General features: G+C 61.8%; 50 protein-coding genes and 1 pseudogene (1 of these 51 cut by a window edge). 24 read left to right on the plus strand and 27 right to left on the minus strand.

The window, feature by feature from the left end:
* A pseudogene (locus tag C0Z16_RS15695) lies at positions 1-1,048 on the minus strand (phage integrase family protein); the annotation flags it as partial.
* 439 nt (positions 1,049-1,487) lie between these two features.
* Here C0Z16_RS15695 and C0Z16_RS39555 point away from each other — a divergent pair.
* Complete coding sequence (locus C0Z16_RS39555) at positions 1,488-1,754, plus strand: phage integrase family protein (RefSeq protein ID WP_407070675.1); 267 nt, start codon at positions 1,488-1,490, stop codon at positions 1,752-1,754.
* A gap of 660 nt (positions 1,755-2,414) precedes the next feature.
* Here the strand turns inward: C0Z16_RS39555 and C0Z16_RS15710 are convergent.
* From C0Z16_RS15710 to C0Z16_RS15740, 7 genes are all read right to left on the minus strand, one after another.
* Positions 2,415-3,236, minus strand: a complete 822-nt coding sequence (locus tag C0Z16_RS15710; protein ID WP_146014315.1) for a hypothetical protein — start codon at positions 3,234-3,236, stop codon at positions 2,415-2,417.
* 172 nt (positions 3,237-3,408) lie between these two features.
* Positions 3,409-4,800, minus strand: coding sequence for a glycosyltransferase (locus tag C0Z16_RS15715; RefSeq protein ID WP_244201252.1), 1,392 nt, complete (start codon positions 4,798-4,800; stop codon positions 3,409-3,411).
* Between the two features lie 297 nt (positions 4,801-5,097).
* Positions 5,098-6,441, minus strand: a complete 1,344-nt coding sequence (locus C0Z16_RS15720; protein ID WP_102633047.1) for an HlyD family efflux transporter periplasmic adaptor subunit — start codon at positions 6,439-6,441, stop codon at positions 5,098-5,100.
* Positions 6,442-6,473: 32 nt separating this feature from the next.
* Positions 6,474-7,982, minus strand: coding sequence for an efflux transporter outer membrane subunit (locus C0Z16_RS15725; protein WP_102633230.1), 1,509 nt, complete (start codon positions 7,980-7,982; stop codon positions 6,474-6,476).
* A gap of 107 nt (positions 7,983-8,089) precedes the next feature.
* Complete coding sequence (locus tag C0Z16_RS15730) at positions 8,090-9,652, minus strand: DHA2 family efflux MFS transporter permease subunit (RefSeq protein ID WP_102633048.1); 1,563 nt, start codon at positions 9,650-9,652, stop codon at positions 8,090-8,092.
* Positions 9,653-9,741: 89 nt separating this feature from the next.
* On the minus strand, positions 9,742-10,266 hold the full coding sequence (locus tag C0Z16_RS15735; protein WP_102633049.1) for a lecithin retinol acyltransferase family protein: 525 nt from the start codon (positions 10,264-10,266) through the stop codon (positions 9,742-9,744).
* Between the two features lie 444 nt (positions 10,267-10,710).
* Positions 10,711-11,739, minus strand: coding sequence for a LysR family transcriptional regulator (locus C0Z16_RS15740; RefSeq protein WP_102633050.1), 1,029 nt, complete (start codon positions 11,737-11,739; stop codon positions 10,711-10,713).
* 272 nt (positions 11,740-12,011) lie between these two features.
* On the opposite strand from C0Z16_RS15740, the gene C0Z16_RS15745 reads away from it, so the two are divergent.
* The 4 genes from C0Z16_RS15745 to C0Z16_RS15760 all read left to right on the plus strand — a co-directional run bounded on the left by C0Z16_RS15745 (position 12,012) and on the right by C0Z16_RS15760 (position 15,817).
* Positions 12,012-12,512: an Ohr family peroxiredoxin gene (locus tag C0Z16_RS15745; RefSeq protein WP_102633051.1), complete on the plus strand. Its 501-nt coding sequence runs from the start codon at positions 12,012-12,014 to the stop codon at positions 12,510-12,512.
* Between the two features lie 443 nt (positions 12,513-12,955).
* On the plus strand, positions 12,956-13,735 hold the full coding sequence (locus C0Z16_RS15750; RefSeq protein ID WP_102633052.1) for an acetoacetate decarboxylase: 780 nt from the start codon (positions 12,956-12,958) through the stop codon (positions 13,733-13,735).
* 17 nt (positions 13,736-13,752) lie between these two features.
* Positions 13,753-14,535, plus strand: a complete 783-nt coding sequence (locus tag C0Z16_RS15755; RefSeq protein WP_102633053.1) for a 3-hydroxybutyrate dehydrogenase — start codon at positions 13,753-13,755, stop codon at positions 14,533-14,535.
* A gap of 10 nt (positions 14,536-14,545) precedes the next feature.
* On the plus strand, positions 14,546-15,817 hold the full coding sequence (locus C0Z16_RS15760; RefSeq protein WP_102633054.1) for a DUF3734 domain-containing protein: 1,272 nt from the start codon (positions 14,546-14,548) through the stop codon (positions 15,815-15,817).
* A gap of 366 nt (positions 15,818-16,183) precedes the next feature.
* Here the strand turns inward: C0Z16_RS15760 and C0Z16_RS15770 are convergent, their stop codons facing one another.
* Positions 16,184-17,164 (minus strand): Tim44 domain-containing protein, encoded by a 981-nt coding sequence (locus C0Z16_RS15770; protein ID WP_102633056.1) that lies wholly within the window; start codon positions 17,162-17,164, stop codon positions 16,184-16,186.
* 91 nt (positions 17,165-17,255) lie between these two features.
* Positions 17,256-17,738: a CBS domain-containing protein gene (locus C0Z16_RS15775; protein WP_102633057.1), complete on the minus strand. Its 483-nt coding sequence runs from the start codon at positions 17,736-17,738 to the stop codon at positions 17,256-17,258.
* Between the two features lie 147 nt (positions 17,739-17,885).
* On the opposite strand from C0Z16_RS15775, the gene nhaR reads away from it, so the two are divergent.
* Entirely contained in the window at positions 17,886-18,782 is an 897-nt protein-coding gene (gene nhaR, locus C0Z16_RS15780; protein WP_102633058.1) for a transcriptional activator NhaR, read from the plus strand.
* 851 nt (positions 18,783-19,633) lie between these two features.
* Positions 19,634-20,638: a GlxA family transcriptional regulator gene (locus C0Z16_RS15785; protein WP_102633059.1), complete on the plus strand. Its 1,005-nt coding sequence runs from the start codon at positions 19,634-19,636 to the stop codon at positions 20,636-20,638.
* 72 nt (positions 20,639-20,710) lie between these two features.
* Here the strand turns inward: C0Z16_RS15785 and C0Z16_RS15790 are convergent, their stop codons facing one another.
* Complete coding sequence (locus tag C0Z16_RS15790) at positions 20,711-21,250, minus strand: DJ-1/PfpI family protein (RefSeq protein WP_158244491.1); 540 nt, start codon at positions 21,248-21,250, stop codon at positions 20,711-20,713.
* Between the two features lie 1,163 nt (positions 21,251-22,413).
* Here C0Z16_RS15790 and C0Z16_RS15800 point away from each other — a divergent pair.
* From C0Z16_RS15800 to C0Z16_RS15820, 5 genes are all read left to right on the plus strand, one after another.
* A complete protein-coding gene (locus tag C0Z16_RS15800; RefSeq protein ID WP_102633062.1) occupies positions 22,414-23,409 on the plus strand; it encodes a GlxA family transcriptional regulator in 996 nt (331 codons plus the stop codon).
* A 135-nt stretch (positions 23,410-23,544) separates the two neighbouring features.
* Positions 23,545-24,021: a hypothetical protein gene (locus C0Z16_RS15805; RefSeq protein ID WP_102633063.1), complete on the plus strand. Its 477-nt coding sequence runs from the start codon at positions 23,545-23,547 to the stop codon at positions 24,019-24,021.
* A 287-nt stretch (positions 24,022-24,308) separates the two neighbouring features.
* Positions 24,309-25,298 carry a sulfonate ABC transporter substrate-binding protein gene (locus C0Z16_RS15810; protein ID WP_102633231.1) on the plus strand — a complete coding sequence of 330 codons (990 nt, stop codon included), beginning with the start codon at positions 24,309-24,311 and terminating at the stop codon, positions 25,296-25,298.
* Positions 25,299-25,492: 194 nt separating this feature from the next.
* Positions 25,493-26,899 (plus strand): selenium-binding protein SBP56-related protein, encoded by a 1,407-nt coding sequence (locus tag C0Z16_RS15815; RefSeq protein WP_102633064.1) that lies wholly within the window; start codon positions 25,493-25,495, stop codon positions 26,897-26,899.
* Entirely contained in the window at positions 26,896-27,579 is a 684-nt protein-coding gene (locus C0Z16_RS15820) for a hypothetical protein (protein WP_102633065.1), read from the plus strand. Before C0Z16_RS15815 ends, C0Z16_RS15820 begins: the two co-directional genes overlap by 4 nt.
* A 55-nt stretch (positions 27,580-27,634) precedes the next feature.
* Here C0Z16_RS15820 and C0Z16_RS15825 read toward each other — a convergent pair whose 3' ends face one another.
* Positions 27,635-29,848 carry a LamG-like jellyroll fold domain-containing protein gene (locus C0Z16_RS15825; RefSeq protein WP_102633066.1) on the minus strand — a complete coding sequence of 738 codons (2,214 nt, stop codon included), beginning with the start codon at positions 29,846-29,848 and terminating at the stop codon, positions 27,635-27,637.
* Positions 29,849-30,188: 340 nt separating this feature from the next.
* Complete coding sequence (locus C0Z16_RS15830; protein ID WP_102633067.1) at positions 30,189-30,422, minus strand: DUF2795 domain-containing protein; 234 nt, start codon at positions 30,420-30,422, stop codon at positions 30,189-30,191.
* Positions 30,423-30,708: 286 nt separating this feature from the next.
* On the opposite strand from C0Z16_RS15830, the gene C0Z16_RS15835 reads away from it, so the two are divergent.
* The 3 genes from C0Z16_RS15835 (at position 30,709) to C0Z16_RS15845 (ending at position 34,125) form a co-directional block, all read left to right on the plus strand.
* Positions 30,709-32,913, plus strand: coding sequence for a VTT domain-containing protein (locus tag C0Z16_RS15835; protein WP_102633068.1), 2,205 nt, complete (start codon positions 30,709-30,711; stop codon positions 32,911-32,913).
* Positions 32,910-33,686 (plus strand): endonuclease/exonuclease/phosphatase family protein, encoded by a 777-nt coding sequence (locus C0Z16_RS15840; protein ID WP_102633069.1) that lies wholly within the window; start codon positions 32,910-32,912, stop codon positions 33,684-33,686. Before C0Z16_RS15835 ends, C0Z16_RS15840 begins: the two co-directional genes overlap by 4 nt.
* A 133-nt stretch (positions 33,687-33,819) precedes the next feature.
* Positions 33,820-34,125, plus strand: coding sequence for a hypothetical protein (locus C0Z16_RS15845; RefSeq protein ID WP_102633070.1), 306 nt, complete (start codon positions 33,820-33,822; stop codon positions 34,123-34,125).
* Between the two features lie 22 nt (positions 34,126-34,147).
* Here the strand turns inward: C0Z16_RS15845 and C0Z16_RS15850 are convergent, their stop codons facing one another.
* The 3 genes from C0Z16_RS15850 to C0Z16_RS15860 all read right to left on the minus strand — a co-directional run bounded on the left by C0Z16_RS15850 (position 34,148) and on the right by C0Z16_RS15860 (position 39,080).
* Positions 34,148-35,905: a DNA-binding protein gene (locus C0Z16_RS15850; RefSeq protein WP_102633071.1), complete on the minus strand. Its 1,758-nt coding sequence runs from the start codon at positions 35,903-35,905 to the stop codon at positions 34,148-34,150.
* Between the two features lie 139 nt (positions 35,906-36,044).
* Positions 36,045-37,325: a PQQ-dependent sugar dehydrogenase gene (locus C0Z16_RS15855; protein ID WP_407070676.1), complete on the minus strand. Its 1,281-nt coding sequence runs from the start codon at positions 37,323-37,325 to the stop codon at positions 36,045-36,047.
* Positions 37,326-37,415: 90 nt separating this feature from the next.
* The gene (locus tag C0Z16_RS15860; RefSeq protein ID WP_102633073.1) at positions 37,416-39,080 is read right to left on the minus strand and encodes an alpha-amylase family protein; all 1,665 of its coding nucleotides are present in this window, start codon (positions 39,078-39,080) and stop codon (positions 37,416-37,418) included.
* A gap of 48 nt (positions 39,081-39,128) precedes the next feature.
* On the opposite strand from C0Z16_RS15860, the gene C0Z16_RS15865 reads away from it, so the two are divergent.
* Entirely contained in the window at positions 39,129-40,709 is a 1,581-nt protein-coding gene (locus C0Z16_RS15865; protein WP_102633074.1) for an alpha-amylase family glycosyl hydrolase, read from the plus strand.
* On the opposite strand, the gene C0Z16_RS15870 is transcribed toward C0Z16_RS15865, so the two are convergent.
* The 5 genes from C0Z16_RS15870 to C0Z16_RS15890 form a co-directional block, all read right to left on the minus strand.
* Entirely contained in the window at positions 40,696-41,724 is a 1,029-nt protein-coding gene (locus tag C0Z16_RS15870) for an NADP-dependent oxidoreductase (protein ID WP_102633075.1), read from the minus strand. The two genes, C0Z16_RS15865 and C0Z16_RS15870, sit on opposite strands and share 14 nt — an antisense overlap.
* A 51-nt stretch (positions 41,725-41,775) precedes the next feature.
* On the minus strand, positions 41,776-42,618 hold the full coding sequence (locus tag C0Z16_RS15875) for an oxidoreductase (RefSeq protein ID WP_102633076.1): 843 nt from the start codon (positions 42,616-42,618) through the stop codon (positions 41,776-41,778).
* 162 nt (positions 42,619-42,780) lie between these two features.
* Positions 42,781-43,362, minus strand: coding sequence for a TetR/AcrR family transcriptional regulator (locus tag C0Z16_RS15880; protein WP_102633077.1), 582 nt, complete (start codon positions 43,360-43,362; stop codon positions 42,781-42,783).
* A 119-nt stretch (positions 43,363-43,481) separates the two neighbouring features.
* Positions 43,482-45,242 carry an ATP-binding protein gene (locus tag C0Z16_RS15885; RefSeq protein WP_102633078.1) on the minus strand — a complete coding sequence of 587 codons (1,761 nt, stop codon included), beginning with the start codon at positions 45,240-45,242 and terminating at the stop codon, positions 43,482-43,484.
* 31 nt (positions 45,243-45,273) lie between these two features.
* The gene (locus C0Z16_RS15890; RefSeq protein WP_102633079.1) at positions 45,274-46,425 is read right to left on the minus strand and encodes a type 1 periplasmic-binding domain-containing protein; all 1,152 of its coding nucleotides are present in this window, start codon (positions 46,423-46,425) and stop codon (positions 45,274-45,276) included.
* Positions 46,426-46,784: 359 nt separating this feature from the next.
* Between C0Z16_RS15890 and C0Z16_RS15895 the strand changes: the two genes are divergently transcribed.
* Genes C0Z16_RS15895 through C0Z16_RS15910 form a run of 4 tightly spaced genes read left to right on the plus strand, consistent with a single transcriptional unit; the run spans position 46,785 to position 50,654 of the window.
* The gene (locus C0Z16_RS15895) at positions 46,785-48,203 is read left to right on the plus strand and encodes an ATP-binding protein (RefSeq protein WP_102633080.1); all 1,419 of its coding nucleotides are present in this window, start codon (positions 46,785-46,787) and stop codon (positions 48,201-48,203) included.
* A gap of 9 nt (positions 48,204-48,212) precedes the next feature.
* Positions 48,213-48,581: a response regulator gene (locus tag C0Z16_RS15900; RefSeq protein WP_102633081.1), complete on the plus strand. Its 369-nt coding sequence runs from the start codon at positions 48,213-48,215 to the stop codon at positions 48,579-48,581.
* Positions 48,574-49,176, plus strand: a complete 603-nt coding sequence (locus C0Z16_RS15905) for a chemotaxis protein CheC (protein ID WP_102633082.1) — start codon at positions 48,574-48,576, stop codon at positions 49,174-49,176. Before C0Z16_RS15900 ends, C0Z16_RS15905 begins: the two co-directional genes overlap by 8 nt.
* Positions 49,177-49,232: 56 nt before the next feature.
* On the plus strand, positions 49,233-50,654 hold the full coding sequence (locus C0Z16_RS15910; RefSeq protein WP_102633083.1) for an HD domain-containing phosphohydrolase: 1,422 nt from the start codon (positions 49,233-49,235) through the stop codon (positions 50,652-50,654).
* Between the two features lie 23 nt (positions 50,655-50,677).
* Here the strand turns inward: C0Z16_RS15910 and C0Z16_RS15915 are convergent, their stop codons facing one another.
* Together C0Z16_RS15915 and C0Z16_RS15920 are read right to left on the minus strand one after the other, a co-directional pair.
* On the minus strand, positions 50,678-51,163 hold the full coding sequence (locus C0Z16_RS15915; RefSeq protein ID WP_102633084.1) for a hypothetical protein: 486 nt from the start codon (positions 51,161-51,163) through the stop codon (positions 50,678-50,680).
* An 11-nt stretch (positions 51,164-51,174) separates the two neighbouring features.
* Positions 51,175-51,483 (minus strand): DUF6566 family protein, encoded by a 309-nt coding sequence (locus tag C0Z16_RS15920; protein WP_102633085.1) that lies wholly within the window; start codon positions 51,481-51,483, stop codon positions 51,175-51,177.
* Positions 51,484-51,644: 161 nt separating this feature from the next.
* On the opposite strand from C0Z16_RS15920, the gene C0Z16_RS15925 reads away from it, so the two are divergent.
* On the plus strand, positions 51,645-52,553 hold the full coding sequence (locus C0Z16_RS15925) for a DUF72 domain-containing protein (RefSeq protein ID WP_102633086.1): 909 nt from the start codon (positions 51,645-51,647) through the stop codon (positions 52,551-52,553).
* Between the two features lie 43 nt (positions 52,554-52,596).
* On the opposite strand, the gene C0Z16_RS15930 is transcribed toward C0Z16_RS15925, so the two are convergent.
* Positions 52,597-53,259 (minus strand): UdgX family uracil-DNA binding protein, encoded by a 663-nt coding sequence (locus C0Z16_RS15930; RefSeq protein WP_102633087.1) that lies wholly within the window; start codon positions 53,257-53,259, stop codon positions 52,597-52,599.
* Complete coding sequence (locus C0Z16_RS15935) at positions 53,246-53,494, minus strand: hypothetical protein (protein ID WP_146014316.1); 249 nt, start codon at positions 53,492-53,494, stop codon at positions 53,246-53,248. The genes C0Z16_RS15930 and C0Z16_RS15935 overlap by 14 nt, the downstream gene beginning before the upstream one ends.
* Before the next feature lie 27 nt (positions 53,495-53,521).
* Here C0Z16_RS15935 and C0Z16_RS38160 point away from each other — a divergent pair, with 27 nt between their 5' ends.
* Positions 53,522-53,692, plus strand: coding sequence for a hypothetical protein (locus C0Z16_RS38160; protein ID WP_167403525.1), 171 nt, complete (start codon positions 53,522-53,524; stop codon positions 53,690-53,692).
* A 33-nt stretch (positions 53,693-53,725) separates the two neighbouring features.
* Here the strand turns inward: C0Z16_RS38160 and C0Z16_RS38730 are convergent, their stop codons facing one another.
* On the minus strand, positions 53,726-54,106 hold the full coding sequence (locus tag C0Z16_RS38730) for a hypothetical protein (RefSeq protein WP_244201254.1): 381 nt from the start codon (positions 54,104-54,106) through the stop codon (positions 53,726-53,728).
* Between the two features lie 194 nt (positions 54,107-54,300).
* Here C0Z16_RS38730 and C0Z16_RS15945 point away from each other — a divergent pair, with 194 nt between their 5' ends.
* On the plus strand, positions 54,301-55,566 hold the full coding sequence (locus tag C0Z16_RS15945) for an acyl-CoA dehydrogenase family protein (RefSeq protein ID WP_102633089.1): 1,266 nt from the start codon (positions 54,301-54,303) through the stop codon (positions 55,564-55,566).
* Between the two features lie 90 nt (positions 55,567-55,656).
* Positions 55,657-56,175: an SLATT domain-containing protein gene (locus C0Z16_RS15950; protein WP_102633090.1), complete on the plus strand. Its 519-nt coding sequence runs from the start codon at positions 55,657-55,659 to the stop codon at positions 56,173-56,175.
* A gap of 17 nt (positions 56,176-56,192) precedes the next feature.
* Here C0Z16_RS15950 and C0Z16_RS15955 read toward each other — a convergent pair whose 3' ends face one another.
* Positions 56,193-56,533, minus strand: the 3' end of a protein-coding gene (locus C0Z16_RS15955; RefSeq protein ID WP_102633091.1) for a YceH family protein. 361 nt of this gene lie beyond the right edge of the window; 341 of the gene's 702 nt are visible here — the last part of the coding sequence; its start codon lies off the right edge, out of view; it ends in the stop codon at positions 56,193-56,195.

The raw sequence follows: 56,533 nt of genomic DNA on the forward strand, positions 1-56,533 counted from the left end.
GAAGAAGCGTCGCATCACGTTCCATAACCGGGTTCCGGTAATGCCCGTGGTGCTGTCCTGTTCGAGGTTCGCGACGAGCGGCGTTTTCGGATCCCAGCGCGCCGGTGTGACCGGAAGTTGACGCTGCGCGAGATACTGATCGAGCGCCGTGCGCGCCAGCGGCGGCAGTGCGACCTTGCCGGGCCGGCTGCCCGTTCCGATCAGGTGCAGCCAGTGATCGTCTTCCGTGGTCAGCGACGGCAGTGCCCGTCCGCGTTCGACGATCGCCCACAGGATCAGGCCTGCCGCCTCCTTGCGATAGGCGCGCTGGGTGGTGGCGGTTTCGTGCAGCGCGAGCCAGGCCTGCACCGCCTCGTAGTCGTTGGACGCGTCCAGCGTGCAGGTCTGGGGGGTGCCCGGAAGGTGCCGTGAGAGCCATCGACCTGATGCGGTAGCCGCAATCTCTCCCACGGCACAATCGCGTCCGGCACTGTTATGGCGATCAGGGCGCGCGCCCGTTCCGTCAACTGGGGATGCGCTTCGAACAATGCCTCGATCTGGCGGGCAGTGGTCTGGCCAAGGCCGGCGATCGCGCTCCACCAGCGGCGCCGACGCGGTACGCGCACGGTCAGGTCCGCGAGCGTTGCGATGCCGTGGGCACGCAGCACCCGCACGGCACGGGGCGCGAGCCACTGCTCAACATCGTCCGCAATCTGCGGCTGCGGCACGGGCAGCGAACGCAGGATTTCGATACAGCCGCACTGGCCCGCGTCATCCGCTCGCTAACCGGGTGCTCGAATAGCCCGGCCAGATCGGGGCGCTGACGCTGACGGGCAAACGCGATCAGTTGCCGGCGGATGCCGCTGATGATGCCGCGTGCCGATTCACCTTGTGCCCTGTCGTCTGGCAGGTAGCGGTCCACCGCTGCGCGGGACGACAGCCCCGCATACCAGCCGCGCAACGCAGCGAGCTGGTCCGCAGCGGGAACATTGCCGATCGCGGTGCTGGATCGTGGGCAGGAGCCGGGGACTGACGCGTTTTCATGACTTGGAGTTTGGTGAAAAAAAATACCTCTGTTACGGTAAGTTCTCCTATCTAAAGGCGTCTGCTCTTGCGCTAAACTCCGGGCTATGAAAACGCGCCCTGCCCCTGCCCCTGCCCCTGCGCCTGCTGCTCACGCTGCATCCAGTTTGCCGATGCCGACGGGCTTGCCGTGCTGCGCGCATGGTACGCCGGCGTATCCGTGCGACAGGCCGTCGCGCGTAACGTGCCTCCGCACTCGGTGACGGGAAATCGGCGCGCGGCCTGCCCCGGCTCAGCCGCAGCAAGCTGCTGGACGTTGCAGGCGCGGTCCATCGCTGATGATCCTGTAGCGTTCCTTACTATCCGGCAGCAGGACGCGAGCAGCACGCAAAACGCGTGGCGCAGGCGATCGATGCGCTGCGCACAGCGCGCCCGCCGAACCGCAGATTGCCGACCACGTCGCGCAGTGGCTTTCCCCGCGCGCGGTGCGCGTGCTGCACGCGTACGGCATGACGACGCTCGCCGATCTGACCGTGCGCATTGCGCGCCGGGGCCACTGGTGGAAGGCCGTGCCCGGGTTGGGCATGGCGAGCGCCCGTGCGATCGAGGCGCTCTTTGCCGTCTGGCCGGCCCTCACGAACAGGGTGCGTGCGCTGGTGATCGCGAGCCACCGCGGCGACATCGAATCTGGCGCAACGAAGGCGGCCAAATCATCCGGAAAACCTGGCCGTCCGTCTGCTTGTGCTGTCTGAACGGACGTAAGCGCCCTGCTTGTTCAGGCACTGTCCTTCAACACGGGTGACCGGTAACTCTTTCACAGTCAAAACTTTAAATCCTAAAAACACGGCATTTCTCAATAGCTGCCGCAGCGACATCTTGAAATGGCCTGGACACGCTGTGTAGTAGCTTTATAGAAATGTCCTGTCCCGGCTTCGGACCGGCTGCTGTGCGCGCATGCTGCGGCATGAGCACACCCGGGAGTCATAGCGGGCGCTACCCGGGATTTGGGCCGACGCTGGCCTGCAAGAAGCTGCGGGAGTGTCACGGTATCAATCTGGCGGATCAGTTTGCGTGCTGTGCGCGGAAGTTGCGCTTGCCCGACTGTGAAGCCGGTTTCAACATCACCGCCTACCTCAATCTCGACGTCGATAACGCGTACGGGATGGGCGATCCGGAATCTGTCTTGCTCGACGGCGCTTGGCGCTCGCAACTTCGTTCACGACGGTCCCGGGAAGCTCCGCGGCGACGCTCGTACGAACGCTTCCCGTCGCCCAGGAGCTTCGACTTCGCTCATCGACAAACCGGCTTTTGCAGGATTGAATCAATCTCGTCGCCGAACGACACGGCCGCATAACCGTGAACCACGGGAGGCTATAAACAGCAGGACACCCGCGATTGGCTACGCGGATATCTTAGTTGAAGGGAAACAGCAATCGGCCCGTCATGCTCGCATAGCGATAGCCACCACCGCCTCCCGCGAAGCCAGACGCATGGTCGTTGGTCGTTTCCACGGCGACCTGCCACTGCATGGTCCGGCTGCGGTGGTTTTGCAGGCCGATGCGCGCTCCCCATATGTTGGTACCCCCGCTCTCCGTATTCTGACGCCCGAGGTCAGCGCTTACGAAAAATACCGCCTTGTCGCTGAGGGCAGTTCGCCAGGAAAGCCCGCCCGAATACTCGGCCAGCCAGCGTGGCGAGTAATAGTCGCCCTGATTCGGACGGCTGTCATAGTAATTCCGGGTCTTGAGGTAGGCATTCAGCCCGCTGTTTGCCACCAGTTCGTAGTTCCATCGCGTGCGCAGCATTGGGCGCGCGTTGTGATCCGAAAACCACATCGCACCGGCCACTGCCCCGACGGAAAAACGCGGGGTGAACTGATGATCCAGTACCAGCATCAGGCTGTTGTACGTCAGACCCTGTTCGATGCCGCGAATCGAGTCGACCACATCCCGCTCGGCGCTTACGCCCAGTCCCGTATCACCGCTGATGCGCCGCATGTAGTCGACCGTGCCGGTCAGTGCGGTATAGCCACCAGTGTCCATGACACCCAGGCGAGCGTCCACGGTCTGCTGCGCGTCATGCTGCCGGTACTGCCCGTACAAGCCGCGCCCATAGGCCGACCAGTCGGGCGCACTGTAATGCGTGACACTCGCACCGACGCCCCATCCATTCGGTAAAAGATAGCCGAGGTTCGCCCGCTCTTCGTTGAAGTGGTCACTGTCGTTGCTGAACAACGTATCTCCGGTCAGTGCGCCGTACTTGCCCGGTCCGTCGTGAGACTGGGCGTGCGCGGGCGTACATATCGCCAATGCGCTGGCGACGCTGAGCGCGCGCCAGAGCGCATGCACGTCAAGGGTGCGGCTTACATGCATGAGTGAATAATCCTTTCTTTTCCGCGTCATCTCGTTACTTGGTGCCCCAGCGTTTGCCGCGCGTGACGAATTCCTGCACATATCCCACGACGCAGGCAGGCTGCAGGACGAGCCCGTAAAACAGGCTGTACAAAAGGAAACCGAGCACGTTGCGGCGTACCTTCAGATCCTGCTCCGTAAACATGCCGGACTGGATCCGGTACATGAGCCCATTAACTGCCATCGCCATTGGCAGCACAAGCAGCGTCATAGGTCCTGCAACCCAGTAGATGCCGAACAGCGCTAGCACCAGTCCCGGCAGGAAGGCGAGCGTATAGACCAGATCCATATACGGAAACAGCAGGTTCCACCAGATGAAGAGCGTGATCATGCGTGGCCTGAACAGCAAGTGCCAGTGCACCTTGAACGCTTCCATCAAGCCGCGCGACCAGCGCTGACGCTGCCTGATGAACTGCCGCCAGGTCGCGGGCGCGTTGGTGAAAAGACAGGCATTCTCGGCGTAGCCGACGCGATATCCGGCCTTCAGGATGGCCCAGGTCAGCACAATGTCCTCGCCGACTGCGACCGGCCAGCCGCCAAGCTTGCTCAGCACACCCGTGTCATATGCGGAAAAGGCGCCCTGCGCGACGAGGGTGCCCTGGTAAAGACTCTGCAGACGCTTCACGGCGGCAATGCCATGGAAGTAGTCCCACTCCTGGATGCGCGTAACCAGATTGGTGCGCGAATTGCGCACCAGCACGGCGCCGGCCACCGCGGCGGTGTTTGGCGGATCGCTCAGATAGCGTCGTATCAGGTTTTCGAGTGCGTCGCGATACAGGTACGAGTCGCCGTCCACCGTCACGGTGATCGTGTGGCGCACCTGTTTGAGTCCCTCGTTGAGCGCCCGCGCCTTGCCCACGTTTTGCGGTAGGTGGATGACTTCAAGCCACGGGTGATCGAGGCGGTCAAGTTCGGCGGCTGTGCCATCGGAGGAGCCATCGTTGACCACGATGACCTGTAAGGGACCGCCATACGCCTGCTTCGCAATACTTTCGATAGTCTGTGCGATGCTGGCTTCCTCGTTATAGGCAGCCACCAGAATACTGATTGCCGGTAGCGGATTGATAGCCGGATGGGCTCGTGGCCGCCGGTCCATCAGCAAACTGGACATCAGGAAGGCGTTCATGCCTCCGGGCAGGATCGCAATACCGAACAGGATCAGATATGCCCACACTGCGCCGAACACGACGGTCATCTCACCGAGCCATCTTTGGGCCAGATGAAACGAGAGCGCGCTCCATAGCGCGGCGAACGTCGTCGCTATCGTGAATTTGAGCTTGACGGGTAGATACCACCGCGACATCACGCGCTCGGGCGATGAAACCGCCGCGGCGTCGAACTCTGGCTGCGTGGCCGATGGACTGCCGGGATGCTCGCGGGTTTTCACAGTGGAATGGCCGGTATTTAGAGATCGCGATTATCCGCGCTTCCACAGTTTGTATCAAGATGTATCTTTATGTAACCTTTGGTATCGCTTCCGCCTTCAGTCGCGTCGACTTCGCCTTTCAGTTTTGGGGGCTGGAGCACGATCTTCCGCTGCAACCGCTTCGAGAACATCCTAAAGATCGTTCAGCGTGGCGGTAAGTGCAGCAGCGGTGCACACCCTGTGTCTAGGCATCATTAATCAATCTGTCACGCGTCGCCGCGATGCGTCTCGTGAAAGCGTGCCTGGCTCGATTGCGCCTCATCCCGCGTCGCCCGTGCGGTCGCGCGAAGCAACGCTCTTCGCCGACGCCTTTGGCATTGCGTTTGCCGCCGCCTTTGGCGCAATCCGGCGAGACACCATCTCGTTCTGCTCGATGAGCCTCGCGATCTGGGCATCGGCCTCGGCGCCGTACTGTGCGAAGACATCCGTGCGATAGCTCGTGTTGTTCGCCGCGCCGAGCTGCGTGCCCGAAACGTCACGCGTGTCGGCGTCGACCTGCATCGACAGGCCGATACGCAGCGGATGCGCTTCGAGTTCGCGCTGATCCAGCTTGATGCGAACCGGCAGACGCTGGACGATCTTGATCCAGTTGCCCGTAGCGTTCTGCGCCGGCAACGTCGCAAACGCGCCGCCAGTGCCGGCCGAGAATCCCTCGATGCGGCCGTGATAGATGACGCCCGAGCCGTACACGTCGGCTGTCAGCGTGACGCGCTGGCCGATGCGCATGTGCTTCAGTTGCACTTCCTTGAAGTTCGCATCAACCCACACGCCGTCGAGCGGCACGATTGCCATCAGCGGTGTGCCGGGCGACACCCGCTGGCCGACCTGAACCGAGCGTTTGGCGATATAGCCCGTCACTGGCGCCGGCAACGTGTTGCGCGCATAGGCCAGATACGCGTCCCTCACTTTCGACGCGGCGGCCTGCACGTCAGGATGACGGTCGACCGTCGTGCGGTCGGTCAGTGCGTGGTTCGCTTCGTCCTGCTGGCGGGCTGCGTCGAGCGCGGCCTGCGCCGCGTTCACCGCATCGCGGGCGTGGGCAATGTCTTCGGCGGAAACGGCGCCGGTATTGGCGACAGCCTGCCGCCGGCGCAAATCGTCCGCAACGCGCGCGAGATCCGATTTACGTTGTGCGACGTTCGCTGCATAGAAGTCGTTGTTCACATAGAGACTGCTCACGCGGCGTACGGTCTGGCCGAGCGCCGCCTCGGCGTTGGTCAGCGCGATCTTCGCATCGGCCGGGTCGAGTGTGACGACCGCCTGGCCCGCCTTCACGATTTGCGTGTCGTCGGCGTTGACGGCGACCACCGTGCCGGTGACCTGTGGCGTCAACTGCACCAGATTGCCGCTCACATAGGCGTCGTCGGTCGACTCGTGATAGCGGCCATACGTGAAGTAGTAGGCGCCATAAGCCGCAGCCGCGACCACGACGGCGACTGCAAGGAGCGCGAGCAAGGGCTTGCGCCGGCTGGGGGGCGTTGCGCCCGTACCGTTGATGGCGGTTGCGGCCGGCGCACCGCCGGTGTTTTCGCTGCTGTTTTCGCCGGTAGTTTCGCTGCGCTGATCGGCCCGTTCGCGGCCCGAAGTGATGGTATCGCTCATTTCAAATCTCCTGTGGGTTGGCGAACTGCCGTTCAACGGCCGGTGACGGCGGGATTGGTTTGCGCAACAGCATCCGTGCCATGGATTGCCTCCGCCGAGGTGTCGACATAACCGCCGCCAAGCGCCGATGCGAGCGAGATCTGCTGATCGCGGCGGTTCATCTTCAGGTTGGCAACGGCTTCATCGGCGCTCAATGCCGTGACATCCGCGTTGAGCACGGTCAACTGGTTGGCAAGACCGGCCTTGTACTGCGTGATCGCGAGCTGGTCGGCACTCTGTGCGGCCTGCTGCGCCGCTTCTGCGTCGGCGAGTTGGGCATCGCTCGAACGGATCTGGCCAAGTTGCGTGGCAACGTTGGCAAGCACCGCCACGAGCGTCTGGTTGTAGGCGGCCACCGCATAGTCGAATTCCGCGTAGCGGTCCTTCAACTGCGCGCGCAATGCACCTGCGTCGAAGATCGGCAGGTGGATCGCGGGACCCACCGAAGCCGTGCGGCTCCCGGCGCTCAGGAAGCGGCCGAAACCGAACGCGTCGAGGCCGATCGCGGCGCTCAGGTTGATGTCGGGATAGAACTCCGCCTTCGCTTTTTTTACTTCGTGCGTCATCGCATCGACACGCCAGCGGGCAGCGACGATGTCCGGGCGGCGGCTCAGCAGATCCGCCGGCAGGTTGTCCGGCAGCCGCACTTCATCGCCGATACCGAGTGCCGGCCGCTCGATCGAGAGACCGCGATCCGGGCCGGCGCCGATCAATGCGGCTAACTGATAGCGCGTGGTCAGAATGCGGCCGTCGAGCGCGGCAACACTGGCGCGGCTCATTGCCAGATTCGCCTGCGCGGTCTTGCGCTCCACTTGCGTATCGAGGCCCGTTGCGATGCGGCCGGCCGTGATGCGGTCGATCTCTTCACGGTGTGCCACTTCCTGCAGTGCAACGTCGCGCAGTACATAGAGTCGGGCCAGCTCGTTGTACGTGCGTGCGATCGCCGTGTTCAGCGCGAGCTTGACGGCTTCCTCGTCGGCCCTGCTCGCTTGCATCTGCGACACTGCCGCTTTCAGCGCCTCGCGATTCTTGCCCCACAGGTCGAGGTCGTACGAAGCCCTTAACAGGCCTTTGTTCTCGGTCTGCCAGGAACCTGCATACGGGGGCGGAATCATTGCGGTGCTGCTGTACTGCTGGCGCATCAGCGAGTAGTTCGCATCGACGCGCGGCAGCGTGGCCGCCTTCGCGGTTTCGCTAAAGGCCTGCGCCGCGCTCACCCGCCCACGTGCCTGCTCGAGCGTCGGGCTGCCTTTCAGCGCTTCGGCAATCAGCGCCCTTAGCTGCGTATCGCCGAACTGTTCGACCCAATCAGCATCGGGCCAGTGGCCATGCTCGGCGGGCAGGCTCTTCGAGATCTCGAACTGTTGCGGCTCCGCGATCTGTTTGTCGCTATGGATGCCTGCGTAGTTGGCACATGCCGAAAGCACCGCGGCACAGATTGCCGACGCACTCAGTTTCAGTGCGCGGGTTCCAATGCCAGAACCACAAGTCTGTGATTTCATTTCCGACGAGCCCATCAATAGGTAAAAGAAGCTGCATGCGCACTTAGCCAGAACTCCAACGGTTGTATGCCTGAACAGCATGAATCCGGTGCTGCGGCGAGTTCCACTCAGTGGCCGCCCGCACCCGCGGCGCCCGCGCCCGCTCCCTTGCCCGGCTTCGTCAGCCAGATCAGCGGGATGATCGCGACAAAGATCACAGCCGATATCCAGAAGATGTCGTTCAGCCCGAGCATCGACGCCTGGGCGCTGAGCGACGCTTCGAAGAAGGCCGTGGCTTTCGCCGCGCCCGCATCGAGCGTCGACTGCAAGCCGGCGATCGCGCCGGCGAAGTTCGGGTTCGTCACGCTCGTCACTTCGACGAGCCGCGCGCGATGCAGGACTGTCCGGTCGTTCCAGCCGGTGCTGACCAGTGACGTGCCCACTGCGCCCGCGAAAATGCGAGCGAAGTTGGACAGGCCCGCGGCCGCCGGAATCTTCTCCGGCGGCAGCCCCGACAGAATGATGGCTGTGAGCGGCGTGAAAAAGAGCGCGGTGGGAATGCCTTGCAGCAGGGTCGGCAGCACCAGCGTGTAGACGTCGACGTTCGTCGTGTAGTGCGAGCGCATCAGGAACACGCCGGCGAATCCGAGGAATGCAAACGTGGCGAGCACCCGCGTATCGGAGCGCGGCATGATTTTGCCCAGCACCGGCGCCAGCATCACCGAGAAGATGCCGAGCGGGGCGGTCACGAGTCCGGCATCCACCGCGCGATAACCGAGATAGCCCTGGATCCACTGCGGCAGGACTACCAGGTTCGCAAAGAAGATCGCGTACGCGACGGAAATCGCCGCCGTGCCGCCGAGGAAATTGCGCCCCGCAAAGAGACGCAAATCGACAACCGGCTTTTCCTCGGTGAGTTCCCAGATGAGGAAGAATAGAAAGCTGACCGCCGCAACGATGGTCAACACCCAGATTACCGAAGAGTTAAACCAGTCGAGATCCTTGCCCTTGTCGAGCATGATCTGCAGCGACGACACCCATACGACTAGCGAGAGCAACCCTACCTTGTCGATCGGCAGCTTGCGCGCCGGCGTTTCGCGGTCCCGGTAAATCGCCCAGATCGCACCCGCGGCGAAGAGGCCGACCGGCACGTTGATATAGAAGATCCACGACCAGCTATAGCTGTCGGTGATCCAGCCGCCCAGCGCAGGACCTGCAATCGGCCCGACCGTCGCGGTCATCGCCCATAGCGACAGCGCGCCCGAGCTTTTCTCCTTTGGAAACGACGCCAGCAGCAGCGCCTGCGACAGCGGCACGAGCGGCCCCGCCACCGCGCCCTGCACGATCCGGGCGGCGAGCAACACCGGCAGATTCGGAGCGAGTCCGCAGGCCGCGGACGACAGCACGAACAGCAGGATCGCCCAGACGAACAGCCTGACCTGGCCGACCCGCTGCGTGAGCCAGCCGGTCAGCGGAATCGACACCGCGTTCGCCGCGGCGAACAGCGTGATGACCCAGGTGCCTTCGTCGACCGACACGCCGAGGTTGCCGGAGAGCGTTGGAATCGCGACGTTGGCAATCGACGAATCAAGCACGTTCATGAATGTGGCAAGCGCGACGGCGAACGTGCCGAGTACGAACTTGCCGCCGGTCAATGGCTTCGGGGCGCTGAGGTTGTTCTGTGGGTCCATGTCAATTCCATACGGATGACTAAATAATCTCGTTTGCTACTGAGCGAACCGTATCGGGGTCGATCGGCAACATCAGGAAGCGCAGCTCCTCAAGAACGCGCCACGACCAGCCGCGGTAGCCTCCTGGCATCCCGGTGAGGCCGCTTTGCGCGTTCATGCAAACCGCGCATCTCCCTCGCGAGTGCAAACAGCGTCCTGAGGCCTGTCCATGGATTCGTCAAGCATCGGCGTACCTGCTCACTGCGCCCGACGCCCAGCAGGCACCATGTGCAGAAGTGTTCGCAGTTATTGGTCAGGAGCCGATACTGGTCTTCGCCCAGCCGGGACTTGGCCCTCTCTACTGCGGCTGCTCCGGTATAAATGGCATGTCGCTCAGCCTGGAGTTTGATCGCTCTGCCTGCCGCAAAGCCATGCAACGAAACGTATTCAATGGGCCGCCGCACGTCCGAATGATGAAAGCCCCCATAGTGAATAACCTGTCTATTTCCCGCGTAAATTCCGTGGTGTGTATAGCCTTCCCGCTCGCTGACAAGATGGGCACCAACTTCGATAGTGATTTCTGCGCCGACCCATTCCGGTGAAGCTGCGAGCCCATCAATATCCTGAGTTTCCATGGCGAGCCACCAATGTCATACCCGCGATAAGCCGAGTACTGCTTGCGGAAGGCAAAGCAGGTCCTTCCGGGGAAAATCTCCTCGGGAAAGGGACTACTGCTTTCCGTCGACATGCCGCGCGGGAAGATCGCGATCCGGGAGGCGGATATCAGACTTCAGAGAATGCCGCTGAACGACACGGCAATTGCAAGCCCGACATTAACTGCGGATAGCATGATCCAGCCTACGAACAGCAACAGAGGTCCGAGACGAAACATGATGCCCTCCTCCAACGGACTCAACGACTTGTCAACCCGGTGGAGTCGACGGCGTTGTGATGTCGGAATGGTAGGTGCCGGGGGTCTGCCGCAGTAGATACGCATCGGAACACTCACCGTTTCCACGCCCGCACCAATAGGTGCGGCCGCGGTAGTGTTCACGAGGTCAAACGCGAGGTGAATAGCTTCACGCGTGAATATCGCTTTGCGGATGGTCCGTATAAAAATCCGGCAGGCAAAGCAGATTGAGCGCGCGGATCTCGTCCGTCATGAAATCGACGAACACCCGAATGCGCGATGGCAAATGTTGCCGGCTCAGGTAGCAGATATAGTGGCCGCGATCGTCCGGCGCATACCGCCTTAAACCCATGACGAGTTCATTGCGAGCAATGTGCTCGCATACCTGATAGCCGGCCATCTGCGCAATGCCCCGGCCTTGCAGCACCGCATTCAGGACCAGGTCGGCGTCGTTGAATGTGCGACGGGCCGTCGGCAGGTACTTGCGCACCCGGCCATCGACCTTGAACTCCCATTCGCACACGCGGCCATTGAAGGAGCGGAAGTTGATGCATTCATGCTGGCACAACTCTTCGAGCGAATTCGGCAGGCTGTGCGCTTGCACGTAGGACGGTGCAGCGCAAAGCGCCATCTGCATCGGAATCAGCTGCTTGGCGATGATGCTGGAGTCCTCGATGCGCCCATCGCGAAACGCCACGTCGATCTGATCGGAGACAAAGTCCGTCGGGCAATCATTGAGCAGCAGCTCGACCGAGATCTCGGGGTAGGCCTCGATGAACCTTTCCAGCAGCGGCTCCACTACCTTCCTGCCGAAGCCCACCGTCGAACTGATGCGGACGAGGCCGCTTGGCGGGCCCTCGCGAAGCTCGAGCATGTCGTTCATCGCCTCGACGATGCGGGTCACGCCCTGATTGCAGTTCTCGAAGAACCTCTCGCCTTCCAGCGTCAGATGGGTTGTTCTTGTAGTTCTGAGAAACAGGCGGGTGCTCAACTGCGTTTCGAGCTTCTGAACATTTCGACAGACAGCCGAACGCCCGATCCCCAATCGTTCACCGGCTTTGGCGAAGCTTCCCTCCGTGGCCACCGCCATGAACGCGATAATTCCCGTGTAGCTCGTCGCGAAACAGTTAGACAAATCGTCAGTACGATTTGGCAGGCCAACACGAAAACCATGCTGCGATGTATCCGATTGATCCATTGCTGGCTCCATCTGGATTGGTGCCGAACTGGAAACACCATGAGTCCGTGGGCGACTCTACCGTCACAATCTGCGCTCATCTAGCATTAAGGCGGCGGTGCCCGTAGTCTACCCAGAAATCCGGGCGCAAGATGACGATCGTCGTTACAGGCGGCTGCTTTCGGGCAAAAATCGCGCGGAAAAGACCCCGCGGCAAAAGTTAGGGACGCCGGCATTCCCTAACGATCGTTCGTTTTACGCCGAACGCGCGTCACTGAAATCGAGAATGCGTCATGGACAACGAAAAGCTGCAGCCTCCCCCGCTTTCCCTCCTCGACAGATATCGGGGCCGCGATTTTCACCCGCTGTATACGACGACGGTCACCGTTTGCGGAGGCGAGACAGGACATGGCCGCGCGTCCGGCGTGGCCCGTTCAGATGACGGCAATCTTGATGTGGAGCTGCGGCTGCCCACGGAATTCGGAGGACCCGGTAACGGGACCAATCCCGAGCAGTTGTTCGCCGCGGGCTTTGCCGCGTGCTTTCACGGGGCGCTGAACCTGCTCGGCAAACGCGCCGCGCTGGAAGTAAACAATACCGTTGTGGAAGTGCAGGTTGCCTTTGGCCGCGACCCCATGGACGGAGGCTATGCGCTTGTCATCGATCTGCGGGTCCGAATGCCGGGTGTGGAGCGACGCGTGGCCGAAGAACTGGTTCGAAATGCCGAGCGCCTGTGCCCGTATGCAAAGATGGCCCGACAAGGGACCGTCAATATCGTGACCGTCGTCGACTGATGCCACGTGTGTCTTTTCAGGTGTACACGTCGGGTACTCGACTTCCGATTGGCGCCATAGAGACAACACCGTGACCGTGACTCTTGTGCCGCATCGGTTTCAACAAATGCTTCGCTGCTCACAGGCAGCCTGATCCCGCATCCTCCAACCGGGGAAGAGCGGCTCCTCCGTTTTGTCAACACGCCGGCAACTTTGATTGTCGTTGCCGGGACAACACTGTGCGGTCCTTCGCGAGGCTACTGCCGCTCGAGGATCGCGTCTACGATCTTTCCTGACGGTGGCCACAAGCTGCCCGTGGCGAGCCAGCAAATACCACACCGTTAGCATCATCCGAAAGCGCGCAGCAGTCTTCATTGCTCCATGCGAACGCATGTCATTGGTCGTGACAGAAAAGCTGTTGCGATGCGTGCTACGCAGCACTTCAACCAAGCGAGGAACGATCCGTGACAGAAGAAGATATCCACAAGAACGCCTTTGCGATGCCCGTACACAATCCTGCGTATCCGCGTCCGCCTTTTCGTTTCATCAATCGGGAGTACTTCATCATCTCGTACGAGACGGACATGGACGCGCTCAAGGCCGTCGTTCCGGAACCGCTAAAGGTCAATAAGGCTGTGGTTCATTACGAGTTTATCCGCATGCCCGATTCGTCGGGGTTCGGCGATTACACGGAAAGCGGTCAGGTGATCTCCGTCCTCGATGAAGATGGCAACCGAGCCAACTTCACGCATGCGATGTATCTGGACGACGAAGGCCCGATCGCCGGCGGTCGGGAAATCTGGGGATTTCCGAAGAAGCTCGCCTCGCCGCGACTCTGCGTCGATGGCAAGGATACGCTGCTCGGCACGCTCGACTACGGGACGCAGCGCATCGCCACTGGAACGATGGGCTACAAATATCGCGCAGTCGATACGTCGGTCGAGCGCCGCAAGCTCGCCGACACACCGAACTATCTGCTCAAGGTCATTCCTCACGTCGATGGTTCGGTGCGCATTTGCGAGCTGGTGCGCTTCTTCTTGCGCGAAGTCGAGGTAATCGGCGCGTGGGAAGGCCCCGCAGCGCTCGAGCTGCATCCGCACGCACTCGCATCGGTCGCCGATCTGCCCGTTCGCAAGGTAATCGGCGCACGCCACCTCATTGCAAATCTCACACTCGATGTCGGCGAAGTGGCTTATGACTATCTCGCGCCCGCCGAGTCGATGAAACTCGCAGTCAACCAGTAAGCTTCCGCGGAGGATTTATGGCTATGAATGACAAGGTCGCGCTCGTTACAGGCGCAGCAAGCGGTATCGGTGAGCAGTGCGCGTGCAAGCTCGCGGCAGACGGCGCAACGGTCGTGATCGCAGACTTGAATCTCTCGAACGCTCAAAAGGTCGCTGAAGATATCGTTGCGAACGGCGGAAAAGCCATCGCCGTCGCCATGGACGTAACCAGCGAAGAAGCGGTCAATGCGGGCGTTGCCGAAACGGTGAGCCGGCTGGGCGGACTCGACGTCCTCGTGTCGAACGCCGGCATCCAGATCGTCAACCGGATTGAAGACTACGCATTTGCCGACTGGAAAAAAATGCTGGCCATTCATCTCGATGGTGCATTCCTCACGACCAAAGCCGCCGTCAGACACATGTACGCGTCCAACAAAGGTGGCGCGGTGATTTACATGGGCTCGGTACACTCGCACGAGGCATCGCAGCTCAAGTCGGCCTATGTCACCGCTAAACATGGGCTGCTCGGTCTCGCACGTGTCGTTGCGAAAGAGGGAGGCCCGCGTGGGGTGCGCGCGAATGTCGTGTGCCCGGGGTTCGTCAGAACGCCGCTCGTCGACAAGCAGATCCCCGAGCAGGCGAAAGCGCTGGGCATCTCCGAGCAGCAAGTTGTGAAGGAAGTGATGCTGAGGGAGACCGTCGACGGCGAATTTACAACGCTGGCTGATGTCGCCAACACCGTTGCATTCCTCGCCGCCTTTGAGTCGAACGCGCTCACCGGACAATCTATCGTGGTCAGCCACGGCTGGTTCATGCAGTAAGGAGACGAAAATGTATGCGAACCAGCGTAACAGGCTGCAGCAACCGCACCACCTGAAGCTACCTCCTTATAACGAAATCGGACTCGTGCTCCAGGGAGGCGGGGCACTAGGCTCATACCAGGCTGGCGTCTATGAAGGCCTCGCCGAAGTCGGTATCGAACCGACCCGGATATCCGGGGTATCCATCGGTGCACTGAACACTGCGGTCATTGCCGGCAATGCACCATCGGATCGAGTGGAGGCCTTGCGCGGCTTCTGGAGCACCATCAGCCAACCCGCGGATGTCTTCTCGCACGTTGGCGCGAACATCCCCGCATGGCTGGGGTGTGAAGACGTGGGGCGCAAGTGGTTAGGCGTCTGGGCTGCAACGCGGACTCTGCTGGAAGGTCAGCAGGGGTTCTTTTCTCCACGCATGCATGCGTCTTTCGCAGGGCTCGGCAGAAAGCGTCCAGATCAGGTCAGTCATTACGACACCTCGGCATTGCGTGAAACGCTTTTGAAGTACGCAAACTTCGATCGCATCAATGACGGGAACATTCGCGTGTCCGTTGGGGCGGTCAACGTGCGAACGGGCAATCTCGTCTATTTCGACAATTCGACAATGCGTCTGGCGCCGGAGCATTTCATTGCGTCCGGCGCGCTACCGCCGGGTTTTCCGGCCGTCGAGATCGATGGAGAGTTCTACTGGGACGGGGGGCTTGTTTCCAACACCCCACTCACGGAGATCATCCGAGAAAGTCAGCATAAGGACACGCTCGTTTTTCAGGTGGATTTGTGGAGCTCGCGAGGCAAGCTGCCAGGCGACTTTCTGGACGTCAGCGAGCGCACCAAAGATATTCAGTATTCGAGCCGCACGCGAGCGATCACTGCGTTCATGTCCCAGAACCAGAAGTATGCGCAGATGATCAAGGCGCTGCTTGAGCACATTCCGGAGAACGTACGGCTCGCCCATCCGTTGATCCGGGAAGCGCAGAAAACGGCGGATGGCAGTGCCGTGAATGTCGTACATCTGATCTACAAGAACAAGTCGTTCGAAGGGCACTACAAGGACTATGAATTCAGCAACAATACGATGCGCGAGCATTGGGCGAGCGGTCTTGAGGATATTCGCCGTTCGTTAGGACACCCCGAGTGGTTCGACATTCCCAGTCGCGAAATCGGCTTTGTCACGCGGGACGTACATCGCTATCGGCCGGAGGTCAACGAAACCGTTGACACGATCAAGGAAGCTTTGCCGCAAACCAAACGCTCGCCCGAGGAAAAACTGTCAAGCGTGAAATAGCGGACATCGAGTTCCACCGCGGGCCATTCCATTTTGGCTCGTCAAAGAACGATGAATCAAACATCGTGCCTCGACTGCAACATGACGCGGCGTCACTGCCAAGCGGGGGTATGCGCCGCAAAAGCAGGATCAAAGCGCTTCTTGAACGCCGGGGAGTGTGACGCATCGGGAACCCGCGCTATTGGTAGCCACTCCTGAAGTATGCATTTCCCCATGCTGTTGACCCGGTGAATCTCCTCGGGATCGGTGACGAGCCACAAGCTCGCCACCGTGCCCCTCGGGAAATACGAACATGTCCGTAGAGCTGGCGTCGCAAACCAGGTCAAGAACGCGAGCAACAGCCCGCTCATTCGCGCCCTGCCCCCGTTAGCGCTCCAACTGCTGAATGCCGGCGAGTCGCCACGCCTCGTCGCCCTGCGTGCCCCGGACGATGTTCCATACCTCCACGAACGGCTGCGCGGTCGCGGCGCCGTCTTCCCGCATTTGACCGTAAAAGCGCACGCTAACCAGCGTCTCACTTGCATTGCTTTGCACGCCCAGCACTTCGGCATTGAGTTGCGGTACCTCTGTACTGTTCGGCTCGCTGCCCCGGTTTTCCAGATCGCGCTTGATTTGCGCGAACATCTCCGGCGTGGTCAACTCGAACAGGTCACCCTGATCGTTGCGATCCCATGCGCTTTGAAGACGCATGAACATGGTTTTCGCCGATGCCATCAACTCAGGCTGATCGAGTCCGAACGATTGCCCGGCCGCTGCAGTTACCGCCGTTCCCGCGCCCGCTGCTCCGGCGGAATTGGTCGCGGTGCGCTGCGTTCCGAAAAAATTCGTGTCGGGCCGCGCGTGGCCGGACTGATGCTGGAGCGGCGAGCCGTTGGTATGCGCTCTATTCGTCGCGCCGTGTCCATAAGCCAGATCCGGACGACGCCGATTGGCGATGAAGCGGAACAGCATCACGCCGGCAAACACGACCAGGCCGATCAGCAACGCATTCGACAGCATTTGCGCGAGCCCCGCGCCCAGGCCGAGTGACGACAGCAACGCGGCAATGCCGAAGCCGGCGGCAAGGCCAGCCAGCGGACCTAGCCAACGGTTGCGCGCCGGTGCGGCGGCAGGCGCGTGCGCGGCCTGCTGCGCTGGTTGAGCTTGCTGGCTGCGTTGCGCCGGAGCGGACGGCGACGCCATCTGCGACTGACGCCCCATGCTTTGACCTCCGCCCACGCGCTTCGCTTCGGCGTCGTTGCTTGCGAGCGCGCCTAGGGCGAGTACGCCCGCGAGACCGAGCGCCACGGTCCCGCGCGTCAGCTTACTGGTGACGCGGCGTAATTGATCGATGGTTTGCCTATACATAAAAAGCCTCTCTTGATAAGTCGGGGACCGTCCGCGTTGCGCGTCATGCTTGTCGCGAGGCAACTTACGGACAGTAATAATTTTCGGGTCGTTAAATTTGCCGCCGGCCAGCCTGAAACCGGCCATGCGTGGCCTGCAAACTGTCGCCGTGGATGTAGTGTTCCAGTCGCCGGATCGTGTTTTCCTGCTCCGACATCTGGTTCTTGATCAGGTCGCCGATCGACACCATTGCGATCACCTCCCCCACGGTAATCACGGGCAGATAACGTATGCGGTGCCCGGTCATGAGCGCCATGCATTCCTCCGTCGTCTGTTCCGGGCTGACGTAGCGCACCGCCGTCGACATGATGTCGCGCACGGGCGTATTGCGCGATGAACGGTCCATCAGAACGACCTTGCGTGCGTAATCGCGCTCCGTGACGATGCCGGCAATGCGCCCCTCGTGTGCCACGATGAGCGCTCCGACCTGACGGTGAGCCATTATCGCGATCGCGTCGTATACCGACGCCGACGCCTGGGTCGACCACACTGTCTGTGACGCTTTCGAACGCAGGAATTGTGCAACCGATGCCATGTGTTACCTCTGTCAGCTGTCATTAGCCGCCCGCTGAGGGCTCGGGGCGAGCCTTAAATCTAACCGAACTCAAGACAACGGAAAACTCGTATTTTTATTGCTGATGATTCGAGAAAACCGTAACGTTGCGCAATCGACGGAGGACATGTGAACTTCAAGCATCTGTATTACTTCTGGGTCGCGGCGCACGCGGGCGGGATCGTCCGCGCGGGCGAGCAACTGCATATCACGCCGCAAACGCTGAGCGGCCAGATCAAGCTGCTCGAGGAAGCGCTGGATAGAAAGCTCTTCAAGAAGAGCGGACGCACGATCGAACTCACGGATGCAGGCCGGCTGGCGCTCGACTACGCCGACGAAATATTTTCGCTAGGCTCGGAACTCGAAAGCGCGGTGCGCCGCGAACAGGAGGTCGGCACGCAATCGCGGTTTCGCGTGGGTATCGCGGACTCGGTGCCGAAGGCGATCGCCTACCGGCTGCTGGAACCGGCGCTGAGCGCGCCGGTCTCGCTGCGCGTGATCTGTCATGAAGGCAAACTGCACGCGCTGCTTGCTCAACTGGCCGTGCACCGTCTCGACCTGATCATTGCGGACGCCCCTATTCCTGCAGACGTCAACATCAAGGCGTTCAATCACCGGCTTGGCCGTTCGACGCTAAGCTGCTTCGGCGCTGAGGCGCTGCTGCAAGGCGGCCGCAAACGCTTTCCGATGTCGCTCGGCCAGTTGCCGCTGCTGCTGCCCGGCACGGAATCGGCGGTGCGCCGCAAGCTGGATCATTGGCTGGCATCGCGCGCGATTTCACCGCGCATCGTCGGTGAATTCGACGATGGTGCGATGGCCATGGCGTTCGGCCGTGAAGGCCGCGGCCTGCTGTTCGCGCCGACCGTGCTGGAGAACCAGTTGCAGGCGGAGCATAAGCTGACGATGGTCGGGCAGATCAACACCATCGTCGAGGAATTCTTTGCGATCTCGATCGAGCGCCGCATCAGCCACCCGGCTGTCGCGATGATCATCGACGCGGCGCGTAGTGAATTGTTTAATGCCTAGCGGGCGGCTGTTTGTCACATAGGGCCACTTGTTGTAGGACTCTGTTGTCTCACGGGCGCGGCTTGTCGAACATCGGGCTGACCGGACGAGAACTCGCGGCTCATCTGCTTCGTAGGCATCTACCCGCGCTCAGCTCGCGGGCGGATGCCGGCGCGCGGGATTCAGACAGTCCCGCCGGTCCATCTTCACGCGTTCGCCCGTGTGCTTGGAAATCAGCGGGGGCCACCTCGCGGCCGTGCTGTTTAAGCTCGCGCAACTGCTGGCAGTAGTACACCTCAAGGGGCAGCTTCGTGACAGAAGGACGGACGCACCGCGAGGCGCTTGCTTCCAACCCGCAGTGGCATTGGCCGTCTCATTTACCTGACTTTAACTCCGCCTTTCGGGTTAAGTAAAAGGTACGTCGTTTGGGTATCGGCGTCGACAGATCACCTGGCATTTCTCAGGTACGCATGCGTCGTCGTCGCTGGATGACTGAATAGCAGAATAGGTTGGCGGTCAGGACGGACGACCGCACGCTATTCGAATGTCGGCATCATTCCAGCGTAGCGCTCGTTATTATCGTATGGATTACGAACTAATATTAAAGGCGGGATCGGCACGAAAGCCCGTCTTCTCCAACGACTCTTCTCTCTGTTAGCAGGAGTCCCGAAAGGAGCTTTTTGCTACTCCAATCCGAAACGCGTACCCTACCAGCCTTCTCTCACCCCCACGACTTACCGCGACATGCCAACATATTGGCAGAATCCGCCACCCCTCAATTGAGCCCCAGAAGCTTATGTAGCATGCGTTCGAGTAATTGAAGACACTCTGAAACAACCAGGCAAATCAAACATCTCCGGGGACGTACAACGATGGGGCCTCGTGGCAATGAACAGCATGAGAACGCACTTCAAACACCAGGTTTGACACAGGAAGGCAGCGCCAGGCACATCGGCGTCGCTCTATTCAACGGGTTTGCGCTTCCAGACATAGCGTCCATTCTCGAAGTGTTCCAGTCGGCGAATGCCTTGGGCGATTCGCGCCACCTGGGGCGCATGCGCTATGAAGTCTCTCTGTTATCCGCGTCCGGTGGGCGGATCGCCAGTTCATCCTCGGTGTTTATCTGGACCGAAAGCGTCGGGGCGCAGCGGCGTGTCGATAACTTTCACGCGCTCTTCATTGCCGGCGGCATAGGCGCAACGACAGCGTTCCGCGACGACCGTCTGATCGTGTGGCTGAAACGCACCTTCCCTCGAAGCGACATCGTGCACGCAATCGCCGAGGGCAGATTGCTACTGGATGCCGCCGGCTTCGCGGGTGCGCGAGCGGCACAGACACACGGACAAGACAGCCCACGAGCCCACGCTACCGCTCGGCCCATCGATGCCGTCGATCATTCGTTGAGTCCGCTGCAAATCGCCCTACGAATCGTTGAAGACGACCTCGGGTCCAATATCGCTCAGCAAGTCGCCGATTGGGTTGCGCCGCGAGACAACATTGAGTCGAGTGTGAGTATTCGTGCGAGCGCGGCGCCGCATGTCAGCGAGAAGATCCAGGCATCCGCGAGATGGCTGGAAGCCAACGGCAGGCGTCCCGTTTCCATCGAAGCCGTCGCTCAGGTCGCCGCAATGAGCGAACGCAATTTCCTGCGGCGCTTCAAGAGTGAAATGGGCATCACGCCTTCTGATTATCTTCTTCATGTGCGACTCGAAATGAGTTGCAAGTTGCTCGCTAGCACGAGCCTGCCGGTCGACCAGATCGCGCGCCGCTGTGGAATCGGGAGTGGTGGCCGCCTCGCCAAACTTTTCCGCAAGCATCTTTCCACAACGCCGACTGAATACCGAATGAGCAAACAGGCTTCAAGAAAGTCTTCCTGATGCACCGATCCACTGAGGCGCTCAGGCATTCATATGGCATGCTCGAACACGTCCGGCATGACGATGGTCGCTTCAATCGCGATAACAGCGAAAACGATTCACGAGCGCCAGCACCGAGTCGAGCGTATCGTCGCTAGACACTTCCTCGCTCGATCCTTGAGCGCTCTTGTGAGTCAACCCTGCGGATTCAAGCGCAAATTGTCCGCTGCCAACACTTTGCACGATTTCGGCATGCCCATAAACGCGGCGCAGCCATGCCAGTATGCGCTCGTCGTATTTATAGGCCTTGCACGGGCCGCCAACCACAAAGACAGCGTGGACATCGTCGACGTGACGGCTTTCGACCGCATCGGTCCACACCAGAACGCCGAGCGACGAACGCACCGCGCCGCCCTTTTGCGAAACAAGCAGGAGACGGTAGCAGTTCCCGTCAAGATCTGTATTTTCCTTGCGGTTCGCAACATCGAAGACCTCGACGAGGCACCCCATTTCGATCAGCGAGAAGCCCTCCGTTAAGACAAGGACGACGGTCCTGGGGCGACGAGCTGCCGGAACGGATCCGCGCATCATGTCATGGATTGTGCTTCTTGCCAGATCCGCGGCATTTTCCATAGCGCTCACTCCGTGCATAAAGAGAAATCGGACGTCTCTGCGGCGCATCATATCGGCTGGCTTAAGCCGGGCTTTTTTTCACGTCCGAATTGACTACGTTATTGGCGGGATTTATCGCAATGGCGCTGACGTGCGGCGGGAAATATGGAAGTGGTTATAGAGAAAACAGTTATCGTACTCCTACAAAAGATGCTGACCAACGGCATCTATTGATAAATGTTTTATGTGCCGTTCAGGCAAAGTCTTGATGAATTTCGCCGTTTTGACGCTGCTGGTAGCTCAAACGCCTCAACTCATTGCTGCCGCATACTCGCGCGGCAGGTTTTTGTACAGCTTCCAGAACATTCCACGAGCCGGCCAGCCGCTTTTCCGAAAAACCGCGGCTAATCTATGCCCGACAGATCGTTGCAAGTACTAAACCACGACCGCCAACAGTTCCGCAATACTCACATCGGGCAAATGTCTCGCGATCATATCCCAGAAAATTATTTCGTGCATCGCGCACGCATCTTCGGCCGAATTCCACGCACGTGCGCCTACAATGGCGTCGGCGGTCTCGCAAGCGGCTGCAACGATTGTCTGAATGTGTTGTTTGTGCATGTACCCGTTAACGACCGTGCTTTCGACTTATTTAGCCCCGCACGCAATCGTTTGCCAAGAGTGCCACGAACTCCTCGTCACCTTGGCGGAACCGGCCTACGGCCCGCCAGCAAAGGCGCTCAGGTCGCTCCGTGCTGCCGCAGCATAGCGATGCCTGACTCTGCAAGCGACTGTAGAAAGCCTTCGTTGAACTTTGCCGTCCACCTTGAAGCACGCAGACATTGCGGGTTAATACATTAAAGCCGGTCGTCAACCTTTTTATTTTTATACCGGTTTCCATGTAAATGTGCAAAAACAGTGCTATACAGATTGAATCCCGTTTTCGACATGAAAAAAGGAAAAACTATCCAGAATATTTTTGATTAGTCATGCAAGCATGTCGATTGGATAAATTGCACCGCCTCCGTGCAATTTATAATTGGGTTGATGTCGCGAACAGCCAATTTGTTGGCCGATTCGGCCATGTAATAATGGCGGCGGAATCAATCGTATAGCATTCGCTAACAACAAGAAAAGACAGAGCTAGAAGGCTTTGCAGGCCAATACATTCCGGGGAAAGACAGATGGAGCTGGTACAGACTCTACCGAGGTACTTGCGGCACAACATCGAGTCGACGCAAACGAGCGAGGTAACTCATGTCGACATCGCATTGTTCAATGGTTTCGCGCTGCCTAAAATCGCAGCGATCATCGAGGTCTTTCAGAAGGCAAATGCTGTCACTGCAGCACAGCGCCCGGGCGGAATATATTATGACGTCTCGTTGCTTTCTGCCGGAGGCGGCCGGATTGCGAGTTCTTCGTCTGTATTTGTCTGGACGGAAAGCGTCGAAACGCATAGAGGTACGAATGACCGGCATTTACTCTTTATCGCGGGCGGCGCGGGCGTTCAGCAGGCATGCCGTGATGAGCGTCTGAGCAACTGGCTTCGCCGGCGGCATCCGTTCAGCGAGATCGTTCATCCGATTGCGGAAGGACGGCAGCTTCTGGACGCAACGGGACTTCCGAGCCGCTACTGTGCGCTTCTCTACGGAGAGAGCGACGCACACGACCTCTATTCAGCACGGCCGCTGGCCGAAGCACCAACGGCCGTAAGCACCGCGCTACGTCTTGTCGAGGAGCATCTCGGGACCGACCTCACGAGGCAGATCGCGGAATCTATCGCGCCGGAGCACAGAACGCCGTTCGGTACGTCCACTATGCGTGGCGCATCGCCTCAGGTCAGCGAAAAGATCATGGCATCGGTACGCTGGCTCGAAGCCAATGTCGACCGCCCTGTTTCAATCGACGCCGCCGCGCAGGTTGCAGCAATGAGCGAACGCAACTTTCTGCGGCGCTTCAAGAGCGAGATCGGCATGACGCCGTCCGACTACCTGCTGCGGGCGCGTTTGAATATGAGCTGCAAGATGCTGGTCGAATCGCGGTTACCGGTCGACAAGATCGCCCGGCGCTGCGGGATTGGCAGCGGCGGCCAGCTAGCCAAACTATTCAGGAAGTATCTCGCGACCACACCGTCCGACTATCGAATGAGCAAGGGCGCGCCGCTGACGGATCCGTCCTGAGCGCCGCATCGCCTGTCGAGGCAGTCAGCTCGCATATCGAAACCGCCGCACGCGTCCTTTCGCATCTTGTTACCTCTCACGGCTGCGCCGCTTTTGCGATTTGTCGCGGGGCGCGCCGACTAACCGACTCGCGCCATGATTCACGAAACTGCGTCCAGCTCTCTCTCGCACGTCGTCAGCACAGGTGCTCTTTATCGCCGTGATGCAATGCGCACGGACGCGCTGCCGCTTCGGATCGGTCTTCGTTTATGGGGTTTCGACGAATATGAAGTACGAGGCTGGGGCGAGAATCTGCCGACGTTGGGCGGGCGCATCTCGTGGGAAATCATGCATGATTGCGATGCTGACGGAGTCGGCGCCGTGATCCATCTTGTGAGGTCGTCCGCGCAAACGCTCGCTTCGTTTTGCTGGAACTGTGTTGGCGCGAACCGGGCCATTCGTCTGGCGCAAGGCGCAGCCGTGCTGCACGTTGCAGTCTTTTCGGGCGATGCGCGCCGCTTGCCCACGCCGCGCTATGGGTTATGGGCGATCGCGGGAAGACGCTCCGAAGAACAGACAGTTCACGAAATCGCCCGGACGTTGGTGTTTCCACGCGTGATACACGCAAGGTGACGCGTTCGCGGACGGTGCTATAACGCCTGCCGGACATCATCACAGCAACATGCCTGCCGTCCGCTGCGCACTCCTGCCGCAGATATTCGATAAAACCCAACTTCCGTGATGCAATCGCTTTGCACGAGCATCGCCATCATCATCGTGAGTCAACTCGTCCCGGCGCCCTATATCGCGCGCGCCTATTCCACGCGTTGTGATTTGCTTACGGCGAAAGATCGGTTCGTCAAGCTCGCGTCGGCAGGTAGGATGGCTCGCCATATGCCTCCCTGATGTTCTCGCCTGCCATGTCCACGATAAAAACACCGAACAACCGTCGCACGTTTCTCAAGCTCTCTCTTGGCGCCGCCGCAGCGGCCGCATGCGCTGCGGCCGTGCCGGTTGCCTTTGCGCAAGCGCCGGCGCCAGGCGCGCCGCGCGCGTTGCGCATCGGCAATCAGAAGGGTTATCTGAATTTGCTGAAGGGCCGCGGCACGCTCGAAAAGCGGCTCGCGCCGCTGAACGTATCTGTGAGCTGGACTGAGTTCGCCGCCGGCCCCGTGCAGCTCGAAGCGCTGAATGTCGGCTCGATCGATTTCGGCGACGTCGGCGAAGCGCCGCCAATCTTCGCGCAGGCGGCCGGTGCGCCACTCGCCTATGTGGCGGCGACCGTGCCGCGGCCGCAATCGGAAGCCGTGCTGGTGCCGCCCGGCTCGCCGATCCGCTCGGTGGCGGACCTGAAGGGCAAGAAGATCGCGCTCAACCGGGGCAGCAACGTCCACTACTTTCTGGTCAAGCTGCTGCGTCAGCACGGCCTCGAATACCGTGACGTCAACGTGGCGTTCCTCGCTCCTGCCGATGCACGGGCCGCGTTCGAGCGCGCGTCGATCGACGCATGGGTCATCTGGGACCCGTTCTTTGCCGCGGCGCAGAAGTCGTTGGGCGCGCGCGTGATCGCGGACGCGAGCGGCGTGGTGGGCAATCGCGGCTACTACTTTTCGTCGCAGAGTTATGCGGCGAAGAATCCCGACGTGATCCGGATCGTGATCGAGGAAATCGAAAAGGTCGATCAATGGGGCGGCCGGAATAAGGACCAACTGGCGAGCGAACTGGCGCAGCTATGGGGTTTGCCGAAGCCGGTCGTCGACCTCGTGGTGACGCGGCAGCAGTTCGGCACAGTGCCGATCACGCGCGCAATTCTGGGCGAACAGCAGCAGATCGCGGATGCATTCCTCGAGCTTGGATTGATTCCGAAACACGTCGACGTGCTGAAGGCCGGACCGCCGGGTGTGGCATAGCGCTCGTCGCGCGCGTATCGGATCTTCGCCGACGGAGTGCTTACAGGCACCGCTTTCCGGGCTGCGTCGACGTTAGCACTGGAAAGCTCGGCGAAAGTTCCGGTTGCTCTCGGGCTCGCGGTGAACTACATCTAAAGCCGGAGCGCATTCGAGCGGCAACCTTGCGCCCCCAATCAGAGAGAGGAGAAGCCGTCATGGGTATGCGCCCCGATCCCACCTTCCACGCATCGCCGAAACTCGCGATGGATGCGCCCGCCGAAGACTACGCGTACACGCTCCTGCTCAGCCCCGATTTTTCGCAGCCCGACGCGCTCGCCGTTATCGACGTCAAACCCGGCTCCTCGACCTACAGTCAGGTGGTTCACACCGTGCCTGTGCCGAACAAAGGTGACGAGTTCCACCATTTCGGCTGGAATGCGTGTTCATCGGCGCTATCGCCATTGACCGGCCATGCGTTTCTCGAACGGCGCTATCTGATCATTCCCGGCATGCGTTCGTCGCGCATTTACATCGTCGACACCAAGCCGCATCCGACCCAGGCGCGGATTCATAAGATCATCGAGCCCGAGGAAATCTTCCGCAAGACCGGCTATTCGCGTCCGCATACGGTTCATTGCGGGCCGGACGGCATTTACGTGAGCACGCTCGGCGGCGGAGGGCCGGACGGCACCGACGGGCCACCCGGCATCTTCATCATGGACTGCGAGACCTTCGACGTGCTCGGCCGCTGGGAAATCGATCGCGGTTTGCAGGAGAAGCACTACGACTTCTGGTGGAACCTGCCGCGCGATTACATGGTGTCGAGCGAATGGGCATTGCCGCCGCAATTCGAAAACGGCATCGTCGCCGAGGATTTGCTGTCGAACAAGTATGGCCACACCGTCCACTTCTGGGACTTGCGCGCCAGACGCAATGTGCAGACCATCGACCTCGGCGCGAATCATCAGATGGCGCTCGAAGTGCGGCCCGCGCACGATCCGAGCCGCGAATACGGTTTTATCGGCGTCGTGGTCGATACGACGAATCTCGAAGGCTCGATCTGGACCTGGTGGCGCGAAGGCGGACAGTTTCACATCGAGAAGACAGTGACCATTCCGCCCGAGCCGGCGGCTGCGGAATCGTTGCCGCCGTTGCTCCAAGGATTCGGCGCGGTGCCGCCGCTCGTCACCGACATCGATCTCTCCATTGACGATAAATTTCTCTACGTCGCCTGTTGGGGCACCGGCGAGATGCGTCAGTACGACGTGACGGAGCCGCGCAAGCCGAAGTTGGCCGGCTCGGTTCATCTTGGCGGAATCGTGCGGCGCAGGCCGCATCCGAATGGCGAGGATTTCACGGGCGGCCCGCAGATGGTCGAGATTAGCCGCGACGGCAAGCGTGTCTACTGGACCAACTCGCTTTATTCGACGTGGGACAACCAGTTCTATCCGAACGGCGTACCCGCTGCGCAGGTCATGGCGCACGCCGATCCCGCTGGCGGCCTCACGCTCGCCGACGACTTCTGGGTGAAGTTTCCCGACGGCTACCGCGCTCACCAGATCCGGCTTGAAGGCGGCGACTGCTCGACGGATTCGTTCTGCTATCCGTCGGTGGGCGTTTGAACGGCGGCTGGTCGCAGACCGGCCTGTGGCTCGCGGTCGTCGCAAGCGGTTTGTATCACGGCGTCAACCCGGCGATGGGATGGCCGCTTGCCGTGTCGAGCGCACTGATGCAAAGGCGGGCCCGCGCACTCTTTGCCGCCCTCTTCTACCTCGCCGCCGGCCATGTGCTCGCGATCTTCGTGATGGTGATGCCGTTTGCGATGCTCGCGATCGTGCTTGCGTGGCAGCGCGAAATCCAGGCCGGCGCGAGTGCGCTCGTGATCGGCTTCGGCGTGTTCCTGCTGATCTGGCGGCGCCATCCGCGTGTGCTTGCGCGGATTCCGCCGTCGCGGCTTGCGCTGTGGTCGTTTGCCGTTGCTATCGCGCACGGCGCGGGACTAATGCTCGTGCCGATCTATCTCGGTCTGTGCCGCGCTGGCGGCGTCGATCGAACGCACCAGGCCGCGCAGACGCTGATGGAAGCGAGGCTCGGCATGGCGCTGCTCGTCTCCGGTGTGCATGCCGCCGCGATGGTGCTTGTCGGCGGACTCATCGCGTGGCTGGTGTATCGCTATCTGGGGCTAAAATTCGTGTCGCGAAGCTGGTTCAATCTGGACGCCGTCTGGGCCTTCAGTTTCATCCTCGTTGGCGCACTTGCGTTGGTGCTCAATGCCGGCCTTATAAGCGGCACTAGAGGATGACGGCGGGGCTGGGCTTCGAAGTCCGAGCGAAGCCCAACCCGCTCACGCTAACCGGCTACGAGCCCTGCACGAGCGCGGTAATCTGATCGGTGGACATCGCACCGCGATAGATGCGGAAGTCGTCGATCGATCCATGGAAATACGGGTCGCCTGAATACTGCGAGCGTCCGATCCAGTTCTGTGCCGCCGGACCGACGCGCCACGGTGCGAACACCATGTCGGTCGAGCCGCCGATCACGTTGCCGTTCAGATACAGCGTGGCCGTCGTGCCGGACAAGGTCACGGCGACATGCGCCCATTGTCCCGTCGGCAGCGCGACATTGCCGTTGATGGCGCGCTCGCCGTGCCCGCCGTTGGTCGTGATCGCAAAGCGCATCAGGCCGCTCGAACTTTTCGGCGTGAGGAACAGATAGCGCCCCGTGCCCGCGCCGAAATCGAAGATGCGCGCCCACGCGTTGCCGCCGTTCCAGAATACCCAGGCGGCAATCGTGAAGTCCGATATGTCGGCGACGACGTTACCCGGCAGGCTCACGTAACCGCTGGAACCGTCGAGCGATACCGCGTTGCGGCTGTGGCCCGCCGCGCGAGTCGCGCCGCCGATGAGCGTGCCGGTATGGCCGTTGCCCGTCGCATCGGCGGCGCTTGTGCCGCTTGCTTCGTCGAAGGTCAGATAGGTGTGCAGTTGCAGCGCTGTGACCGCAACGACCTCCGCCGAGTTAGAGCTTTCGCCCGTCGCCGTCTGCGCGCTGACGACGTAGTACCACGTACCCGCCGATGGATTGTCCGTATAGGTCAACGGATCCGCGATACCGCTAGCGACAGTCGTGTAGCTTCCGCCCGAACTCGACGCACGCTTCACGTTATAGCTCGTGCCGCCCGCGACGCCCCACCATGACAGCACGACCTGTCCCGCGCTCGGGAACGCGGTGAGACCGCTCGGCGCCGTGGCGGGCGTCACGGCGTCCCGCGTACAGGTCAGCGTGCCGTAGCCGAGCTGGTCGAAGCCGCCGCTCGCCGTGCCGTAGTTGCCGCCTCCGCCCTCGGGCTGAATGGCCAGCGCGAATTTCGTCGACCACGGTGCGGCCAGTCCCTTGCGATTCACGTAATGGTTGTAGACGAGCGCCCAGCACGGCCGGATCGTGCCTTGCGAGGCCGTGGAGAAACCCGGCTGCGTGACGTCGACGTTCGTATAGCTCACATAGGGCACCGTGAGATAGGTGCCGTCCGCTTGCACGAGATTCGACTTGGCTACGTATTCCGCGCCAGCGAGAAAGCGGTTGTTGTCGTAGCCGTACAGGTCGATGCCCTGATTCCACGCCATCTCGCAGATGGCGCCCCCGAGCGCGATGCCGAGCGTGTTGTGCCCCTGGTCGCGGCCCGTCTCCTGCCATTGCCCAAGATAACCGGGGTGCATGTAATAGACCGCTTGCGCGATCGCACCGTTGCCAGCGCCGTCGATATAGTAGTTGACGGCCTGATCGAACAGCGTGTGGTCGTCGCACAGCACGCCGATTGCCATGATCGACGCCATGTTGCACAGGTCCCAGTTGGCCCAGTAATGCGTGATGTCGGTGTTGTTGTGCCGGTTCAGGAAGTCGACGTTGATCGGATAGAAGATGTCGCGCATCATCGTCTGGAACGCCGCGAAGTCGGCCGCCGCCCAGCCCGAATATCCGCGCATGATTTCGCCGGCGTTCGCGAACTCGTAGCCGTAGATGCCGGCCGCGAGATCGACGTTGCTGTCGCCGCCGAGTATCTGCAATGTCGAAGACCACGCGTTCATGATCTGCACGGCCTTGTCGGCGTAGGCCGTATCGCCGGTTATTTTCCAGCGCAGCGCGGATGCATAGGCTGCTGCGATGTCGCCGTACAGCACCGGATAGTTTTGCGCGCCGCTGCCGCCGCGATCCACCTCGACCTGAGGACGCGGCGACCAGGACAGCCTTGCGTGGCTGTTGGCGATCAGCACATTCCAGCAGTCGTACCACGGCGACGCCTGAGCGGCGACTTTCTGCGCCATGCGGTCGAAGTCGGCTTGCGTATGCAGCAGCCCGGGATGAGCGAATGCGCCGCTCGTGGCGACGTCCGCTGCCCCGTTCGCGACATGCGCCAGCGTAATGCCCGATGTCGATACCCGGCTCGTCGCGCGGCTCCCGGGCGTGACCGGAGCGCTGATTCCACCGTCACAGCCCGACAGCGCAAGCGCGCCCAGGCTGTATAAAAAGGTTCGCCTCGAGATGCCTGGGTTTTTCTCGTTGTTGCTCTTCATGTCGTCCCTGCGTGCAATGTGGTGAATAAACCGCGAGCGGAAGGAGATGCAGGCCGATCAACGCATTGCGGCGACGCCGGGTACTTCCCCCAAATGCTCTGTCGCAAACGTTTGCTTTCGGCGCCGGCATTGCGACGCAAGCGTGATCTGGCCTGCCTTGTTAACGGACGAGAATGCCTTCGGGCATAGCGCGAATGGCGTCCGGGAAGGCTGAATTATGGGTAGGGAAAAACTGATACAGCTCGCGTGGTCTGGGTGCGGGGCGCGACGCGCGAGCCGGGTGTTAGTCGCTCAGACAAGAGGACTGAAAGATATCGATGCGTGATGGATCGTAACGGCGCTATTCGACATTCGACGCCTCGCGCACCACGGCCGCGACGCTGTCGAAATTGCGGTCGCTCATCCGCTTGAGCACCGCCAGCACCTCACCGTCTGCACCGTTGCGCGTGGCGAGTTCGACCAGTTTGTCCCGCGTTGTCGGAAAAGCGGCGCCTTCGAGCGCCCGCGTGATTTCTTCGGGACGCGGTTCGTCGGGATGGCGGTGGTTCTGCGAGCGAGCAGGATGCTGAGCCATGTTCATCTCCTTTGCCGGGTGGAAAAGCTGGACTTCAACAGGGGCGCATAAGCTGTGCCTCATTCCTCGTGTACCGCAACGGGAGTGCCTCGCGCCTGGAACCTTCTCCATCTGACAAAACAGTTGTTACGTCTGCCAAAATTTCAAACACTACACAGCGCAACTACAAACCGCCGCTTGGTTCAAAAGCGATAAAAGGTCGTCACAGCGAGGTCGTCACAGCCCCGAGCTCAGCCGTGGAATGCCCCTTGCATCCTTATTACCATTGACTGTCGCATGGACCGCCATGAGTGAACCCGACTCCACGCAACCCGAACTACTCGACGCGCCGTCGCGCGACACCGCCGACGCGCCGCCTGTCGCCCGCAACGGCGAGCTGATGGACACCCGTTCGACGTGCGAATGGATTCTGAAGGCGCATCGCGCTAGCGTGCTAATCGACGCGGCCTCTTACTACGCGGTATTGCGCGAGATGATTCCGCGCGCGCGCCATTCGATCTTCATCCTCGGGTGGGATATAGACAGCCGCATCGAGCTCGTTCCGGGCGGCGTGGACGACGGCTTTCCCGCGAAACTGTCGGAGTTCCTTTGCGCCGTGCTCGACGCGAATCCGCAGTTGCGCATCTACCTGCTCGGCTGGGACTTCGCGATGCTGTACGCATTCGAGCGTGAGTGGCTGCCCTCTTACAAGCCCGCGTGGCATGCCCACCGGCGGCTCTGGTTCCGGCTCGACGGGCGTCATCCGCTGGGCGCGTCGCATCACCAGAAAATCGTCGTGATCGACGACAGCCTCGCGTTCACCGGCGGCATCGACCTCACCGGTTCCCGCTGGGACACGCCCGAGCATCGGCCTGACGATCCCCTGCGCAAGAACCTGGGCAAGACGAGTTATGAGCCGATGCACGACGCGCAGCTCATGTTCGACGGCCCCGCGGCCGCCGCCCTCGCGCACCTCGCGCGCGAGCGCTGGCGGCGTTCGCGCCGAAGCGCCAAGGCGGGCCGGCCGTTCAACGGCAAGTCGCCGTCGCGTACGGATTTGTGGCCGTCGGGCATCGAGCCGGATTTCGTCGATGTCGATCTGGGCATTTCGCTCACCGAACCCGCCTACGACGGCAGACCGGCGATCCAGCAGGTGAAGGCGCTGCATCTTGCCGCCGTGGCTGCCGCGCGCCGCAACATCTATATCGAGAACCAGTACTTCACGGCGAACTCGGTGGGCTCGGCGCTGCAAAAACGCATTGCGGAAGAAGACGGCCCGGACCTCGCCGTGGTGTGCCCTTACCGGCAGAGCGGCTGGCTCCAGGAAGCGACGATGGGCGTGTTGCGCGCCCGTCTGCACAAACTCCTGAAAGCGGCGGACAGCAACGGCCGCTATGCGATGTACGCGCCCGCCGTCGACGCCCCCAACGGCCGCTTCGTGAACGTGCACAGCAAGATCATGATCGTCGACGAACGTCTGCTCGTGATCGGCAGCGCGAACCTGAACAATCGCTCGATGGTGCTGGACTCCGAGTGCTGCATCGTGATGGACGCGCGCGACAATCCCGCGAGGCAAAAGGCGATCGCGCGCATTCGCAACCGCCTGCTCGCCGAACACCTCGATTCCAGCGAAGCGGACGTCGAGCAGGCGCTCGCACGGCATGGCCGCCTCAACGCGGCGATTGCGAGCCTCACACGAGGCTCCGTGCGCACGCTCGAACCGTTGACGCCCGAGGTGCCCCCCGAACTGCGCGATATCGCCGATCGCGTTCATGTTCTCGATCCTGAAGCGCCGATTGCCGCCAATGAACTGCTTGCGCAGTTCTTGCCCGAGCCGACTCATCGTCCAGTGATTGCGAAACTGCTCGTGCTCGGCGCGCTCGCGCTCGCTGTGGTCGTGCTGACGCTTGTCTGGCGCTTCACGCCGTTCGGTCATGAGCTGAGCTTCGCGAAACTTGCCGCCGAGACCCAGCGGCTCGCCGACATGCATTTCGGCCCGATTGCGGTCGTCGGGATGTATGTGGTGGCGGCGCTACTCTCGGTTCCGGTGACATTGCTGATCGCCGTCACAGGTCTCGTGTTCGGCGCGGTGGCCGGCGCCGCCTACGCGCTGACCGGAACGCTGATCGCCGCGGCGGCGGGCTGGGCCGCGGGCGCGTGGCTCGGTCGCGACGCCGTGCGCGAACTGGCAGGCGCGCGCCTGAATCAGCTCAGCGAGAGGCTGCGCAGCAAAGGATTGATGGCGGTGATCTTGCTGCGGCTGGTGCCGGTCGCGCCGTTCTCGATTGTCAATCTCGCGGCGGGCGCGTCGCATATCCGCTTCTGGGACTTCATGGCGGGCACGGCAATCGGCATGGCGCCTGGTGTGGTGCTGGCAACGTCGTTCGCTCGTCAACTGGTGGCCGCCGTCATGCATCCGACGCCGCTTTCGTTGATGCTGGTCGCCGCGATCGGCGTGGCGCTCGTCTCGATGTCCCTTGGCCTGCGGCGCATGCTGACGAGGCGGCAATGAGCGGGCGCGCGAACGAAACCGAGGCGCTCGAGGAAGCACAGTCCGCGCCGCGCGTGCAAGCGCGGCCGGCCCACACGAGCCATGCGAGCGAGCCGCTGCGCATCGTCACGTATAACATTCACGGCGCGGTGGGCACCGACGGCAAACGGTCCGCAGCGCGGATCGCGCAAGTGATTGCGGCGCTGAACGCCGATGTCGTCGCGTTGCAGGAAGTGCCGCTGGGTGGCGCGGCCAGCATCAACGTGCTGCTCGAATTGCAGGAGCTGACCGGCATGCACGCGGTGCCGGGGCCGACGCTAGACAGCCCCGACCGGCGCTATGGCAATGCCGTGCTGACCAATCTGCCGGTGTGCGCGGTGCGTACGCTGGATCTGTCGTTCGGCAGCCGCGAGGCACGCGGCGCGCTGGATGTCGACATTGAGACCGGCAACGGCGTAATGCGTATCGTCGCAACGCATCTGGGCCTGTCGGCGCGCGAACGCCGCGCACAGGTGCGGCTGCTGCTCGAAGCGTTCGATACGCCCGATCTTCCCGTGATCCTGGTCGGCGATCTGAACGAATGGTTTGTCTGGGGATGGCCGTTGCGCGCGCTGCTCACGCGCTTTGGACGGGTCGCCGCGCCGCGCACGTTTCCGTCGCGTTTTCCGGCCTTCGCGCTGGACCGCGTGTGGGTGCATCCGGCGGCACGGCTCGTCGATATTCAGGTGGATAGAAGCGAAGCGGCGCGCGTGGCGTCGGATCATCTGCCGTTGGTGGCGCGCGTGCTGCGTTGAGCGTGCTGCGTTGAGCGTTGGTGTTGACGTTTGTGTTGTTGCGGGCCGGGCCTGGTGGAACGGCGCGTGCTGGGTTGGCTGTATTCATGGCACGCCCATGTCGTTTGTGACGACTTCAGCCAGGAGATGATTCATGACCGAGCAACCCGACTCTTCCAGCAACGAGCCCGCTACGCCGGCCTCGCCGCCCAGCCCGTCGACGCCTTCGCGCGAGGGCATGTCGGGACCGGGGCCGGCTCAGGCCGAACCAGTCCCGTCACCACCGCCGGGTGCGTCGCGCACGCCGGGTGGCAATCAGCTCAACGCAATCGACGAAGCCGATGCCGACAAGGTCGTGCCGAAGGACCCGAAAGGGACACAACTGCGCGACACGACTTCGCCGCCGGGTGCAGGCAGCCACACCGTCGACGACGAAGGTTCGCCGCCGAAGCCGTTATGAGCAAACCGGCCCGACAGACACATCAAGCTTCTATCTTCGACATGACCGCGGTTGCCGGGTCGTAGCGATAGCCCTTCTGTTCGAGGCGTTCGGCGAGCGCCGCGCTGATCAGCTTCTGCTGCGCGTCGCGCGAGATCAGATCGTGGTCCGGCTTCAGCCGCTCCAGTTCGGAGGAAAGCCGACGTAAAAGCGCGACCTCGGCGGCGCTGCGAGCCTCGAGGAACGTGACTTTCTGGTTGGTCATACTGAGCCGCTGTTTCAGCTCCTTCGCATGCGCGACCCACTGTTCGGCCAACGCGCGCAGCTCGCTGTACGCCTTCTCGTGCGTTTTGGCCTGGCTCGATATCTGACGCCGAAGTGAGGCGAGTTCGTCGGCCATAACGGCTTCCTTCGACTCCGTTTCCGGGAATGGTTTATCGGGGGACGAACTATCCGACGCGGTGCCTTGCTGTTGAACCCGCTCGAGCCGTTGGGCGTGCGCGCTTTCACGTTCGGCAAGCTTGTGTTCCAGCTCCGTCACGCGCTGTTCGGCGGCCTCTGCACGACGCGCCGCCGACGATGCATCGTGTGCGAGCCGGGTCGTCTCCGCTGTCGCCGCCGCATTGGCTTCGCTCATGGTGGCGAGCTGTTCGCGCGCCACGTTGAGTTCGTGCTGCACGCGTTCCAGTTCGCCGCGCTGCGCGGCTGCTTCGTCGTGACGAGCCGCATTCGCGTCGCGCTGCGCAGAGAGTTCGGCGCGGGCCTGATCCAGTTCGGTCTGCAATGCGGCGAGTTGCGCGAGGCTCTCGCTGGCCCGTGACGCGGCGTCCTGCGCACGCGATGACGCCGCGCTCGACTCTTCCGCCCAGCGCTGAACTTCCTTCGCGTGTGCGTCGCCGGCCTCGCCAAGCGTGGCGGCCTCGTGGCGCGCCGCGTTGCGCTCCTGGGTCAGACGCGCGATGTCTTCGTCTTTGGCGGCGGCTGCCGTGTTTAACGCTTCGCGCGCCTGACGTTCTTCATTGAGCGCGGCTTCGGCGGATTGCTGGCTGGCTTCTGCCGTCGAGGCGCGTTGTTCGGCTTGTGCAATACGCGCCTCTGCCGTGGACGCCCTTTCCTCAGCTTCTGTCATGCGTCGCTCGGCATCCGACGCCCGTTCGTCGGCTCGTGCAATGGCAGCTTGTGCCGTCGATGCCCGCTCCTCCGCCTGCGCAATCCGCGCCTCCGTCGCCGCCTCGCGCTCCTCGGTTTGCGCAACACGCGCTTCGGCCGCTACGGCCCGTTCCTCGACCTCGGCCGCGCGCTCGTCGGCGGCTTTCGCGCGGTCTCTCAATCCCGACAGCTCCGTCGCGAGGCGGTTCATGGCGTCTTCGGAAATGCTCAGCGCGTTCGTGAGCGTCGCGACGCGCTCGCGGGCCAATTCGGCTTCGGCCAGCGTGTTCTGGTACTCGGCAAGCGCCTCGTCGCGCTCGGCGGCGATCGCGTCGGCGTGCTGGCTCGCAACGGCAAGACGCTGATTGACGACGCGCTCGGCTTCCTCGCGGGCGCTCGCCCACACATTGCCGGCCGCATCCAGCATGGTTTGAGCGACGTTGTCCGGCAAGCCGGTCATGACGGGCGCGGCGTCCGACGCGGGCTCGCGAGCGTCGCGCCAGCGCTGCAAGGCTGCGGACACGGCGACAATCGAACCGCTGCGGACTTCACCCCAGACCGCCAGCGCGGAAACTTTTTTGCCTTCGCTAACCATACGGTCCGCAATTTGAGCCACCCGGTCATCGGTGACGGTGTCTGGTTCCATGGACATGAACGCCTCGAAATTCAAAGTAAGCCGGCGGGGATCGAGCCTTCCGCGCCGTTGGTATCGGGGTATTTTACCTGGCAATCTTGTGATGCCGCGGCTGGGCGATCGGGCCTCGTCTGATGCTCACAGACAGCCGGCACCGTTACCCGCCGCTATACACCACTTTCCAGACCACGTTTCCCACGTCGTCAGCCACATACAACGCGCCGGTGCCGTCGATCGCGACGCCGACCGGCCGCCCTAGCGCATGTCCATCCGCGGTAAGGAAGCCGCTCAGGAAAGTCTCCGGCATACCCGCCGGCCGGCCACCGGCAAACGGCACGAAAACCACCTGGTACCCGCTGTGCGGCTTGCGATTCCACGACCCATGCTGTCCGACGAACGCGCCGCCCCAGTAATGCGGTGGAAAGTTTTTGCCGCTGTAGAACACGAGCCCGAGCGATGCCGTGTGATTGCCCAGCGCGTAGTCGGGCACGATGGCGCTCGCCACCTTGTCGGGCCGTTGCGCCTTCACGCGCGTGTCGACGTGTTGTCCGTAGTAGCTATACGGAAAGCCATAGAAGCCGCCGTCTTTCACCGCGGTCATGTAGTCGGGCACGAGGTTGTTGCCCAGTTCGTCGCGCTCATTGACCGCCGTCCAAAGCGCGCCGCTATCGGGTTGCCAGTCCATCCCGTTCGGATTGCGCAGACCCGACGCGAACACGCGCGACAGCCCCGTCGCCGGTGTGAATTCGAGGATGAGCGCGCGGCCCTCTTCCGCCGCGATGCCGTTTTCCGCGGCGTTGCTGTTGGAGCCGACCGTGACATACAGGCGCCGGCCGTCGCGGCTCGCCACCACGTTTTTGGTCCAGTGATGATTGATCGGGCCGGCCGGCAAATCGGCCACTTTCTCGCCCGCTGCCGTGATTTGGGTGTCGCCTGCGTGATACGGAAAGCGCAATAGCGCGTCCGTGTCGGCGACGTAGAGCTGATCGCCGACCAGCGCCATGCCGAACGGCGAGTGAAGCCCCGAGATGAACACGCTACGGCTTTGCGCCGCGCCGCCCTGGCCGCGCAGCAACATGATCCTGTCGGGGCTCGGCACGCCCGCGCCCGCGCGCTTCATCACCTGCTTGCGGATCCAGCCGAGAATGCCTTGGCCCTTGTCGTGCTCGGCGGGCGCATTGCTCTCGGCGACCAGCAGATCGCCGTTGGGCAACGCATAGACCCAGCGCGGATGCTCCAGTCCGCTTGCGAAAGCCGTCACCGTGAAGCCCGCGGGCGCCACCGGTGTGCTTTGAGCGTCGCGCGTCCGGACGGGCGCGATATTGACCGTCGGCAGCAGCGACGTTTGCGGCGCGGGCAGCTCCGGGTGCGGGCCCACGCCTTGGTCGCCGACGTCCAGCGCACTGGACGCGCAGGCCGCGAGACCCAGCGAGAACATCACGGCGATCGCGTTCAGATGCGTTTTGCTGCTTCTGGCGTGTTGATTGTTCATTGCATTCGCCCCGCATTTCGGAGTCAAGGATCGCGGCTAAACTTCGCCGCGCCTCAGCAGATAATCGAGCCCGCCGATCCGATACCACCTGAACCCATACGGTTCGAGCACGACCGAATGGCGACCGTCGTCGCCTTCCTGGCTATGGTCGTCGGAGAGAAGGTTGATCAGCCGGTCCTGGCCCGGCTCCTCGCAGCCGGAGCGGAATTTCACCGTGCAGGCCTCGTCGCCAAAGTTGTGCATACACAGTACCGAGTTGTTGCGCCAGTCGTAACGCAGCGCGAGGACATCGCTTCGCGACGTGCGCAGCACGTCGAAGTCGCCCCAACTGATTTCGGGCACTTCGCGGCGCATGCGGATCATGCGTTCCATCCAGTTAAGAAACGAATTCGGATCGCGCCGCTGACTCGCCACGTTCACGCGCTCGAAACCGTAAGCGCCACCGGTTATCACACGAGACGGCGGCTTCGGGTGCTTCGTGAAGCCGCCATGCGGTTCCGTCGACCATTGCATCGGCGTGCGCGCGCATTCGCGCTCGGGCAGGCTCAGGTCGTCGCCCATGCCGATCTCATCGCCGTATCGGAACACCGGCGTACCCGGCAAGGTCAGCATCAGGCTGTATGCGAGTTCGATACGGCGCCTGTCGCCCGCGAGCATCGGCGCGAGTCTGCGGCGAATGCCGCGCTCGTAGAGTTGCATGTCGGGCTCGGGGGCAAACGCGGCGAACACGGCCGCGCGCTGTTCAGGCGTGAGGCGGCCAAGATCGAGTTCGTCGTGATTGCGCAGGAACACGCCCCATTGCGCGGTGGGCGGGCGCGGTTTCGTCGCTGTCAGCGCCTTCTTCAACGGCGCGGTGTCGCCGGTCGCGAGCGTGTAGAACGTGTTCTGATTGAGCTGGAAGTTGAACATCATCTGCAAGCGCTCGCCCTGATCGCCGAAATATTCGAGGTCGGTATTGGGCAGCACGTTGGCTTCCGCGAGAATGATCGCGTCGCCCTGACGCCACTGCAGGAACTCGCGAAATGCCCGCAACATGTCGTATTGCTCGACGGGCTCGCGCACCTTCGGCCCTTTCGTCGAGATGACGAACGGCACGGCGTCCATGCGGAATCCCGACACGCCAAGCTGGATCCAGAACCCCATGATCTTCAGCAACTCGGCCTGTACGTAGGGGTTCGAGGTATTCAGATCCGGCTGAAAATCGTAGAAGCGATGGAAATACCAGCGCTTCGCGTGCTTGTCGAAAGTCCATGTCGACTTCTGCACGCCCGGAAACACCACGCCGTCCTTCGCATTCGGCGGCTGCCTGTCAGACCAGACATACCAGTCGCGATACCTGGACTCAGGATCGCTGCGTGCTTCCTTGAACCAGGGATGCTGATCGGACGTGTGATTGATGACGAGATCGATCATCACACGCAAACCGCGCTCGCCGCACGCGTGTGTAAATTCGGAGAAGTCGCCTAGCGTGCCGTATTTCGGATCGACGTTGTAATAGTCGGAGATATCGTAGCCATTGTCGAGGCCGGGCGAGGGCTGGAAAGGCATCAGCCAGATCGTCGTCACGCCGAGCCCTTGCAGGTAGTCGAGCCGGCGCAGAAGGCCCTGAAAATCGCCGACGCCGTCGCCATTCGCGTCCATGAAAGTGCCTACCGAAAGGCAATAGACGATGGCGTTCTTGTACCAGAGGTCGTTGAGCATGCGGTCCGCGCGTGGCGCCAAAACAATCGATCGTCGAGAGGAATTGCAATGTCGGAACTGGCATGGTGGCAACGCGGCGTGATCTATCAGATCTATCCGCGCTCGTTTCAGGACAGCAACGGCGATGGCATCGGCGACCTCGCGGGCATCACCGCGCGTCTGCCGTATGTCGCCGAACTGGGCGTCGACGCAGTCTGGGTTTCTCCCATCTACCCGTCGCCCATGGCGGACTTCGGCTATGACGTCGCGGACTACTGCGATATCGACCCGATGTTCGGCACTCTCGCCGACTTCAAGCAATTCGCGGACCGCGCCCACGAACTCGGCCTCAAGGTGCTGCTCGACTTTGTGCCGAATCATTCGTCGGACAGGCATCCATGGTTCGAGGAAAGCCGCTCGTCACGCGACAATCCGAAGCGCGACTGGTATCTATGGCGCGACCCCGGGCCCGACGGCGGGCCGCCCAACAACTGGCTAAGCCGCATGGGCGGCTCGGCATGGGAATGGGACGCGCATACGGGTCAGTATTACTACCACGCCTTTCTGCGTGAACAGCCCGATTTGAACTGGCGCAACCCGCAAGTGCGCCGCGCAATGGACGACGTGCTGCGCTTCTGGCTGGATCGTGGCGTCGACGGGTTCCGTGTGGACGTGCTGTGGCTGCTGATCAAGGACGCGCAGTTTCGCGACAATCCGCCGAATCCCGCGTATCTGCCGGGCCAGCCAGACCATCATCGGTTATTGCAGACTTACACCGAGGATCAGCCGGAAGTGCATGAGATCGTGCGCTCCATGCGCGCCACGCTCGACGAGTACGGCCGGCGCGTCCTGATCGGCGAAATCTACTTGCCGGTCCCGCAGTTAGTCAGGTACTACGGCGCAAAAGGCGATGGCGCGGACATGCCGTTCAACTTCCAGTTGCTCAACGCAAAGTGGCACGCGGGCGACATCGCGGGAATGATCAGGGATTACGACGGCGCTCTGCCCGAACACGCGTGGCCTAACTGGGTGCTCGGCAATCACGATAATCCGCGGGTCGCGTCGCGTGCGGGCGTGGTGCAGGCGCGAGTAGCCGCCGTGCTGCTGCTGACGCTGCGCGGTACGCCGACGCTTTATTACGGCGATGAAATCGGCATGACGGATGGCGAGATTCCGCCCGATCAGGTGCAGGACCCGGCGGAGATCCGGCAACCCGGCATCGGTCAGGGACGCGATCCCGAGCGCACGCCGATGCAATGGGATGCGTCGCTGCCGAATGCCGGTTTTACAAACGGCAGGCCATGGTTACCCATTGCGACGACCAGCAGCGTGCGTGACCAGGACAGGGACGCGTCGAGCATGTTGTCGCTCTATCGCCGCCTGTTGTCGTTGCGCCGCAACAATGCCGCGCTCGTGCAGGGCACGATTGAGCACGTCACCGCGTATGGCGATGTGCTGACTTACGAGCGGCGTCACCGCGATCAGCGCCTATTCATCGCGCTGAATATGAGCTGCACTGAGGCCACCGTGCAATCGCACCGCGGCGTGGTGTTGTTATCGACGCTCGCGGGCCGCGACGGCCAGGCGCTTACAGAAGGCGTCAATTGTCTTGCGGCCGGCGAGGCGTTGGTCGCGTCTATCCGATCTTGATGACGACCTTGCCTTTCGCGCGTCCTTTTTCGACGTAGGCCAGGGCGTCGTTTGTCGATTCGAATGGAAAAACTCGATCCACCACGGGGCGGATCGCGCCGGAATCGATCAGCGCGCTAATCTCGCGCAATTGCTCGCCGTTTGCTTGCATGAAAAGGAACGAGTAGTCGATGTCCTGGCTTCGCGCCTGTCTGCGGATGCGCAAGCTCAGCAGACGCATGACTAGTCCCACGAAAGCATTCGCGCCGATGTCTTTCGCAAAGGCAGGATCGGGCGGGCCGGAGATTGAGATCAGCTTGCCGCCGCGCTTGAGCACTCGCACGGATTTCTGGAGCGCGTCGTTATCCAGGCTATTCAGTACGACGTCATAGTCGTGCAGTACATCTTCGAAGTTCTCTTTTTTGTAATCGATCACAACGTCCGCACCGAGCTGCTTCACGAACTCGACATTCGCCGTGCTCGTTGTCGTGGCAACGAAAGCGCCCACATGCTTCGCCAGTTGAATCGCAAATGTTCCCACTCCGCCGGAACCAGCGTGAATAAAAACCTTTTGCCCTTTCTTCAGATGCGCTCTTTCGATTAACGCCTGCCATGCCGTCAAGCCGACCAAAGGCATGGACGCCGCTTCTTCCATGCTGAGTGTCTTCGGCTTGATTGCCACGTCGCTTTCATTCATCGCGATCAGTTCGGCAAAACTGCCGATCCGGTCCTGATGCGGCCGGGCGTAGACTTCGTCGCCTGGTTTGAACGACCGTACCTTGGACCCAACGCGGACTACGACGCCAGCCACATCGTTGCCCAGAATCAGCGGCAGGCGATAAGGCAGAATGAGTTTGAACTCGCCGTTTCTGATCTTGCTATCGAGCACGTTGACACCCGCCGCATGGATCTGAACCAGCACATCGTTGTCCCGAAGGTCCGGGTCGGGCATTTCGCCGAACCGCAACGCCGCCGCGCCATGTCCATTACGTCTGCGTCCATTCCGTCCATAGCGATCGACGATAAATGCCTTCATGATGTTTTCCTGCTCCCGTTGTTCGTGACACCTGTTGCGCGCGCCACGGCGTTACTTTTCAAGCACCGGAGACCCCGGCAGTTCGCGAAGATCGAGCCGCAGGTCTTTCCGTATTCCCGCGTCCATGAGGCCTGCAGGCGCGAATCTGCGCAGCAATCGCAGGCGGCTCGCCAGTCCGCCAGCGGTGTATCGCAGTTTCGGGCGGGCCGCGTTCGCGGCCTTCAGTACGACATCGGCCACGACGCCGGGTGCATCGGCATTGGCCATCACGTCCTTCAACGTGGCGGTCAAGGCCGCGCGAATATCGCGGTACTCGTCGAGCTTCGCATCGGCTTCGAGGAAGTTCGCGTCGAACTCCGTCTTCGTATAGGCCGGTTCGATGACCGACACGCGAATGCCTCGCGTGCGCAACTCATGGTCGAGCGATTCCGAATAACCTTCGATCGCGTGCTTGGTGGCGGCATATAGCGCACCATAGGGCATCGGCAGAAAACCGAGCACCGAGCCGATATTGATGATGCGGCCGTTGCCCTGACGCCGCATGTGCGGCACGACTGCGCGCGTCATGCGCACAACCCCGAAGAAGTTCGTATCGAAGATCGCCCGAGCCTGGTCGAGCGAACTTTCTTCCGCGGCGGCGGGCGCAACGCCGAAGCCGGCGTTGTTCACGAGCAGGTCGAGGCGCCCCTCGCGCCGCAACACTTCCTCCACGACGGCTTCGACCGACTCGTCGCGGGTGACGTCGAGCGGCAGCATCTCAAACGGCCTGCTAGCCCCGCTGGCTCCGCGCCTGCTGGTGCCGTAGACCTTGTAGCCCGCAGCCGCAAGCCGGGTGGCCGTCGCTTCGCCTATGCCCGACGAGGCGCCTGTAACCAGAGCAATCCTGTTCTTCATGATGTCCTTCCTTTTACGGTTCCTTGATGCGTTAGCGCTTGAGCGACATGATTGCGACGATCATCTAGTGACGCTCAATTGCGCTAAATGTCCATTTAAATGACGACCGTCATATATACAGACGAACAAAAAACGCGTCGTGCACAAGCACTCAAGACGCGTTCAGCCGTTAGCAGGAGTGAAATGGGACAGGGCCGCTTCCCGCAGCGCGTCGCACAGTTTCGGGTCGTCGACTGCGCGCGCGAGTATCAATGTGCCAACCATCGCGGCGACGCTGATCAGCGCCCGCTCATGCGCGCCGGGTTGTCCCCACTCGGGCGATTGACGAGCCACGAGATCGATCATTTCCTTGATGCGACGCGTGGCCGCGCGCCGCACTTCGGGCGCCTGGCGCGGCATTTCGGAGCCCAGCGCCGCTATGGGGCACCCTGATTCCGGGTTGTGCAGATGTTCGTCGGACAAATAGGCATGCATCAGCGCCTGCAATGCCTCGTCGGGCGCGGCCGCCGCGGCGATCTTCGCGGAGATGGCGACCGATTCGGCGCCCGCGCGGTCCGCAGCCTCCGCCAGCATGGCCTCGCGCGACTCGAAGTGCGCATAAAAGCCGCCGTGCGTGAGGCCGGCGTCCTTCATGATGTCCGCCACGCCCGTGCCGCTATAGCCGCTGCGCCGAATGGCACGCGCGGCGGCCTCCACGATGCGTTCGTGAGTGGCTTCCTTGCGGCGCGGATCGGTTCGGGCCATAACAGCAATGAGGACATCGTTAATATGACGGACATCATAGTCATTTTCCCGACGCTGCGCCAGCTAAATGTTGCATCCTCGTTCGGGCGCTGCACCGTATGTCGGGTTAAGGCCGAAAGTTATGACGAGACGCTGCCTGCCACCAGCGCCTCTTCCGGGCTCTTCGGCAGCACCACCCGGAACGTCGAGCCTTGCCCGACTTCGGAACGCACCTCGATACGCCCGCCCTGCTTCTTGACGATGCCATACGATATCGACAAGCCGAGCCCCGTTCCCGTCCCCACAGGTTTCGTCGTGAAGAAGGGATCGAAGATCCGGTCGCGATGTTCGGGCTTGATGCCCTGCCCCGTGTCTTCCACTTCGACCCATACGTTTGCTTTGTCGTGCCCCGTGCGCACGGTGATATGTCCACCTCCCTCGATGGCCTGCGCGGCGTTCATCAGCAGATTCATGAAGACCTGATTGAGCTGCGAAGGAATGCACTCCAGTTCGGGAACCGCGCCGAATTCACGCCTGAGTTCGCCCTTGTATTTCAACTCGTTCCAGACAATGTTGATCGCCGTATCGAGATTGCTTTCGAGGTTGGCCCACTGCTTCTCCGCTTTATCCACATGCGAGAAGTCCTTCAGGCCTTGCACGATGCGCTTGACCCGCTGCAAGCCCTCGACGGATTCCGACAGCAGCGTCCGGATGTCCTCGCGAAGATAGTCAATGTCGATATCGCGCTTCAGTTCGGCAAGCGCCGCCCGCGATTCCGCAATCAACTCGGCCTCGCTGCGCTCATAGGCGGCCAGCGCCGTCAACAGGTCCGCGACGTAGCGCTGCAGCGTACCGAGATTGGCATTCACGAACCCGACCGGATTATTGATTTCATGCGCGACGCCCGCCGCGAGCTGCCCTATGGATGCGAGTTTCTCCGACTGCAATAACTGACTGTGCGCTTGCGCGAGTTCTCCGATCAATTCTTCCTGCCGCGCCTTTTCTTCACGCAGCGCGGAATACGCGCGAGCAAGCTGCCGCCTGTCGTCCTGAAACTGTTCGACCGCGCGCGCCATTTCGCTGATTTCATCGCATCCATTGAGGAGGCGCGAAGCGTCCTGCCCTTCGACCGCGTCGCCGAGCCGCAAGTTGCTGCTGACCACTTCGAGCCGCGCCAGTACATGCTTGCCGAGAAACGCATGCGCCACGAGCCACGCAAAAAGCAGGCTGACTGCAACGAGCCCCGTAATCCAGCGCTCATTGCGCGCGGATGTATCCGCGAGCCGCTGCACGGCCTGCTGGAAGTCCTGCGTGCAGCGATTCAATTGAAGTTCGGCCGATGCCACCATCGCGCTTGCTTGCTGACGCAGTCCGTCGCTGAAGGTGTCGTGTGGTTTGACGGCATGCGTGATGGGCCGCGCGACTGCGCTGCCATCGTTCGCCGGGTTCGATGCATGCGCGCCGGCCGCGCGCAAATCGCTTTCACGCAACTGCGCGACGATGTTCACGGTATTGCGGAACAACTGGCTTGCCTGATGCAAATCGAGCACGCTGATGTCGTCGTTGGCGGCGGCGAGCCGGTCCGAAACACGGTCGAAAACTTCCAGTTGCCTGAGGATGTCCGCGTAGCTCGCGCGCATCGCATCGAGCGACTCGGCGTTGGCAAGCCGCGACGCTTCGCGCTCGATCAGCAACGTGTGCTGCACCAGCGTATCGGCGGCCTGCATGCGCATAAGTTCGTCGGTGGCGAGCAGGTGCGTCTCGCTCGTCGCGACACGCAACGTATAAACGGCGGTCAGCCCGCTCATTGCAATCAGCAGCGTGAGCACAACCGTGGCCAGCGTGAATTGCCAGCGCAATGAGCGCGACAACAGCTTTAAGCGTCTCGCCGCTAATCGCATGCGGCGGCTCCCGGTGCATTCGCCATGGCCTCTATCGCTTCCAGATACTGCGGTAAATGTTTCGATAGCCGTTGTTGGGGTCGTATTGACCCTGCAATCCGCCATCGAAGTGAATGTTGGCCGCCGTCACCAGATGAACCGGCGACACATAACCCGTAACCGGCTGATGCGCGAGCAGCCGATTCGTTTCGTCGACCAGTTGCCAGCCCTGAAAATTGAGCGGCTCGGCAACCGTGCCGGTCTGGAACGTGCCCGCCTGGATGCGCAGGAAAGCGGCCGCGCTGCCGTCGCCGGCGGACAGCAAGCTCAGGCCGCGGCCCATATTGCCGGCGCGGGTCAATGCGGGTGTCGCGTAGTCGAAATAGATGTCGTTGATCGCGAGCGCGTAATTCCAGCTTTTGCCGTATTGCGCAAGTAGTTCGTCCGTGACCGCGGGCATCTGTTCCGCGCTGTTTGAAATCGCCACGTTGCGCACGGCAAGCAGGCGGCAATCACCGCACGCGCGAATCACCTCGAGCATCGCATCGGTCTTCGCTTTGGCGATCTGGAAATTGCCGTCGGTAAACACCACGACGCCGGCACGCGCGCCCGACTGGATCACTGCGGCCATCGCCGTAATGCGGGCAACGTCCAGCGGATTTGTCGAAACGTTCATTGCGACCGGACTGTTCGCCATCGCGCCCGCGAGCGGACCGACATGCCAGCCGACGAGCGGAATCTTGCGCGCGGCGAACGGCAGCAAGTCGGGCTTCATGTCGCCCGCGTCCACGCCGACGAGAATCGCGCCGTCCGGTTGCAGCGCGAGTGCGGCAGCCACGGCCTTGCTGCGGCCCGCAGCGGTCCCGCGCGCGTCGTAGACCCTCGTGTTCCAGCCGATCGCGTTGGCGGCTTCCTTGATGCCTTTGGCGACGCCCAGCACGCCGCCGTTGCGCAGGTCCTCGCTGATGATCGCGATGGTCGCGCCCGGCACCGCAGCCGGACCCGACGTCGGGCCGCTCCAGCGCGACGCGGGCTCGCTCGCGCGGTCGACGGCGCGCTGCATCGCGGCGAGGTTCAGTGCCGCGACGTTCAGTGTCGCGTTCGCAGGATTTGACGTCTGCGGCGCCGTCTGCCCCCATGCGGGGCGGATGCAGAGCCCACAGAGCACGAGCATGGCAGCCGTGAACCCAAGGCCTGAACGCATGAATCCTCCCGATATGCTAAACACCATGGCCGGCGCGCGGCCCACGAACTGGAAAGTGTGCGAGGCGCACCCTACTGGCGAGATGTCGCTCTTTCCTCTGTTTACGGCGGATTCGCGCAGCGCTTGATACACGGCGCATTACGGGAAACCCTCCTGTGGGGAAATTCCGGCAAATCAAGCATCACGCCCGCACGCTCCCTCGCGGCTTTATGCATTTTGGCCCAGGGTAAATACCGCTCCGCGCCGGCAGCTTACGCTCCGTTATTCACTCATGGCAGCGACGCCGGCCTGAAACGTTTTTCCGCTCATGTGTCCGACGATCCCACGCTGCGCGCTTTGTCATTTCACGGGCCTTTTCGGTGAAAACCAAACTGTCGGAAGCTATTGTCGAGCGGGTGAATTGCGGTGTTTTCACGGTGGATCGCGAGTTGCGCATCCTCATGTGGAATCGCTTCATGCAATCTCATAGCGGACGTTCGGCCGAGTCCGTGGTGGGCATGAATCTGCTCGACGCCTTTCCGGAATTGCCGAGGCAGTGGCTGAGCAGAAAGATCGAGGGCGTGTTCGTGCTCGGCACGCCTGCGTACTCGTCATGGGAGCATCGCCCGTATCTGTTCCGTTTCGAGCATTCGCGTCCGATCACCGGCACGATCGACGCGATGCGTCAGGACTGCAGCTTTATTCCAATTGAAGACGAACAGGGTGAAGTCGCCGCGGTCGGCATCGCGATTGTCGATACCACCGATGTCTGCATCGCCTACGGCGAGCTTCAGGAGCGCGAAAAGACGGTCTCCAGCGCGTTGGCCGAACTGACCGTGCGCAACAAACAGCTAACGTCGCTTAATGAAGCCCTCGCGCATGCGCATCAGCAGTTGCTGCAATCGGAAAAGCTGGCCGCCATCGGTCAACTCGCGGCAGGCGTCGCGCATGAAATCAACAATCCGGTCGGCTTCGTGCTGTCGAATCTGAATACGCTCGACGGCTACGTTAAAACGCTGATCCGCTATGCCGCTGACACGGAGCGCCTGGTGAGCGACGCCGCGCCCTCGCTCAAGAACGACATCCGGGTGCTCGCCGAGCAGGCGGACCTCGAGTATCTGCTTGCTGACGCGCCGACGCTCGTGCATGAATCAAAGGAAGGACTCGCGCGCGTGCGTACCATCGTGGTCGATTTGCGGGACTTCTCGCGCATCGACAGCACACATGTGTGGGAGCTTGCGGACATTCATCGCTGCATCGAGTCGACGCTGAACATCGTCCACAACGAAGTGAAGTACTGCGCCCATCTCGTGCGCGAATATGCGGAGATACCGTTCGTGCGCTGCATCCCCTCGCAGATCAGCCAGGTGGTGTTGAATCTCGTTGTGAATGCCGCGCAGGCTTATGGCGCCAATCACGAACAGCACGGCGCTCCGCGCGGCACGATTACCGTGCGCACCGGTATGGATCGCGCCGATCCATCACGCGTGTGGCTCGAAATTGCCGATGCGGGATGCGGCATCCCGCCCGAACATCTGAAACGTATTTTCGATCCGTTCTTTACGACTAAACCGGTTGGCCAGGGGACCGGCCTCGGTTTGTCGGTGACTTATGGAATCGTCAACGCACATCGCGGCACGATTTCCGTGGTCAGCACCGTCGGTCAGGGCACGACGTTCCGCGTCACGCTGCCGGTCGACGGGTCCTTAATTGAAGAAGCCAGTAATGCCGAAGCGCACACGCAAACCGGCCCGCTGGATGAAATCGTGCTGCCGGCGCAGTTGCCGGCCGCCACATGAGGTAGCGCTATGCCATTGCCCGTACTTGTTGTCGACGATTCGGCACTCGCCCGAAAACTATTGATCCGCTCGCTGCCCGAGGACTGGGACATCGAGATTACCCAGGCGTCCGACGGAGCCGCCGCGCTCGATCTTTATCGCGCCGGCAAGGGCGCGGTGATGTTTCTCGATCTGACCATGCCGGTGATGAACGGCTTCCAGGTGCTTGAAGCGATTCAGCACGAGGGGCTCGACACATTCGTGATCGTCGTATCGGCGGACGTGCAGTCCGGCGCGATCGAACGCGCGAAGGCGCTCGGCGCGATCGGCTTCATTTCCAAGCCCGTATCGCCCGAAGCGATTCGCCCGATTCTCGCGGAGTATGGTCTCCATGAATGAACAATTTCTGAGCGAAGACCAGCGCGACGCGTTGCAGGAAATCTGCAATGTCGGCATGGGCAAGGCCGCGGCCGCGTTGGCAAAACTGCTGGGCGCATTCGTGACGCTCTCGGTGCCGGACATCAGGCTCGTCGGCATCGAGCAATTGCGCGTCGCGTTGAGCGCACAGGGCGATAGTCAATTGCGCCCCGTGCGCCAGGCGTTTCAATCCGACATATCCGGCGAGGCCATTGTGCTGGTCGGAAAGGACGGCCAGCGCGAACTGCAACAGCTGATGGGCCATGAAGTCGGCAAGCCCGACGCCGAAGTGGAGGTGTTGTGCGACATCACGAACCTGCTGGTCGGCGCATGCGTGCAAAGCGTGTTCGAACAGCTCGGGCGGCACATCTGTTTCTCGCAGCCCACGCTATTGCCGCGTGCCGCGCAGAAACAGGATGGCTTGCTGCCCGGCGGCCGGTGGGACATCGCGCTCCTGCTGGAAATTCACTTCACGCTGGAGGAAGGCGGCTTTGGCGCGCGCATGGTGTTGTTGCTGCCCGATGCGGCCATCCGCGGAATGAAAGAAGCCCTCGACCACTTTCTCGAAGCGCTGTAGTCCGGGCCAATGACGCAGTGCGCGCTGTGACGCGAAAATAATCCACGAGGATAACCATGTCTGAACTTCAGGCAAACGGCAATTCGACGAACCCCGCTGGCGCACCGCTTGCATCTTCCGATGCGGCCAATGCAGCCAATGCAGCCGTTGATACAGCCGCACCGCCCGTTCCCACGCTCTTACTGGTGGACGACGAGCCGGGCGTGATCTCGTCGCTCAAGCGCCTGCTGCGCCCGTTGAAATACGAGGTGCTCAGTGCGAACAGCGGCGCGGCGGCGCTTACGCTGCTCGAATCGGCGCACGTCGACGTAATCGTTTCCGACATGCGGATGCCAAACATGGATGGCGCCGAATTCCTGTCGCGCTCGCGAAGCCTCGCGCCCGATACGATCCGCATTCTGCTCACCGGCTATTCCGAGGTCGATGCAGTCGTGCGCGCGGTCAACGAAGGCCACGTTTATCACTATCTGCACAAACCGTGGGACGACCAGGATCTGCTGCTCACCATCCAGCGGGCGCTTGAACAACTCGGCCTGCAACGCAAGGCCGAACGTCTGACCGCACTGTTGCAGGAGCAGAACGAAAAGCTGTCGTGCTTTAATCAGGAGTTGGAGCGCGAGGTTCATGCGCGCACCGAAGAAATCCGCCAAACGGTGATGTTTCTCGAAGGCGCGCAGCACGACCTCAAGAGTAACTTCCTCACGATGGTCAAGGTCTGCGCGAACATGGTCGAGATGCGCTGCGGCCTGCCCGGTCATTCGGCGCGAATCGGCGAGACGGCACGACAGCTAGGCGCCGCGCTCGGCTTAAGCGATTACGCGTGCAACGAACTTCTGATGGCGGGTTTGCTGCACGGCATCGGCAAGCTCTTTCTACCGGATGCCTTATTGAAGACGCCGGTCGCCAAGCTGCAGCCGCACGAAGCGAAGCTGTATCAGCTGCATCCGTTGCATGGGCAAATGGCGCTCACGCCCGTCTCGCAACTGAGCGCCGTGCAGACCATGATCCGCCATCAGTATGAGCGTTACGATGGACGCGGCACGCCCGATGGCCTCGTCGGCGGATTGATTCCGTTGGGCGCTCGCGTGCTCGCGTTGGCGCGCGACGCGGAAGATTTGCGCATCGGTGTGATTGCGCCGCAAAAGATGAACGATGCGCAGATCATCTCGACGGTGCGCGCGCAAACGGGTATTCGCTACGATCCAGCGATTGCCGAGAAGTACATCGAGTTGCTGACAAAGCACGCCGAATTGACGCCGGAAGGCGTGCCCGATCGCGTGGATGCCTCGCATCTGAAGGAAGGCATGAAACTCGCGGACGATTTGCGCACGTCGGGCGGCACGCTGCTCATGACAAAGGGCAAGGTACTTTCTGCCGAACAGGTCACCCAGATCCGGCGCTTTGAAATACACGAAGGCGAGCCGTTCGTGATTCTCGTCGAACGCGCGGCGGAGGCGCGCAAGGCGGAAGCCGCCTGAGTTGGCGACCTGCGTCGCTCAACTCATCGTTCGCGTCTACCGCGGTAGAGCGCGGCGGCCGCGAAGCCCGCTGCAAGCGCGGCATAAACGTAGAACATCGAGCGCCCGGAGAGATGGGCTTCAAATCCGGGCGTGAGGCGTTCAGGCACCGCATGATAGTCGACGACATAGGCGACAGCCGCCGTCGTCCCTGCGCTCGCCACGACTTCCGCGATGCCGGGAGGCCGTCGCATGTGGCATTGCCAGCGGTCCAATAATCCTTCGAACAGCACGCCCCAGAATATCGCCGACGCCTGATGGATCGCGAGACCCGTGAGTGTGAAGCGCGCGCTCAAACCCGTTTCGCTGAACGCGCGGCGCGGCCACAAGCAATGCGTTACCGCGTTGAGCGGCGCGTAGGGGGTGCTGCCGTCGTTGCGCGCCCGCGCGCCCGCAGTGATGGCGGCGGCGGCGCCCGCCGCGGTGCCCGACATCATTGCGCGGCATACAAGATTGGCGAGACGGTTCATCAGCTTTCTCCTCAGCTTTGCCCGGTTCCCCGCGCTGAATCCTCGAGGCCGCTGCCGGGTTGGCATCGCTCGACCAGATAACAGCCGCGCTCCACGCCGTCGCGCAATGCCTCGGCTTGTGTCGTCCATTCCGGCGTGACCGTTTCGACAGCAGGCAATGCGAACGGCTTGCCATCCACGGACGCCGCAATCTCCGGAATCCATGCGCCCCGGTCGTTCTGCTTCGCACTGACGACGATGTCCACGCCGCGATGCATGACACGCAGCGTGCCGTCGCTTTGCGTGTCGATGTCCGTGCTGTGGGATTGCCTGTCTGTCATGCGCGCCTCCGAATGCGTTTGCTGTTTGCCGTTTGCCCGATGGGTTTGCGAAATGCGTTGTGTCCGCTACGCGGAACGCAGCAACGCATGTGCCGCGCGATGGCACGTGCATTGCTGGCGCGCATGTTTAAACTCTGACGTTAAGCCATTCGAGCATCGACGTGAAAAGCAGAACTGGCCACATTCATATAGGCATTTCCGGCTGGCGCTACAAAGGATGGCGCGGCACGTTCTATCCCAAGGGATTGAAGCAGGCGACCGAATTGCAGTACGCGTCGGGCCTGATGCAGACCATCGAAGTCAACGGCACGCATTACAGCCTGCAATCGCTCGACAGTTGGCAGCACTGGTACGCCGAAACGCCGCCGGGTTTTGTCTTCAGCGTGAAAGGCGCGCGCTATCTGACTCATCTTCTGCGCTTTCGTGACGAGACCGCTACCGTCGCCTGCGCAAATTTTTTCGCGCAAGGACTGCTGGCGCTGAACGACAAACTTGGGCCGATACTGTGGCAATTCCCACCGTCGTTGCGTTTCGATCCCGAACACATGGAGCGTTTCCTGAGCTTGCTGCCGCGCGACACGGAAGCGGCTTTGTCGCTCGCCCAACAACACGACAAGCGGGTCAAGACGCCGTACCTCGCAATCGACCGCAAGCGCAAATTGCGTCACGCGGTGGAAGTGCGTCATGACAGCTTCGTTGATCCCGCGTTCGTGAAGCTGCTTCGACGCCACAAGGTCGCGCTCGTCGTGTCCGATTCGACGGAAGCCTGGCCGCAGTTCGAAGACCTCACCGCAGGTTTTGTTTATATGCGGCTGCATGGCACGGAGACCAAATATTCCGGCGAGTATTCGGATGCGTCGCTGGAACGCTGGGCCAGCAGAATCGAGTCGTGGAGCCGCGGTTCGCAGCCCGCCGATGCACGGCTCGCCGCGCCAGGTTTGCAGCCGCCACGTGCGCAAACGCGTGACGTCTATTGCTATTTCGATAACGACGCAAAAACGCATGCGCCGTTCGATGCACAACGGCTGATGGAGCGACTCGGGTTGCATGCGCACCAGGCGGCTGCCTGAACCTATTCATGCGCGGCTCATGCATGCTGTCGGCTTCTTGCCCTCACTTGCCCCGCTGCGCGAGTTTCTTCGCGTCCTGGAGCGCGGCGACAATTGCCGCATACGCACGGTGACGGGTCTCCGGATCGGGCGCGCGCAATGCAAACGACGGGTGATACGTCGCCACCACGAGCCGGTCGCCATGCTCGATGACCTTGCCGATCGCATCCTGCAAGCGCGATTTCGGGTCTTCAAGCACGGCCTTCAATGCGGTCGCGCCCAACGCGACGATCACGTGAGCGCCGACGCTCTCAAGTTCCTGGTCGAGCCAGTAACGGCATGCCTCCACCTCTCGCTGCGCGGGCGTTTTATGCATGCGGCGTTTGCCGCGCGGCGTCCATTTGAAATGCTTGACCGCGTTCGTCACATAGACTTCCTTGCGGCCCACGCCGGCTTCGACGAGCGCGTCGTCGAGCAACGCGCCGGCCGGTCCGACGAAAGGCAAACCTTGCAGGTCTTCCTTGTCGCCCGGCTGCTCGCCGACCATCATGATCGGCGCCCGGCGCGGGCCGGCGCCGGGAACGCCTTGCGTCGCATTGCGCCACAGCGGACAACGGCGGCAATCGTCGAGCGTCGCGGGCTGCTGGTCGGGATCGACCTCGGGATCCGCTGGCTTTTCACTTCCCGCCGACGGGGGGCGCCTGGTCGTGCGCTTAGTCGTGGCCATGGTTCATCGCGTTGCGCTTCCTGATGTGCGGCAGATACTCGGGGGAAGCAAACCGCGTTCCGGCGCGACGGCCCGCGCTAATGTCAATCACCAGGCGCGCAATGTGCTTGGAGATAAAGCCGTTGATCGCCTGCTGCGGCGACAGGGTCGCCTGCACGCCATGGGTTTGCGCGGGCAATGCAAGCGCGGCCATCGCGTGCGCGGTAAAACTTGCACAGCAGGCAACAAGTGCCATTAGCCGAAACCATAAAGGAGAAAAACGATGACCCTTCTTATCTATCTGGTCGGATGGATCATTTTCATTGGCGGCGTCGCCTGGGGATTGACGGCGCTGCATGTCGCACAGCACATCATCGCGATCGTGGCTGTCGTCCTGTTCGGCATCGCGGTGATCACCGGCGCGACGCGCGCGCGCAACCGCGATCGGTCGTAGGGGAAGCAGTCGGCAAGCAGCGTTCAGGATTCGCTAATGTGGCGTTGGAATGCGTTGCGTTGCATCGCATTGAAGAAGCTCTCGTTTCAATCTCCCGCCGTACTGCGATGATGCACATCCGGCGCCGCGCGCGGCGAACCTGCGTGGTTCGCATCCCGCGCGGTTTCGCTCGGATGCCGGGGCCGTATCGCGGCAGTCATAAGCGCGGCCGAGCCGCCGCGCGCTGATCGCCAGCAGTCCCCAGTTGGAATTGACGCTCTGCGTGGTCCACGCGGTCGATGCCTCGCCGCGTGCCCAATAAGCGTTGAAGCGCTCCGCGCCGACGCCGAAGTCGAGATCGAAGCCGTTGTGGAACGCCCACTTCACGCATTCCTCGCAAGCAGCCGGCCGGAACGAAACAGCTGTGACGAGCATGCACCGAGCGCCTGCCACGCTGTGCGCAGCCGCACGCTGTGCGGGCTGGGCGGGCCGTACAGATTGGCCCGCCTGCACGCACGAGCCAATTCTGTCTTCGTGCTAAGAATCGGCCAAATGCTTCGTTGCTCCCGGCGCATCTCATGCCGTACCGTTGCCGGACTGCGCCCCGCGCGCCTCGATACGGAGACCCCATGTCCGCGCTTTCATTGCACGAGAACCCGCCGCATGCGGCCGGCATCGCCGACGCCGCACAGCTTTTCGACGACAGTCCTTTGACGCGCCGTTTCGCGCCGGTCTTTGAGCGTATCGCGCAAAACGCGGTGCATCGCGAACAACATCGCGAGCTTGCCTTCGATCCCGTCGAATGGCTGCGTGAAGCCGGCTACACGAAGCTGCGCGTGCCCAGACAGTACGGCGGCGAAGGCGTCTCGCTGAGCGAATTCCTTGCCTTGGTCACGCGCCTCGGCGAGGCGGATTCGAACCTGCCGCAGATTCTGCGCGTGCATGGCGGCTTCATCGAATCCCTGCTCGAATATGGCGACGACGCGTTGCGAGACCGCTGGCTCACACGCGTCGCGCAAGGGCAGATAATCGGCGGCGCCGTGGCCGAGCGCACGGCCGTCACGGACAACAGCGTGCGTCTGACGCAAACCGACGGCGCGTGGCATCTCGACGGCGAGAAGTACTACACCACCGGCACGCTGTACGCAGACTGGGTCGACGTCACCGCGCATGACGGACGAAGCGATGTGCGCGTGCTCGTCAGGACCGATACGCCGGGCGTCGAGCGACTCGACGACTGGGATGGCTTCGGGCAGCGTCTGACGGGCAGCGGCACGGCGCGCTTTAACCATGTGCCCGTGACGCGAGACAACGTGTACCGGCGCTACGATGCCTCCGCGCCGCGCCGCGACAGCCTGCTCACGTCGTACTATCAGGCGCTGCACGTCGCGAACCTCGCCGGCATCAGCCGTGCGGCGCTACGCGATGCGGTAGCGTTTACGCAAGCGAAGACGAGAATGTTCGGTATCCCAGGCGAATCGAGTCCGCGCGACAATCCGCTCGTACAGCGCGTGGTCGGCCGACTCGCGAGTCTTGCTTACTCGGCGCAAAGCATCAGCGCGTCGCTCGCGCATGCCATCGACGAAGTATCGGTCGCGCGACACGAAGGTCGCACGACCGAAGAGACGTATATTCGCCTCGACATCCAGACCTTCCAGGCCCAACAGATCGTGATCGAGCAGACCTTGCAGGCCGCGACGCTGCTGTTTGAAGTGGGCGGCGCATCGGCAACCAGCGAAATGCGGCGTTTCGACCGCTACTGGCGCAACGCGCGAGTGCTCGCGTCACACAACCCGGCGATCATTCGCGAGGCCGCCATCGGCGATTTCTACCTGAATGGGAATGCGCACAACGAGCGGTTTGGCGTAGCTCGTCCGCCGGCCGTAGCGGCATAAAGAGCCGCGTGCCAATCCGCGCTTCGATGTGGCACAGTAGCGTCAGTGCATGCGCGAGGCGCGCGGCACGCCACTGCCCTGACGAGTCCCATGAAGAATCTGCCAGCCTATGAGCCGCCGGTCGACGAACAGCAGCTTTTGCTGAAATGGATCAGACGCGCGCGCGAATCCCAAATGAGTCATTACGACATGGCCGATCTGCTGGCAGCGCGTGATCGTCAGGTCGGCTGGCTGGTCACGGTTTTGACGGCGTTCGTGGGCACGGCCGTGTTTGCATCGTTGAACTCGAACGCGGTCTCGCTGGAGATCAGGATTCTGATCGGCATCGTAAGTGTGGTCGCGGCGGTTTCGTCGGCGCTGCAAACGTATCTGCGGTATGCGGAGCGAGCGGAAAAACATCGTGCCGCTGGCGCACGTTATGGCGCTGTGCGGCGCCGGCTAGAGTCGATTTTCGCAGGCGATCTTGACGCGCGCGACGGTCACTATCTCACAGCGATTCGCGACGAACTGGACCGGCTTGCACAAGACTCGCCGAATGTGCCGCCGCGCAACTTTTACCGCACTCAGCGAGCCTTATCGACGAATCCGCAACGCGGCAGCGACGCCTGAGCAACGCGGATCAAGCATCAGGCATCGAGATCGTTCGCCTCGATTCCCAGCTCCGCAGCCATGCGCCGCACTACGGCCTGAAGCCGGCTGACCTGATCGGCGAGCCGTTTTTGCTCGGCTTTCACGGCCTCGAACGCGGACAGCGGCACGGCTTCTTCATCGCCGCTGCCTGACTGCGCAAACTCGCTGACGTTCACTTCACCGCACAGCAGATGCATCCAACGATTCTCGCGCTCGCCAGGCGTGCGAGGGAGCTTGACGACACGCGGCGGATCGTTCGCGGCGAGTTCGTCGAGAAAGGCCTCGACCGATGAGATATCGGCAAAGCCATGCAGGCGCGCGCTGTTCAAGCGCAATT

The sequence above is a fragment of the Paraburkholderia rhynchosiae genome, from assembly GCF_002879865.1.
Lineage (GTDB): Bacteria > Pseudomonadota > Gammaproteobacteria > Burkholderiales > Burkholderiaceae > Paraburkholderia > Paraburkholderia rhynchosiae.

What these genes read in the sequence shown, in the direction of transcription:
- C0Z16_RS15855 (WP_407070676.1), bottom strand. Translation starts at nt 37,325, where the DNA reads ATGTTCTCGCTGGGTCTCGCGGCCTGCGCGTCCAGTGCGCTGGACGTC.
- C0Z16_RS15850 (WP_102633071.1), bottom strand. Translation starts at nt 35,905, where the DNA reads ATGTCCATGGAACCAGACACCGTCACCGATGACCGGGTGGCTCAAATT.
- C0Z16_RS15745 (WP_102633051.1), top strand. Translation starts at nt 12,012, where the DNA reads ATGGACAACGAAAAGCTGCAGCCTCCCCCGCTTTCCCTCCTCGACAGA.
- C0Z16_RS15880 (WP_102633077.1), bottom strand. Translation starts at nt 43,362, where the DNA reads ATGGCCCGAACCGATCCGCGCCGCAAGGAAGCCACTCACGAACGCATC.
- C0Z16_RS15770 (WP_102633056.1), bottom strand. Translation starts at nt 17,164, where the DNA reads ATGTATAGGCAAACCATCGATCAATTACGCCGCGTCACCAGTAAGCTG.
- C0Z16_RS15935 (WP_146014316.1), bottom strand. Translation starts at nt 53,494, where the DNA reads ATGGCACTTGTTGCCTGCTGTGCAAGTTTTACCGCGCACGCGATGGCC.
- C0Z16_RS15830 (WP_102633067.1), bottom strand. Translation starts at nt 30,422, where the DNA reads ATGGCTCAGCATCCTGCTCGCTCGCAGAACCACCGCCATCCCGACGAA.
- C0Z16_RS38160 (WP_167403525.1), top strand. Translation starts at nt 53,522, where the DNA reads ATGACCCTTCTTATCTATCTGGTCGGATGGATCATTTTCATTGGCGGC.
- C0Z16_RS15910 (WP_102633083.1), top strand. Translation starts at nt 49,233, where the DNA reads ATGTCTGAACTTCAGGCAAACGGCAATTCGACGAACCCCGCTGGCGCA.
- C0Z16_RS15825 (WP_102633066.1), bottom strand. Translation starts at nt 29,848, where the DNA reads ATGAAGAGCAACAACGAGAAAAACCCAGGCATCTCGAGGCGAACCTTT.
- C0Z16_RS15900 (WP_102633081.1), top strand. Translation starts at nt 48,213, where the DNA reads ATGCCATTGCCCGTACTTGTTGTCGACGATTCGGCACTCGCCCGAAAA.
- C0Z16_RS15890 (WP_102633079.1), bottom strand. Translation starts at nt 46,425, where the DNA reads ATGCGTTCAGGCCTTGGGTTCACGGCTGCCATGCTCGTGCTCTGTGGG.
- C0Z16_RS15945 (WP_102633089.1), top strand. Translation starts at nt 54,301, where the DNA reads ATGTCCGCGCTTTCATTGCACGAGAACCCGCCGCATGCGGCCGGCATC.
- C0Z16_RS15835 (WP_102633068.1), top strand. Translation starts at nt 30,709, where the DNA reads ATGAGTGAACCCGACTCCACGCAACCCGAACTACTCGACGCGCCGTCG.
- C0Z16_RS15790 (WP_158244491.1), bottom strand. Translation starts at nt 21,250, where the DNA reads ATGGAAAATGCCGCGGATCTGGCAAGAAGCACAATCCATGACATGATG.
- C0Z16_RS15915 (WP_102633084.1), bottom strand. Translation starts at nt 51,163, where the DNA reads ATGAACCGTCTCGCCAATCTTGTATGCCGCGCAATGATGTCGGGCACC.
- C0Z16_RS15950 (WP_102633090.1), top strand. Translation starts at nt 55,657, where the DNA reads ATGAAGAATCTGCCAGCCTATGAGCCGCCGGTCGACGAACAGCAGCTT.
- C0Z16_RS15740 (WP_102633050.1), bottom strand. Translation starts at nt 11,739, where the DNA reads ATGGATCAATCGGATACATCGCAGCATGGTTTTCGTGTTGGCCTGCCA.
- C0Z16_RS15800 (WP_102633062.1), top strand. Translation starts at nt 22,414, where the DNA reads ATGGAGCTGGTACAGACTCTACCGAGGTACTTGCGGCACAACATCGAG.
- C0Z16_RS15805 (WP_102633063.1), top strand. Translation starts at nt 23,545, where the DNA reads ATGATTCACGAAACTGCGTCCAGCTCTCTCTCGCACGTCGTCAGCACA.
- C0Z16_RS15720 (WP_102633047.1), bottom strand. Translation starts at nt 6,441, where the DNA reads ATGAGCGATACCATCACTTCGGGCCGCGAACGGGCCGATCAGCGCAGC.
- C0Z16_RS15775 (WP_102633057.1), bottom strand. Translation starts at nt 17,738, where the DNA reads ATGGCATCGGTTGCACAATTCCTGCGTTCGAAAGCGTCACAGACAGTG.
- C0Z16_RS15840 (WP_102633069.1), top strand. Translation starts at nt 32,910, where the DNA reads ATGAGCGGGCGCGCGAACGAAACCGAGGCGCTCGAGGAAGCACAGTCC.
- C0Z16_RS15930 (WP_102633087.1), bottom strand. Translation starts at nt 53,259, where the DNA reads ATGGCCACGACTAAGCGCACGACCAGGCGCCCCCCGTCGGCGGGAAGT.
- C0Z16_RS15860 (WP_102633073.1), bottom strand. Translation starts at nt 39,080, where the DNA reads ATGCTCAACGACCTCTGGTACAAGAACGCCATCGTCTATTGCCTTTCG.
- C0Z16_RS15875 (WP_102633076.1), bottom strand. Translation starts at nt 42,618, where the DNA reads ATGAAGAACAGGATTGCTCTGGTTACAGGCGCCTCGTCGGGCATAGGC.
- C0Z16_RS38730 (WP_244201254.1), bottom strand. Translation starts at nt 54,106, where the DNA reads ATGCTCGTCACAGCTGTTTCGTTCCGGCCGGCTGCTTGCGAGGAATGC.
- C0Z16_RS15920 (WP_102633085.1), bottom strand. Translation starts at nt 51,483, where the DNA reads ATGACAGACAGGCAATCCCACAGCACGGACATCGACACGCAAAGCGAC.
- C0Z16_RS15845 (WP_102633070.1), top strand. Translation starts at nt 33,820, where the DNA reads ATGACCGAGCAACCCGACTCTTCCAGCAACGAGCCCGCTACGCCGGCC.
- C0Z16_RS15870 (WP_102633075.1), bottom strand. Translation starts at nt 41,724, where the DNA reads ATGAAGGCATTTATCGTCGATCGCTATGGACGGAATGGACGCAGACGT.
- C0Z16_RS15725 (WP_102633230.1), bottom strand. Translation starts at nt 7,982, where the DNA reads ATGAAATCACAGACTTGTGGTTCTGGCATTGGAACCCGCGCACTGAAA.
- C0Z16_RS15755 (WP_102633053.1), top strand. Translation starts at nt 13,753, where the DNA reads ATGGCTATGAATGACAAGGTCGCGCTCGTTACAGGCGCAGCAAGCGGT.
- C0Z16_RS15785 (WP_102633059.1), top strand. Translation starts at nt 19,634, where the DNA reads ATGGGGCCTCGTGGCAATGAACAGCATGAGAACGCACTTCAAACACCA.
- C0Z16_RS15730 (WP_102633048.1), bottom strand. Translation starts at nt 9,652, where the DNA reads ATGGACCCACAGAACAACCTCAGCGCCCCGAAGCCATTGACCGGCGGC.
- C0Z16_RS15735 (WP_102633049.1), bottom strand. Translation starts at nt 10,266, where the DNA reads ATGGAAACTCAGGATATTGATGGGCTCGCAGCTTCACCGGAATGGGTC.
- C0Z16_RS15760 (WP_102633054.1), top strand. Translation starts at nt 14,546, where the DNA reads ATGTATGCGAACCAGCGTAACAGGCTGCAGCAACCGCACCACCTGAAG.
- C0Z16_RS15905 (WP_102633082.1), top strand. Translation starts at nt 48,574, where the DNA reads ATGAATGAACAATTTCTGAGCGAAGACCAGCGCGACGCGTTGCAGGAA.
- C0Z16_RS15810 (WP_102633231.1), top strand. Translation starts at nt 24,309, where the DNA reads ATGTCCACGATAAAAACACCGAACAACCGTCGCACGTTTCTCAAGCTC.
- C0Z16_RS15815 (WP_102633064.1), top strand. Translation starts at nt 25,493, where the DNA reads ATGGGTATGCGCCCCGATCCCACCTTCCACGCATCGCCGAAACTCGCG.
- C0Z16_RS15885 (WP_102633078.1), bottom strand. Translation starts at nt 45,242, where the DNA reads ATGCGATTAGCGGCGAGACGCTTAAAGCTGTTGTCGCGCTCATTGCGC.
- C0Z16_RS15865 (WP_102633074.1), top strand. Translation starts at nt 39,129, where the DNA reads ATGTCGGAACTGGCATGGTGGCAACGCGGCGTGATCTATCAGATCTAT.